The sequence below is a fragment of the Mesorhizobium sp. M0239 genome (assembly GCF_040321815.1).
Lineage (GTDB): Bacteria > Pseudomonadota > Alphaproteobacteria > Rhizobiales > Rhizobiaceae > Mesorhizobium.
The window spans coordinates 1-57671 of record NZ_JAMYSG010000028.1 but is presented as its reverse complement, the minus strand read 5'-3'; the positions used below and the strand labels follow the sequence as shown (position 1 = coordinate 57671).

Annotated in this window: 46 protein-coding genes, 1 tRNA gene and 1 pseudogene (1 of these 48 running past the window's edge); 29 read left to right on the top strand and 19 right to left on the bottom strand. The window is 63.6% G+C overall.

What is annotated here, in order from left to right; all coding sequences use genetic code 11:
- The 3 genes from NKI99_RS25830 to NKI99_RS25820 all read right to left on the bottom strand — a co-directional run.
- Positions 1-892 carry the 5' portion of a HAMP domain-containing sensor histidine kinase gene (locus tag NKI99_RS25830; RefSeq protein WP_352612551.1) on the bottom strand. The gene continues 482 nt to the left of window position 1, outside the view, so 892 of the gene's 1374 nt are visible here — the first part of the coding sequence; it begins with the start codon at positions 890-892; its stop codon lies off the left edge, out of view.
- A complete protein-coding gene (locus tag NKI99_RS25825) occupies positions 889-1566 on the bottom strand; it encodes a winged helix-turn-helix domain-containing protein (protein ID WP_352556153.1) in 678 nt (225 codons plus the stop codon). Before NKI99_RS25825 ends, NKI99_RS25830 begins: the two co-directional genes overlap by 4 nt.
- A 430-nt stretch (positions 1567-1996) precedes the next feature.
- On the bottom strand, positions 1997-2788 hold the full coding sequence (locus NKI99_RS25820; protein WP_352442367.1) for a COG4705 family protein: 792 nt from the start codon (positions 2786-2788) through the stop codon (positions 1997-1999).
- Positions 2789-2898: 110 nt separating this feature from the next.
- Between NKI99_RS25820 and NKI99_RS25815 the strand changes: the two genes are divergently transcribed.
- Positions 2899-3042 carry a hypothetical protein gene (locus tag NKI99_RS25815; protein WP_352442368.1) on the top strand — a complete coding sequence of 48 codons (144 nt, stop codon included), beginning with the start codon at positions 2899-2901 and terminating at the stop codon, positions 3040-3042.
- A 12-nt stretch (positions 3043-3054) separates the two neighbouring features.
- Here the strand turns inward: NKI99_RS25815 and NKI99_RS25810 are convergent, their stop codons facing one another.
- Complete coding sequence (locus NKI99_RS25810) at positions 3055-3540, bottom strand: hypothetical protein (protein ID WP_352442369.1); 486 nt, start codon at positions 3538-3540, stop codon at positions 3055-3057.
- Positions 3541-3761: 221 nt separating this feature from the next.
- On the opposite strand from NKI99_RS25810, the gene NKI99_RS25805 reads away from it, so the two are divergent.
- Together NKI99_RS25805 and NKI99_RS25800 are read left to right on the top strand one after the other, a co-directional pair.
- Positions 3762-4127, top strand: a complete 366-nt coding sequence (locus NKI99_RS25805; protein WP_352612550.1) for a RidA family protein — start codon at positions 3762-3764, stop codon at positions 4125-4127.
- 30 nt (positions 4128-4157) lie between these two features.
- Positions 4158-5390: an amidohydrolase/deacetylase family metallohydrolase gene (locus NKI99_RS25800; RefSeq protein ID WP_352442370.1), complete on the top strand. Its 1233-nt coding sequence runs from the start codon at positions 4158-4160 to the stop codon at positions 5388-5390.
- A 234-nt stretch (positions 5391-5624) separates the two neighbouring features.
- On the opposite strand, the gene NKI99_RS25795 is transcribed toward NKI99_RS25800, so the two are convergent.
- Complete coding sequence (locus tag NKI99_RS25795; RefSeq protein WP_352612548.1) at positions 5625-7439, bottom strand: NAD(P)-binding domain-containing protein; 1815 nt, start codon at positions 7437-7439, stop codon at positions 5625-5627.
- 116 nt (positions 7440-7555) lie between these two features.
- Positions 7556-8500, bottom strand: a complete 945-nt coding sequence (locus NKI99_RS25790; protein ID WP_128305959.1) for a MurR/RpiR family transcriptional regulator — start codon at positions 8498-8500, stop codon at positions 7556-7558.
- Between the two features lie 336 nt (positions 8501-8836).
- On the opposite strand from NKI99_RS25790, the gene NKI99_RS25785 reads away from it, so the two are divergent.
- The 5 genes from NKI99_RS25785 to NKI99_RS25765 all read left to right on the top strand — a co-directional run bounded on the left by NKI99_RS25785 (position 8837) and on the right by NKI99_RS25765 (position 14680).
- Positions 8837-9664, top strand: a complete 828-nt coding sequence (locus NKI99_RS25785; RefSeq protein ID WP_023813386.1) for an ABC transporter ATP-binding protein — start codon at positions 8837-8839, stop codon at positions 9662-9664.
- On the top strand, positions 9661-10521 hold the full coding sequence (locus NKI99_RS25780) for an ABC transporter permease (protein WP_128305960.1): 861 nt from the start codon (positions 9661-9663) through the stop codon (positions 10519-10521). The genes NKI99_RS25785 and NKI99_RS25780 overlap by 4 nt, the downstream gene beginning before the upstream one ends.
- A gap of 70 nt (positions 10522-10591) precedes the next feature.
- Entirely contained in the window at positions 10592-11755 is a 1164-nt protein-coding gene (locus tag NKI99_RS25775; RefSeq protein WP_128305961.1) for an ABC transporter substrate-binding protein, read from the top strand.
- A 75-nt stretch (positions 11756-11830) separates the two neighbouring features.
- Positions 11831-12922 carry a Gfo/Idh/MocA family protein gene (locus tag NKI99_RS25770; protein WP_128306114.1) on the top strand — a complete coding sequence of 364 codons (1092 nt, stop codon included), beginning with the start codon at positions 11831-11833 and terminating at the stop codon, positions 12920-12922.
- Between the two features lie 321 nt (positions 12923-13243).
- Positions 13244-14680, top strand: coding sequence for an amidase (locus NKI99_RS25765; protein WP_352612546.1), 1437 nt, complete (start codon positions 13244-13246; stop codon positions 14678-14680).
- A gap of 281 nt (positions 14681-14961) precedes the next feature.
- Here the strand turns inward: NKI99_RS25765 and NKI99_RS25760 are convergent, their stop codons facing one another.
- Both NKI99_RS25760 and NKI99_RS25755 read right to left on the bottom strand, forming a co-directional pair.
- Complete coding sequence (locus NKI99_RS25760) at positions 14962-16206, bottom strand: M24 family metallopeptidase (RefSeq protein ID WP_128304314.1); 1245 nt, start codon at positions 16204-16206, stop codon at positions 14962-14964.
- A gap of 67 nt (positions 16207-16273) precedes the next feature.
- Positions 16274-16840, bottom strand: coding sequence for an invasion associated locus B family protein (locus NKI99_RS25755; RefSeq protein WP_245273202.1), 567 nt, complete (start codon positions 16838-16840; stop codon positions 16274-16276).
- 257 nt (positions 16841-17097) lie between these two features.
- On the opposite strand from NKI99_RS25755, the gene NKI99_RS25750 reads away from it, so the two are divergent.
- The 6 genes from NKI99_RS25750 (at position 17098) to NKI99_RS25725 (ending at position 33119) form a co-directional block, all read left to right on the top strand.
- Positions 17098-29526 (top strand): inverse autotransporter beta domain-containing protein, encoded by a 12429-nt coding sequence (locus NKI99_RS25750; protein ID WP_352612544.1) that lies wholly within the window; start codon positions 17098-17100, stop codon positions 29524-29526.
- Between the two features lie 136 nt (positions 29527-29662).
- Positions 29663-30166: a phage tail protein gene (locus NKI99_RS25745; RefSeq protein WP_352556231.1), complete on the top strand. Its 504-nt coding sequence runs from the start codon at positions 29663-29665 to the stop codon at positions 30164-30166.
- A gap of 12 nt (positions 30167-30178) precedes the next feature.
- On the top strand, positions 30179-30682 hold the full coding sequence (locus tag NKI99_RS25740) for a phage tail protein (protein ID WP_502895896.1): 504 nt from the start codon (positions 30179-30181) through the stop codon (positions 30680-30682).
- Between the two features lie 11 nt (positions 30683-30693).
- Entirely contained in the window at positions 30694-31218 is a 525-nt protein-coding gene (locus NKI99_RS25735; protein ID WP_352556228.1) for a phage tail protein, read from the top strand.
- A gap of 29 nt (positions 31219-31247) precedes the next feature.
- On the top strand, positions 31248-32564 hold the full coding sequence (locus NKI99_RS25730) for a DUF8189 domain-containing protein (protein WP_352556226.1): 1317 nt from the start codon (positions 31248-31250) through the stop codon (positions 32562-32564).
- 18 nt (positions 32565-32582) lie between these two features.
- Positions 32583-33119, top strand: coding sequence for a GNAT family N-acetyltransferase (locus NKI99_RS25725; RefSeq protein WP_352556235.1), 537 nt, complete (start codon positions 32583-32585; stop codon positions 33117-33119).
- A gap of 320 nt (positions 33120-33439) precedes the next feature.
- On the opposite strand, the gene NKI99_RS25720 is transcribed toward NKI99_RS25725, so the two are convergent.
- Positions 33440-34015 (bottom strand): DUF6916 family protein, encoded by a 576-nt coding sequence (locus NKI99_RS25720; protein WP_352612541.1) that lies wholly within the window; start codon positions 34013-34015, stop codon positions 33440-33442.
- A gap of 57 nt (positions 34016-34072) precedes the next feature.
- Between NKI99_RS25720 and NKI99_RS25715 the strand changes: the two genes are divergently transcribed.
- Positions 34073-34849: a SapC family protein gene (locus tag NKI99_RS25715; RefSeq protein WP_352612539.1), complete on the top strand. Its 777-nt coding sequence runs from the start codon at positions 34073-34075 to the stop codon at positions 34847-34849.
- 11 nt (positions 34850-34860) lie between these two features.
- Here the strand turns inward: NKI99_RS25715 and NKI99_RS25710 are convergent, their stop codons facing one another.
- From NKI99_RS25710 to NKI99_RS25700, 3 genes are all read right to left on the bottom strand, one after another.
- Positions 34861-35280 carry a PIN-like domain-containing protein gene (locus tag NKI99_RS25710; RefSeq protein WP_127297740.1) on the bottom strand — a complete coding sequence of 140 codons (420 nt, stop codon included), beginning with the start codon at positions 35278-35280 and terminating at the stop codon, positions 34861-34863.
- Positions 35277-35969, bottom strand: a complete 693-nt coding sequence (locus NKI99_RS25705) for a hypothetical protein (protein WP_245490573.1) — start codon at positions 35967-35969, stop codon at positions 35277-35279. The genes NKI99_RS25710 and NKI99_RS25705 overlap by 4 nt, the downstream gene beginning before the upstream one ends.
- Before the next feature lie 208 nt (positions 35970-36177).
- Positions 36178-36252: transfer RNA gene (locus NKI99_RS25700), tRNA-Gly, on the bottom strand.
- Positions 36253-36497: 245 nt separating this feature from the next.
- Between NKI99_RS25700 and NKI99_RS25695 the strand changes: the two genes are divergently transcribed.
- The 4 genes from NKI99_RS25695 to NKI99_RS25680 all read left to right on the top strand — a co-directional run bounded on the left by NKI99_RS25695 (position 36498) and on the right by NKI99_RS25680 (position 39306).
- The gene (locus NKI99_RS25695; RefSeq protein WP_023810886.1) at positions 36498-36995 is read left to right on the top strand and encodes a prolyl-tRNA synthetase associated domain-containing protein; all 498 of its coding nucleotides are present in this window, start codon (positions 36498-36500) and stop codon (positions 36993-36995) included.
- An 84-nt stretch (positions 36996-37079) separates the two neighbouring features.
- Positions 37080-38081: a thioredoxin gene (gene trxA, locus NKI99_RS25690; RefSeq protein WP_352612537.1), complete on the top strand. Its 1002-nt coding sequence runs from the start codon at positions 37080-37082 to the stop codon at positions 38079-38081.
- Between the two features lie 103 nt (positions 38082-38184).
- Positions 38185-38856 carry an LON peptidase substrate-binding domain-containing protein gene (locus NKI99_RS25685; protein WP_023810888.1) on the top strand — a complete coding sequence of 224 codons (672 nt, stop codon included), beginning with the start codon at positions 38185-38187 and terminating at the stop codon, positions 38854-38856.
- 207 nt (positions 38857-39063) lie between these two features.
- Positions 39064-39306 carry a Trm112 family protein gene (locus tag NKI99_RS25680; RefSeq protein WP_127261272.1) on the top strand — a complete coding sequence of 81 codons (243 nt, stop codon included), beginning with the start codon at positions 39064-39066 and terminating at the stop codon, positions 39304-39306.
- Positions 39307-39531: 225 nt separating this feature from the next.
- Here the strand turns inward: NKI99_RS25680 and NKI99_RS25675 are convergent, their stop codons facing one another.
- From NKI99_RS25675 to NKI99_RS25665, 3 genes are read right to left on the bottom strand one after another with little or no spacing between them, the layout of a single operon-like run.
- Positions 39532-42882 carry an error-prone DNA polymerase gene (locus NKI99_RS25675; RefSeq protein ID WP_352612535.1) on the bottom strand — a complete coding sequence of 1117 codons (3351 nt, stop codon included), beginning with the start codon at positions 42880-42882 and terminating at the stop codon, positions 39532-39534.
- On the bottom strand, positions 42879-44354 hold the full coding sequence (locus tag NKI99_RS25670) for a DUF6504 family protein (protein ID WP_352612534.1): 1476 nt from the start codon (positions 44352-44354) through the stop codon (positions 42879-42881). Before NKI99_RS25670 ends, NKI99_RS25675 begins: the two co-directional genes overlap by 4 nt.
- Complete coding sequence (locus NKI99_RS25665; protein ID WP_352612533.1) at positions 44296-45333, bottom strand: ImuA family protein; 1038 nt, start codon at positions 45331-45333, stop codon at positions 44296-44298. Before NKI99_RS25665 ends, NKI99_RS25670 begins: the two co-directional genes overlap by 59 nt.
- A 183-nt stretch (positions 45334-45516) precedes the next feature.
- On the opposite strand from NKI99_RS25665, the gene NKI99_RS25660 reads away from it, so the two are divergent.
- Positions 45517-45939, top strand: coding sequence for a metallopeptidase family protein (locus tag NKI99_RS25660; protein WP_023763026.1), 423 nt, complete (start codon positions 45517-45519; stop codon positions 45937-45939).
- Between the two features lie 30 nt (positions 45940-45969).
- Here NKI99_RS25660 and NKI99_RS25655 read toward each other — a convergent pair whose 3' ends face one another.
- On the bottom strand, positions 45970-46656 hold the full coding sequence (locus tag NKI99_RS25655; protein ID WP_352612532.1) for a TetR/AcrR family transcriptional regulator: 687 nt from the start codon (positions 46654-46656) through the stop codon (positions 45970-45972).
- Between the two features lie 175 nt (positions 46657-46831).
- Here NKI99_RS25655 and NKI99_RS25650 point away from each other — a divergent pair, with 175 nt between their 5' ends.
- Positions 46832-47518: a hypothetical protein gene (locus NKI99_RS25650; RefSeq protein WP_352612530.1), complete on the top strand. Its 687-nt coding sequence runs from the start codon at positions 46832-46834 to the stop codon at positions 47516-47518.
- On the opposite strand, the gene NKI99_RS25645 is transcribed toward NKI99_RS25650, so the two are convergent.
- Complete coding sequence (locus NKI99_RS25645; protein ID WP_013528780.1) at positions 47505-47711, bottom strand: DUF1737 domain-containing protein; 207 nt, start codon at positions 47709-47711, stop codon at positions 47505-47507. The genes NKI99_RS25650 and NKI99_RS25645 overlap by 14 nt on opposite strands.
- Before the next feature lie 51 nt (positions 47712-47762).
- Positions 47763-48653 carry an HpcH/HpaI aldolase/citrate lyase family protein gene (locus tag NKI99_RS25640; RefSeq protein WP_352442389.1) on the bottom strand — a complete coding sequence of 297 codons (891 nt, stop codon included), beginning with the start codon at positions 48651-48653 and terminating at the stop codon, positions 47763-47765.
- Between the two features lie 422 nt (positions 48654-49075).
- Between NKI99_RS25640 and NKI99_RS25635 the strand changes: the two genes are divergently transcribed.
- The 4 genes from NKI99_RS25635 to NKI99_RS25620 are packed head-to-tail and all read left to right on the top strand — an operon-like array spanning position 49076 to position 54098.
- Complete coding sequence (locus NKI99_RS25635) at positions 49076-50614, top strand: DUF4153 domain-containing protein (RefSeq protein ID WP_352612528.1); 1539 nt, start codon at positions 49076-49078, stop codon at positions 50612-50614.
- A gap of 3 nt (positions 50615-50617) precedes the next feature.
- Positions 50618-51310, top strand: a complete 693-nt coding sequence (locus tag NKI99_RS25630; RefSeq protein WP_352612527.1) for a response regulator — start codon at positions 50618-50620, stop codon at positions 51308-51310.
- Entirely contained in the window at positions 51301-52902 is a 1602-nt protein-coding gene (locus NKI99_RS25625; RefSeq protein WP_352612525.1) for an ATP-binding protein, read from the top strand. Before NKI99_RS25630 ends, NKI99_RS25625 begins: the two co-directional genes overlap by 10 nt.
- A gap of 29 nt (positions 52903-52931) precedes the next feature.
- Positions 52932-54098: an NAD(P)/FAD-dependent oxidoreductase gene (locus NKI99_RS25620; RefSeq protein WP_352612523.1), complete on the top strand. Its 1167-nt coding sequence runs from the start codon at positions 52932-52934 to the stop codon at positions 54096-54098.
- Positions 54099-54321: 223 nt separating this feature from the next.
- On the opposite strand, the pseudogene NKI99_RS25615 reads toward NKI99_RS25620, so the two are convergent.
- Positions 54322-54748, bottom strand: a pseudogene (locus NKI99_RS25615) (GNAT family N-acetyltransferase).
- A 127-nt stretch (positions 54749-54875) separates the two neighbouring features.
- On the opposite strand from NKI99_RS25615, the gene leuD reads away from it, so the two are divergent.
- The 4 genes from leuD (at position 54876) to NKI99_RS25595 (ending at position 57552) form a co-directional block, all read left to right on the top strand.
- Positions 54876-55481: a 3-isopropylmalate dehydratase small subunit gene (gene leuD / locus NKI99_RS25610; protein ID WP_127329306.1), complete on the top strand. Its 606-nt coding sequence runs from the start codon at positions 54876-54878 to the stop codon at positions 55479-55481.
- 84 nt (positions 55482-55565) lie between these two features.
- Positions 55566-56495, top strand: a complete 930-nt coding sequence (locus NKI99_RS25605; RefSeq protein ID WP_352612521.1) for an Ivy family c-type lysozyme inhibitor — start codon at positions 55566-55568, stop codon at positions 56493-56495.
- 311 nt (positions 56496-56806) lie between these two features.
- Positions 56807-57190: a RidA family protein gene (locus NKI99_RS25600; protein ID WP_023810902.1), complete on the top strand. Its 384-nt coding sequence runs from the start codon at positions 56807-56809 to the stop codon at positions 57188-57190.
- Between the two features lie 11 nt (positions 57191-57201).
- Positions 57202-57552: a VOC family protein gene (locus NKI99_RS25595; protein ID WP_023810903.1), complete on the top strand. Its 351-nt coding sequence runs from the start codon at positions 57202-57204 to the stop codon at positions 57550-57552.
- Positions 57553-57671: the final 119 nt, after the last annotated feature.

The following is a 57671-nucleotide window of genomic DNA, read 5'->3' as shown; positions in this document are numbered from 1 at the left end:
CCTCGATCTGCGCGATACGCAGCAGCGCATCGAAGGTCTCGTTGATCTGCAGGCTCTCGGCATGCGCCTCGGCCAGTTCAGCCGCGATCTTCTGGCCCGACAGATTCTTTTCCGATGCGGTGTCGAGGATCATCTGCAACCGGTTGAGGGGCGTCTTCAGATCGTGGGCGATGTTGGCGCTGACCTGTTTCATGCCTTCGACCAGTGCCGACAGGCGATCGAGCGCGGCATTGACCTGGCTGGAGACGATGTCGATGTCGTCGCCCTTGCCGGTCAGCGGAATGCGGGTGTCCAGCCGTCCATGCGAGACATCCACCATGGTGGCGGCGATGCCGTCGAGACGGCGCTGGACTCGCGAAGCCAGCAGGGCGCCGCCGGCGACCGCCAGCCCGGTGATGATCAGGGTTCCCCAGCCAAAGCTCATCAGCACGATCCTCTCCAGCTCCTCCGTCTCGGAAAGGCTGAAGGCGACGGTCAAGGTGTTGCCGCCGACCGGGCCGGAATAGGCGCGGTACTCGGCGCCGGGCGGCACGCCGGGCATTTCGGTGTCGAACATCGAGAAGCCGTCGGGAAGCCCTGCCGCGGTGAAGTTGCCGGCCAGGCGATTGCCCGTCGCGTCGGTCAGCGAAAACAGCTGCTCCTTCTTGAGGCTGCGCAGGGAGTGGCTGCCGACGGTCTCAACCAGCTCCTTGAGATCGTTCTCGGCATAGGTCGCGGCGACGACCGCGTAGGTCTCCTTGATGGTGTCGTCGAGCCGCTCGGCAAGATCGGCGCTCATCATCTGGTAGACGATGGCGCCAGACAGGACGAAGGCCAGCACGAACAGGAAGGCGAAGGTCAGGGCCAGCCGGAACGGCGTGCTGCGCAGCAGGCGGGACCATGTTCCGGTCATGACGGCGCGTGCAGGCTGTAGCCGGTGTTGCGGACGGTGTGGATGAGCTGGGTTTCGAAGGGCTTGTCGACCTTGGCCCGCAGCCGGCTGATATGGGTCTCGACGACGCTGGTCCTGGGATCGAAATGAAAATCCCAGACGCGCTCCAGAAGCATGGTGCGGGTGATGACACGGCCTTCGCCGCGCATCAGCACTTCCAGCAGGCTGAATTCCCGCGGCTGCAGGTCGATCGGCTGGCGCTGCCTGGTGACCCGCCGCATGATCAAGTCCATTTCGAGGTCGGCGACCCGCAGGACGGTTTTCTGCTCCTGCGCCGCTGGCCGCCGGCCAAGCGCGTTGATGCGGGCGAGAAGTTCGGAAAAGGCGAAGGGCTTGACCAGATAGTCGTCGCCGCCGGCCTCGAGCCCCTCGACGCGGTCGTCAATGCCGCCGACCGAGGTGAGAAAGATCGCCGGCGTCCGTACGCCCGCGGCGCGCACCGCCTTGACCATCGACAGGCCGTCGAGACCGGGGATCATCCGATCGGCGATGATCACGTCGTAATTGCCCCGGGTCGCCGCGAACAGCGCGTCATGTCCGTTGCGCAGCAGGTCGCAGACATGGCCGGCTTCGGTCAGTCCCCTGACGATATAGTCGGCCGTCCTGTGGTCGTCCTCGACGAGAAGCAGTCGCATGAAAGGTCCGGTCCGTTGCCGAGATGGAGAGGCTATCACCGGCACGGGCTTGTTCCTAGGATGTCACGACGCGCAGGTATGGTGGCGCTTTCGTCATACATTCGCGATTGGCGGAAGCTTTCCTGGCTTCGTCCTTGGGATGCCGTGACATCTCCGAGCCGCGTAGCGATGCGGAACCCGACGCCCGCGGGACAGCACCCCCCTCTGCCCTTCCGGGCATCTCCCCCGCAAGGGGGGAGATCGGCAGCTTCGATCCCCCCACCCCTCTTGCAACTCTTGCAACATTCGAGGATTGGCGAAAGCGGAGGTACAGTCAATCTCCCCCCTTGCGGGGGAGATGGCCGGCAGGCCAGAGGGGGGTGTGAAGGATCGCTACTGAAGAAAACTTCCATTCTGCTCTGCACTTGGTCAGCGCACGCACACGCTGAGGTCAATCCGATTCCAGGAGGATCTCATCGGCCTCGTCGCCCTTCAGGGTCATGTGCAGGACGAGCGCAATGATACAGCCGAGGAAGAGCAGGCTGGTGAAGATGGTGCCGAGACCCAGGCCGCCATGCCTGGCCGACCGCGACAGCAGGTCGCCGAAGGAAGCGCCGAGCGGCCGCGTCAGGATATAGGCGAGCCAGAAGGCCAGGATGCCGTCGAGACTGAGCAGCCAGTAGGCGAGCGCTATCAGCGCGATGACGCCGCCGAACAGCAGCCCCGATGTGAGGTAGCCCATGTCGAAGCTTTCGGCGACGAGATCGCCAGCGGCGGTGCCGAGAGCGAAGGTCAAGAGGATCGCCAGCCAGTAGAAGATCTCGCGCCTGGTGGTGAAGAGGGTGTGGATCGACAGCGTCCTTTCGCTGGCGTACCAGACCGCGAACGTCGCGGCGAGCGCGACCGAGAAGGCAATGGTCGTCGTCTGCAGGCGCACGCCGAAATTGTCGACGAGGTTGTCCGTCACCAGCGTGCCGACGATGCTGATCAGCACCACCGCCAGCCAGTAGGCCCACGGCACATAGCGTTTCCGCGTAAACTGCAGGACAAGGGCCGTGGTCAGGATGCCGGTCATGATCAGCGAGGTGGCGGTCAGCCCAAGCCCGAGTGTGTCGGCAAGATAATCCGCCGCGGTCTCGCCCGTGGTGACCGCCATCAGCTTGACCAGCCAGAAGTCGAGGGTGACGTCGGGAACCCTGCTGTGGCTCGGTGCGGCGGGTTGTTGCCTGTTGGGCGCGAGCATGGCTGAAGTCCAGAGGTCGACGGTTGCGGCGGGGCGGTGGCGATCCACCCCGCGCATCGTAAGCAAACGAGTTCACACCGGCCTGTCCGGCGGCATACAAATTCGTAAGAATGGCGCGCAAAAGGCATTGGGAATGCCTGGCGGTGCGTTTGATGGAATGCGGCGCCTTGCATCCGCCATTGCTGCTCAACGGCGCGCTGATGGCGGGCGCGATGCCGGGCCGCACGTTCGGCCCGACCCACCCTGCGCTCTAGTGATCGGTGGTTCTAGCTGCCGAGCGGATGCGGCATGTAGCCGACGAAGCCGGCGATCTTCCAGCTGCCGCCGACCTTGCTGCAGAAATACAGCGTCTGCCATTTCAAGCGATCGACGCTGCCGTCCGCCTTGGCAACCGAGCCGTCGAATTTCTTGTGCAGCACGGCGCGGTCGCCGTCGACATCGATGTCGCGCATGTTGGTGACGCGAAACAGCGCCTCGCGCAGCGGCTCGGCGAATTTGGTCGCCGCCGTCTCCTTCGCCTGGCGCAGCCACTCGTCGCGATAGATCTCCAGTCGCGGAAACTGCAGCCGCCAGGCATCGGCATTGCTGAGGAAATGCGCATGCATGCCGAAGAAGCTCGAGGCGACGAAATCATCCTCGACCATGGCCCAGTCCTGGCCGATGAAAGCGTCGATGTCGCGCCGCACCAGCATTTCCCAGAGCGCGTGGCGATCGGTATCGCCTGATGGAAACGGGTTCTTGTCGTAAGTCATTGCTGGGTGTCTCCGCTCTGGCAAATGCGTCTGTGCGTTACGGCTCCCAAGTCGCCCGCCAGCGCGTACGATGCAAGCGCTCTTGTAATAAAGCAACGCGGATTTCGAAGAATGTTGCTTTCCAACAAGCCCCCTATGAGGATCGCCCCGATCGGCGTAAGTGTCGATCGAAGCGGGCGCTGCCATGGCACCCCGTCCTGTCATCAGAGGAGGCTTGTCCCTTGCCGAAACAGTGTTTTGGAACATCGCATGTGCCGTTGTCGCCAGCCGTGCGGGCCTGTGATCTCGTCTATGTCTCGGGGCAAGTGCCTGTCGGCAGCGATGGCATCGTGGTCAAGGGCGGCATAACGGAGCAGACCGAGCAGGTGCTCGCCAACATCAAGGCCGCGCTGGCGCTGGCCGGCTGCACCATGGACGATGTGGTGAAGACCACGGTCTGGCTGGAGGATGCGCGCGATTTCGGCGCCTTCAACGCGGTCTATGCCCGGCACTTCCCCAAAGACCCGCCGGCCCGCACCACGGTCGAATCGCGGCTGATGATCGACATCAAGATCGAGGTCGAGGCGGTCGCCTACCGGCCTCTCTGAGCAAAAAGCAACGAAGCGGAGGTTACCCCAATGCAATTCGACCTCCTGCTGAAGGGCGGACGGCTGATCGATCCGGCGTCCGGGATCGATGCGCCGCGCGATGTCGCCATCGCCAATGGCCGCGTTGCCGCTGTCGATGCCGATATCCCGGTGACCAGCGCCGCGCAGATCGTCGATGCCGGCGGCTGCATCGTCACGCCGGGCCTGGTCGACCTGCACAGCCACGTCTATTGGGGCGGCACGTCGCTCGGCGTCGATGCCGACCGGCTGGCCGCCAAGAGCGGCACCACCACCTTCATCGATGCGGGCAGTGCGGGAGCCGGCAATTTCCTCGGCTTCCGCCGCCATGTCATGGAGCGGTCGAAGGTCCGCATCCTGGCCTATGTCAACATTTCCTTTGCCGGCATTTTCGGCTTCTCGCAGACAGTGTCGGTCGGCGAGTGCAGCGACCTCAGGCTGTGCGAGCCGCGCGAGGTGGTCGCGGCGGTGCGTGAACACCGCGATGTCGTGGTCGGCGTAAAAGTCCGCTCCGGCAAGCATGCCGGCGGCACCAGCGGCATCGCCCCGGTGGATCTGGCGCTGGAGGCCGCCGACCAGGCTGGCCTGCCGCTGATGGCGCATATCGATGAGCCGCCGCCCGGCCGCTCGGAAGTGCTGCCGCGCCTGCGCAAGGGTGACATCCTCACCCACTGCTTCCGGCCGTTTCCCAATGCGCCGGTGTTCGCCTCCGGCGCGGTGCGGCCCGACATGCGGCTGGCGCGCGAGCGCGGCGTCATCTTCGACATCGGCCACGGCATGGGCTCGTTCGATTTCGCCGTCGCCCGCGCCATGCTTGAGGAAGGGCTGGCCCCGGACGTGATCTCGAGCGACGTGCATCTCTACTGCGTCGATGGGCCGGCCTTCGACATCCTGGTCTGCATGTCGAAGCTGCTGGCGCTCGGCATGCCGCTGGTCGAGGTCCTGCGCGCCGCCACGCAAGCGCCGGCGAGGGCGATCGCGCGGCCTGATCTCGGCACGCTGGCGGTGGGCACCGTCGGCGATGTCGCCGTGCTCCGGCAGCGCCCGGGCCGCTTCACCTTTGTCGATGCGGTCGGCGCGTCATTGGTCGCCGACCAGAGGCTGGTGTCGGAAGGCATCGTTATTGGCGGCACCTGGTGGCCGAACGAGGCGGCTGATCACAACGAGACCGAGCGTTTCGTGGCGCAGGCGTCACACACGCATGTCGAGGTGGCGGCGAGGCACTTTGGGCACCGGCATGAGTGAAAGTTCTGCGCGACTTCGTCATCCACAGGCGGAGCGGAAGCGAAGCGGACGCGCAGACCCGAGGATCCATGCCGTGACCATTGCCGAAGAATGCGACGGATCAGGATGGTTGTTCGATAGGCCCTTCATCGCCGTTGGTGCATTGAAAGCCGATTCTGGTCCGCTTTCGCGTGCACGAATGGCGCGGCATGGATCCTAGGGTCTGCGCCGCGTCGCTTCGCTCCTTGCTTCGCCCTAGGATGACGAATCCATAGGACGCTCGTTGCTTGAATTGCTAACCGCCCCAAAAACCGGCGTCTCAATGCCTTCCATCCGCGCCTTGATCTGCAGCGCCACATATTTCGAATAGAAGCGCGACAGCGCCAGATTGCCGCCGTGGAACCACAGCGCTTCCTGCGCGGTCGGCTTCCACATGTTGCGCAGCTCGCCCTGCCAAGGGCCGGGGTCGCCCTTGACGCCAGAGCCCAATCCCCAGCAGGGGCCGACCTTGTCGGCGACTTCACGTGAGACGATCGCCGCCACCGTCTCGTTCATCGACTGATAGCCTGTGCAGGCGATGATGGCGTCGGCGGCGAGTTCGCTGCCGTCCTCGAACAGGATGCCGCTCGGGGTCAGCGATTTGATGGCGACGCCGCTGCGGATGCCGATCTTGCCGTCGATGATCAGGTCGGAAGCGCCGACATCGATATAGTAGCCGGAGCCGGTGCGGTAGGCCTTCATCAGAAGGCCGGTCTCGTCGTCGCCGAAATCGAGGGCGAAGCCGGCGGCGCGCAGGCGGTCGTAGAACGCGGCATCGCGCGCCTGGATCACCTCGTAGAGCGCCCGCTGGCCCTTGGGCACCAGCGCGAACGGTGTCGAGGCTACGATCATGTCGGCTTTCTCGGTGGTGATGCCGCGCGCCAGTGCGTCTTCCGAGAAGATCTCGAAGCCGACTTCCATCAGCGTGCTCGATTTGACCACTGTGGTCGGCGAACGCTGGATCATGGTGACCTCGGCGCCGCTTTCCCAGAGGTCGACGCAGACATCGTGGCCGGAGCTTGCAGCGCCGATGACGGCGACGCGTCTGCCGCGGAATTTGTCGCCGCTGGCATACTGGCTGGAGTGCAGCAATTCGCCCTTGAACCGGTCGGCGCCCGGAAGATCGATCCGCCGTGGCGGGCCGTAGGCGCCGGTGGCGAAGACGATATGCTTCGGCTTCAGTGTGATCTGGCGGCCGACGCGGTCGACCACCACGGTCCAGACTTTTTCGGCCTCATCATAGGACGCGCTGAGGCATTTGGTGGCGACCCAGTAATTGAGCTCCATGACGCGCGTGTACATTTCCAGCCAGTCGCCCATCTTGTCCTTGGGCGTGAACACCGGCCAGTTTTCGGGGAAGGGGATATAGGGCAGATGGTCGTACCAGACCGGATCGTGCAGCACGAGCGTGCGGTAGCGGTTGCGCCAGGAATCGCCCGGCCGCGCATTTTTCTCGATGACGATGGTGGGCACGCCGAGCTGGCGCAGCCGCGCCCCCAGCATGATGCCGCCCTGGCCGCCGCCGATGACCAGGCAATAGGGCTGTTCATCAGTGCCGAGCTCGCGCGTCTCGCGCGCCCGCGCCTCCGACCAGGTCTCGCGCTGGGGATCGGCCTTGTGGCGCACGCCGAGTGGCCGGTCTGCGCCCTTGCGCTCCTCGAACCCTTTCAGGTCTGTCATTGCCGTGAACAGCGTGCGGCAGCGTCCGTCGCGAAGCCGCATGATGCCCTCTCCCCTGGCCACCACGGTTTCGAAGCTGAACCAGGCCTCGATGATGCCCTCGTCCGAGATCGCCTCGCCGGTAAGTTGCCACGCGCTCGGCTTGGCCGTCGCCAGCGTCGTCGCCAGCATGTCGGCGATCGCCGAGCGGCCTTCCATTGTGGTGATGTTCCAGGTGAAGGTCAGGAGATCGCGCCAGTAGCAGTCATCGACAAACAGGTTCGTCGCGGCCGCCGCGTCTCCCGCTTCGAGTACCTTGGCAAAGGACCCGAGCCATGCGGCTGCCTGTTTCGATGGGGCTATCTCGAGCATGTCTTTCCCTCTTCCTGCAACACGCCGCACACGGCGTAAAAATCTCAATTATCGAACGCGGCGCCGCCCCTCATCCGCCTGCCGGCACCTTCTCCCCGTGAACGGGGAGAAGGGAGCTAGTCTCCGAGCGGCTCCATCTCCTTGCCGGTGCGGTGGATCTGGGCGTTGTATTTGATGCGGCGCACCGTCTCGCGGGCCGAACCGTCGAGCTTGTAGGCCGAGGCCACCGCCAGAAGGTCGATCGCCGCCAGGAAGGCGAAGCGCGAGGCCGTCGGCTTCAGCGTGTCGGGGTATTCGGGCACCGCCACCGTCAGCCTGACGTCGCAGGCGCGGGCGAGTTCGGTGTCGGGCGCGGTCACGGCGATCGCGTTGGCGCGGTAATGCTTGGCGAGCTCGACGGCCTCGATCACCTCGCGGGTGCGTCCCGTCGCCGAAATGGCGATCACCAGATCGCCCGGCTTGAGCGTCGAGGCGGTCATGCGCATCAGATAGGGGTCGCACTGGGAGCTGACTGTGATGCCGTAGCGGAACAGCCGGTATTGGGTTTCCTGCGCCAGCGCCGAGGAGCTGCCGCCGAGGCCGAAGACCGTAACCTGGCGCGCCTTGGCGATCAGCTCGGCGGCTTTCTGCAGCTGCGCCGGGTCGAGCTGCCGCTCGGCCTCCTGCAGCGCCCGGCGCGCCTCGCCGAACACGGCGTTCCAGAACGGCATGCCATTGTCATTGCTGACGGAGGGCGACTTGGCCAGATAAAGCGCGCCGACGACGAGGCTCTGCGCCAGCTTCAGCTTGAAGTCACGCACACCCTCGCAGCCGATGGCGCGGCAGAACCGGGTCACCGTCGGTTCGCTGACCCCGGCGCGCTGGGCAAGGGCGGCGTTGGACGCGTCGACGGCATATTTGACGTCGTCGAGCACGACGTCGGCGACACGCCGTTCGGCAGGGCGCAATTCGCTGTAGGAATCCTTGACCAGCGAAATGATGTCGGGAATGCGCCGGACAGGATCGCGCCCCTCGGTATCGGGGTCTGGAACAGGCTCGTCCTGGCTGCCAGCTTCGGTCATGGGGTCCTGGTCTTTCCCTGGGTTGCGAGGCTGCCGTCTTAGCATGTTTGCACGCCTTGGCTCCACGTGCCCGACCGCATCGCAACCGCAGCGTGTCGTTGGGGAAAGCTCACCTTCCTCCTCTCCTCTCCAGTCCGTGTCGGTCCAGAAGTATGTAGGAAAGCAACATGCATTTCAAGGGCGTGAAAATACCATTAAAACAACCAGATAGGTATATCACCCGATTTTCGTGATACAGTTATCATCGCCGGTGCTTGACAGGAAAGTAGGATAGTTACAGACTGATTTTCGCAGGGATGAGTCAATGGATCATCGCGCAATCTTCCCGGGGGGCAGATGAACACGGGCGATGCAAAAAAGCCGAAACTTGGCGTGCAGGCAGCGACCAAGATCTATCACACGGCCTCCGGCGACCTGCTGGCGCTGGACCGTTGCAGCCTCGATGTCAGCGCCAATGAAATCGTCTCGATCGTCGGTCCTTCCGGTTGCGGCAAGACCACGCTCTTGTGGTCGATGTCGGGCCTGCACAGCCTGACCAGCGGCGAGATCCGGCTCGACGGCAAGGCCATCACCGGTCCGCATCCCGATATCGGCATCGTTTTCCAGGAAGCGAACCTTCTGCCGTGGCGCAATCTCGATGCCAACATCCGCTTTCCCTTCGAGATCAAGGGCGAGAAGCCGGACCGGGCGTGGATCGCGCATCTGCTCAACCGGGTCGGGCTCGACGGCTTCGGCGGCAAATTTCCGCGCGAGTTGTCGGGCGGCATGCAGCAGCGTGCGGCGATCGTGCGGGCGCTGGCGCTGAAGCCCTCGGTGCTTTTGATGGACGAGCCGTTCGGCGCGCTCGACAGCTTCACCCGCGAGGAGATGAACCGGCTGGTCGAGGAGATCTGGCTCGACACCAAGACAACCATCGTCTTCATCACCCACTCCATCGAGGAAGCGATCTTCCTCTCCGACCGCGTCGTGGTGCTGAGCGCCCGGCCGGGGCGCGTCGCCAAGGAATATCGCGTGCCGTTTCCCCGGCCACGCTCGCTGGAGATCATGGCGACGAAAGAGGTCTTCGACCTCACCAACCGTATCAAGATGGACATTGTCGGCGAACGCACGCGGCCAAAAGCGCCGGAGCGCCCGAGCGCCGAGATCGTGAGGATCAGGCCGTGAGCGGAGGCGACGCCATTCCGGAATTTTCGAAGTCCAAGTCGGGTGCCAAGTCGGGCGACGGCCAAGAGGTCAGCCTGACCAATCTGTCGGCCTTCGCCAGCGGCCCCGGCATCAAGTCGGGCAAGGAGGTGGCGGCCATTCTTGCCGTGGCGGTGATCATCATCGGCGGCATCGAACTGGCGCTGCGGCTGTTCCACGTGCCGCTTTACATCATGCCGCCGCCGAGCTCGATCGCCTATGCGCTGTTCGACGAGTTCCCGCTGATCGCGCCGCATCTCGGCTACACGCTGGTCGAGCTGGTGTCCGGCTTTGCGATCGGCGCCGTTATCGGCCTCGTTCTGGCCGCCGTCATCACCCAGTTTCCGTTCGCTGAAAAAATCGTCGCGCCCTACATCCTGCTGCTCGTCACCACGCCGATGCTGGCGCTGGTGCCGCTTTTGATCCTGCGCTTCGGTTTCGGCTACACGCCGCGCATCATCGCGGTGGCGCTGGCTGCCGGGCCGATGGTGATGATCAATGCGGCGACAGGCTTTCGCCGCGTCGACAGCGCCAAGATCGCGCTGGCGCGCTCCTACGGCGCCAGCACCTTGCAGATATTCTGGAAGATCCGCGCGCCGATGGCGCTGCCGATGATCCTGGTCGGGCTGATGATCGGCGCCATTTTCGGCCTGCTCACCGCGGTCGGCGCCGAGATGGTCGGCGGCGGCTTCGGCCTCGGCAACCGGCTGACCACCTATTCGTCGATGATCCAGATGCCGCAGTTCTTCGCCGTGGTGCTGATCCTGTCGACGCTCGGCATCCTGATCTACGTGCTGTTCTTCCTGATCGGCAAGAAATGGGCGAGCTGGGAGGCTTGAACACAGGGATAAGACGGCGCCCGGGAGGCGGGCGGCAAGAGACTGACATCAAACAAAAAAGGGGAATGCCATGACCAAAGAGAACTCGATCCACCCGGCGGGGATCAGCCGCCGCTACTTCCTGCAGGTGACCGGTGCCGGGCTGGTGACGGCCACGGCGCTCGGCGCCACGGGCCTGAAGGCGAGAGCCGAGCCTTACGGCAAATTCACCTGGATCTCGCCGCGCGGCACGCTCGAAGTGCTCGACGACTATCCCTACTGGGCGGCCAAGAAGGCCGGCTATTTCGATGGGCTGGACACCGATATGCAGCCGGGGCCGTCGGACGGCACCGCGACGGTGAAGTTCGTTGATGTCGGCCAGGCCGATATGGGCTTCCCGTCGCCCGGCGTGTTCTCCTTCGCCATCCAGAACGGCATGAAGCTGAAGTCGGTGTTCCACATGGGCGCCCGCGACACGTTCAGCATCGCCTTCCGCAAGGGCGAGGGGTCGAACGACCTGAAGAAGCTGGAAGGCAAGACCATCCTGCTCGGCTCCGCCGCATGGCAGTCGATCACCGACCCGCTGCTGGCCGCGCAAGGCGTCGACATCAAGAAGGTCAAGTATGTCGAGGCCGGCTGGCCGACATGGGGCACCGCCCTTGCCGGTGGCCAGGGCGACGCCGCTTTGGCATGGGAAGGGCTGCGTGCCGAATGGATCGCCAAGGGGCTCGACTTCGAATACTGGCTCGGCGTGCAGAATTCCAAGCTGCCGGCCAACACCTTCGTCGTGCGCGCCGCCGACCTCGAGGATGCCGACAAGAAGGCGTTGCTGGAAAAGTATCTGCGCGGCTGGGCGATGGGCCTCGAATTCGGCTACCAGAATCCCCGCGCGGCGGTCGAAGCGGTGTTCGAGCAGTTCCCGACGCTGGCCAAGAATCTCGGGCCCGAGCTCGGCACCACCTCGATCCTGCAGCAGATCAATGTCTTCCGTGGCGACATGGACAAGCGCGGCGGCTGGGGCTCGCACGACATGGCGAGCTGGCAGGGCTTTTTCGACGAGATCCACAAGATCGGCCAGATCACCGCCCCGGTGAAGGCCGAGGATGTCTGCACCAACGACCTGATCGGTCCGGCCAATGATTTCGACAAGGCCAAGGTCAAGGCCGATGCCGACGGCGCAAAACTGTCGGAAGGCTTCGCCGCGCTCGACGTCGAGAAGATCAAGGCGCATCTGTTCGATTCGGCGATCAAGTAGGATCGGCGACGACAAGACCGGGCGGCGACACGATTGCCGCCCGCAATCCATTGAATGAAAGCGTGGGAGGTAGCGGTGTCCGACAAGGTTAAAGTGCTGGTGGTGGGGCTCGGCAATATGGGTGCGTCGCATGCCAGCGCGTATCACCGGCTCGACGGTTTTCAGATCGTAGGCATCATGAGCCGCTCGATCAAGAGCAACACGAAGATATCAGGAGAATTAGCCGGCTACCCACTCTACGAGGATTTCGACCAGGCGCTGAAGGAGACCAGGCCGGACGCCGTCTCGATCAATAGCTGGCCGAACACCCATGCCGAATATGCGCTGAAGGCAATCGCCGCCAACTGCCATGTGTTCATGGAAAAGCCGCTCGCCACCAACAATGAGGATGCCGAGAAGGTTGTCGCGGCGGCGCGCGCCAAGAACCGCAAGCTGGTGCTCGGCTATATCTTGCGCGTCCACCCGTCATGGATCAAGTTCATCGAGGTCGGCAAGACGCTCGGCAAGCCGCTGGTGATGCGGCTCAACCTCAACCAGCAGAGCAGCGGCAGCGCCTGGCACTGGCACAAGAACCTGATCGATTCGCTGATCCCGATCGTCGATTGCGGCGTCCACTATGTCGACGTCATGTGCCAGCTGACCGGCGCCAAACCGGTGCGCGTGCATGGCATCGGCGCCAAGCTCTGGGCGGAGGCCGACAAGCAGAATTACGGCCATCTGCACGTCACCTTCGATGACGGTTCGGTCGGCTGGTACGAAGCCGGCTGGGGTCCGATGATGAGCGAGACGGCCTATTTCGTGAAGGACGTGGTCGGCCCCAAGGGCGCGGTGTCGATCGTCGCCGGACAGCAGGCGAGCAGCGCCGCCGACACCGCCGAGGTGTCGAACTCCGCCGACATCGACCGCCACACCAAGACCGACGCGCTGAAGATCCACTATGCCGCTGTCGATGGCGACAAGAATTTCTCCAAGCCCGACGAGATCGTCAGCATGGAGGACGAGCCCGGCCACCAGGAACTCTGCGACCGCGAGCAGGCCTTCTTCCTGCGCGCCATCCGCGAGGATCTCGACCTGACCGAGCAGATGGATGCAGCGGTCAACAGCCTGCGCATCGTGCTCGCCGCCGAACAGAGCATCGCGCTCGGGCGGACCATCGACCTGGCCTGACGCAATTCCCGTCTCCCCGTCCCCATTCGAGGCTGTCGCATATGGATTCTGGCGAAGAAGGACCCCCACCCTAACCCTCCCCACAAGGGGGAGGGAAGCTGCCGCGCTCTTCATCCTCGGTGTTAAACGCCTGTGATTTGCCGAGTTCAGCGCCTACAGAATCCCCCTCCACCTTGTGGGGAGGGGTTAGGGGTGGGGGTATTCGTAGGGCGAAAAGCTAGGTTTCTTGAGTGCCTTGGTCCCTCTCGACAGAGGGTGCCGGGAGGCGGCGCCAAACGTTGGCAAGATCAACGAACGACGTTGAAAAATTGGGAGAGAGACATGGTCACCGAAAGTCTGCTGAAAACCTATGCCGAGTCCGACGCGCTCGACCTGGCCGGACTGGTGCACAGCGGCCAGGTTTCACCGGCGGAACTGGTGGAGGCAGCGATCACGCTGGTCGAGCGGCTCAACCCGGCGCTCAACGCGGTCATCCATCGCCTCTACGACATGGCGCGCGCCCAGGCCGAAACGGTCGACACATCAACGCCCTTCGCCGGTGTGCCGTTCCTGCTCAAGGAGCTGGCCTCGTCCTGGACCGGGGCGCCGAACACCAATTCTTCTTTCTACCTCAGGGATGTCGTTGCCGATTTCGACACTGAAGTGGTGCGCCGCATGAAGGCGGCCGGGCTGGTGCTGGTCGGCAAATCGAACGCGCCGGAAAATGGCTGGTCGATCACCACCGAGCCGAAACTCTACGGTGTGACCAAGAACCCGTGGAAGGAAGGCATCACGCCCGGCGGCTCGAGCGGCGGCGCTGCCGCGGCCATCGCGTCGCGCATGGTGCCGATCGCCGAGGCCAGCGATGGCGCCGGCTCGATCCGCATCCCGGCCTCCTGCTGCGGCATTGTGGGCTTAAAACCGTCGCGCGGACGTGTCAGCCTCGCGCCGTTCGGCGACTATTGGTATGGCGGCGCCTATTTTCTCTGCTGCTCGCGCACCGTGCGCGACACCGCGGCCTATCTCGATGCGGTTGCCGGCGCGCTGCCCGGCGATCCCTACACGCCGCCGGTTCCAGATGGCAGCTGGCTCAGCCTCTCGGCACGGGCGCCGAAGAAGCTGCGCATCGGCTTTTCCGTCACGCCGCCCAACGGCACGGCGATCGATCCGGAGGTGAAGGCGGCGGTGCTGGCGACCGTGGCGGCACTCGAGCGCCTCGGCCACCATGTCGAGGAGCATGACATGCCGCTCGACGCCAATGCTGTGTGGAAGACCTACACCAACATGACCTGCGTGCAGACGGCGGCGACGTTCGACTACCTTGAGACGGTGGTGGGGCGGCCGGTAACGCCAGGCGATGTCGAGGCGGTGACTTGGGCAATCATCGAGCGCGGCCGCTCGACCAGCGGCATCAGGCACATCTCCGATGTCGAGCAACTCAGGCAGGTCGGCCGCGACATCGTCGGCGACCTCGGCGCCTACGATCTCTTCATCACCCCGACCCTGACGCAGCTGCCGCGCCCGCTCGGCTATTACGACATGTCGGAAACCGACATCGACCGCTACAACGCCAAATGGGCGGACTCGGTGTTTGCCTTCCCCTTCAACATCTCCGGCCAGCCGGCGATCTCGCTGCCGCTCGGCTGGTCGAAAGGCGGCGTGCCGATCGGCGTGCAGCTCGTCGGCCGCTACGGCGACGAGGCAACGGTGCTGGCCGCGTCGGCGCAGTTGGAGCAGGAGATGCCGTGGAAGGGGCGGCGGCCGCCGGTGAGTGGGTAGGTGCTGGGCACCGCGTGCGGCTTCGAGATTGGCCAAATCCGCCCATCGCTTCGTCATCCACGGGCGGAGCAAGGAGCGCAGCGACGCAACGCAGACCCGAGGATCCATGCCGCGACTTCAAAGCGTCGCTACGATGAAGAGTTCTGCTCCGCTGCATTCCTCGGCCAAGGTCACGGCATGGATCCTCGGGTCTCCGCGACGGAGCTTCGCTCCTGCTCCGCCCGTGGATGACGAAGGTGGGGAGGCTTCGGCCAATCTCCAGCGTGCAGACTCAAAGCCGGCTATCCAATCCTCTCCAACCGTCTCGGCAGACGATTCATGGCAACAGGCCCGTCCGGTGTGATCAGGAACTGGTCCTCGAGATTGAAGCTGGCGAGGCGGTCTATGTAGAGCGGGATTTCGAAGGCCAGCACCATGCCGGCTTCGATCACGACATCGCTGTCGGCCGCAATGAACGGCCATTGCTCTGAGAAGACGGACTGGCCGACGCCATGGCCGAAATGGCCGCGGCGGTAGGTACGCAGCCCTTGCCGCGCCAGGCTGTCGGTGGCGACGCGATGCACTTGGGCGAGCGTGGTTCCCGGAACAAGGGATGCCAGCCCGTCGTCAAAGGTCCGCTCGGCGATCGCGTGCAGTTCGGCCTGCTCGGCGGATGGCGGCCCGAAGGTGAAGTTGCGCGACATGTCGGAGGCGTAGCCGCCGACCGTGCAGACCATGTCGCACTTCAGCGGATCGCCCGGCATGGCTTTCGCATCGGTGCTTTTGAGCCGGGCGCCGAGCGTCACATATTCGGCTGTGGCGACCGGATGGGACAGGCCGGCCGCGGCCGTGGCGACGCCTTGCCGATAGAGGGCAATGAGATCGGCCTGACGCATGCCGGCCATGGCATCGACCTGCAGCCGCTCCAGCCCGGCCTCCGACAGGATGATGCCTTGCTGCAGCAGATCGATCTCGCGCGGCGACTTGACGGCCCGCAGCCTGTCCAGCACGGTCGAGCCGTCGACCATCGTGCAGCCCGGCAGCAGCGCCTGCATGGCGGAGAAATCAGCGGCGGGAACAAAATCGAGATCGACGCCGATCGTTGCGCGCTCGAGCCCGAAGCCGGTCAGGATCTGCTTCAGCTCATGGACGGAATTGGCCAACTCGAATGTAGCGGGCCGGGTAATGGCAGGCGTCCAGCCGGACGAGCCAAAGCCGGCCACTATGCGCCGCGCCAGCCCTTGCGCTGGCCTCGAGGCGTCAAACGTGGCGAATTCGATCCAGATCGGGTGGCTGCGGATGACGGCGTCGGGCAGAGCCAGTTGCAACTGTCCCGCATTGAAATCCGCCACCACCACGCCGATCGGCAGGCCTTGGCGGGCCGGGATGACGACGAAGCCGGCGCCGGCGCGCCGGAACAGTCCCGCCGGGCCGATCGAGGCGCCGGTCGCATAGTGGAAGGCCTCGGGTGCGCACAGCACCAGCGCCGCGATGCCCGCGCGCTTCATCAGTTGCGCCGCGCGCCTGCGATCGACAAAGCCTGTCATGATTTCCCCACTGTTCGAAGCGGCAACGAAGCACTCCGCGCATCGACAATCAAGCCGCTGACAGCAGCTACTTGATCGATTCCAGCTTGGCGACGGCGGCCGTGAAGCCAGCCAGCGACACCGGGATGGTGACCGGCTTGCGGGTGACCGATTCCATGCCGATGTTCAGATTGGTGCCGGACTTCATTGCCTTGATGAGATCCGCCGACAGCGGCGTGGCGGCATAAGCGCCGTTCTGGTCGCTGGTCTGGATGGCAATCGTCGTCTTCTGGCCCTGGTCGATCTGGAAGGAGGCGCCGGACGGCAGGAACAGGCCGTGTGGCAGGGCAAGCAGCATGGCGAGGCTGCCATTGCCGTTGTCGCGGCGCACGGTCACGGTCAGCACGCGCTGCCCGGTCTTGGCCTCGGTCAGGTTCTGCGAAACCTGGCACTGAAGCTCGCTGGTCGCCGAACCGCTGGAGCAGTTCACTGCCCATGGATTGGCATCGGCCGGTTTTGCATTGCTTTCAGCCGGCTTTGGCTGGGCCGGCTTGGCATCTTCGGCAAGGGCTGGGCCGGCGGCCAGACCAAGCCACAGGGCGGTCAGCCCCGCGGCCACGCCAAGTAAATTAGACTTCGCTAAAGTAGCTGTCATGTTATTTTGCCGGACGTCTTGCATGTTTCCTCACCGCGCCCGGTATTCTCCCGAGCACGGCTTGATACAACACCCGCGACTGTTTCGAAAGCTCGACCGGAGGCAAGAAAGCCGGCGAAATTACTGTGACCTTTCGGATACAGCGAACAATTTTACAGGGAGCTTTCAGAAATCGGAGCGCCCGAGACTCGCTATACAATAGAATTCGATTAAGGATTTACACGGGGCGCGTGTAGTCCCCGAAGGACTCGCCAGGGATGGGAACTACCGAGACTTCTCGGCAAGTTGGTGAGATAGCGGCGCGTGGGGAGGATTTCCACGCTCGCGCCGGCTATCGCCGTTCGCGAATCGCCAGGCATCTCTGGAAGACGACGGCGCTGACGACGCTGGCGCTCGGCCTTTCCGGTCTGGCGGCCCATGCCGATCCGAACGGCCTGTGGCAGCCGCAGATCCGCGCTATCATCGGCGCCGACAACAATGGCGGCAACGCCGCGCTCGAAGGTTTCATCCCGCTCAAGCAGACGGCCGAATCCGTGCTGTTCCTGGATGTCCGGGCCAAGCACGATTTCAAGGATGGTTTCGGCCAGGATGTCGGCCTCGGCATTCGCCGCATCGTCAACCCGGACCTGATGATCGGCGGCTACGCCTACCTCAACATCGAGAACTACAACTCCACCCAGTTCACCGCCGCCACGCTGGGCGCCGAGGCGATCACGCCTCATTTCGATGCGCATGTGAACGTCTATCTGCCGATCAAGGGCGATTCAACGGATCACTCGGCCAGCTCGACCCTGTCGATGGTCAGCAACCAGCTGATCGAGCAGATCTCGGTCATCGACCACCGCGACTACGCGGCGTGGGGCATCGAGGGCGAGATCGGTGCGCAGGTGCCGGTCGCCCTGCCCGACAAGCATTCGCTGCGGCTCGACATCGGCGGCTATCATTTCGAGGATCCGCATGGCGACGACGGCAGCGTCACCGGCGCCAAGGCCGGGTTCGAGTATACGATCGGCGATGTCTTCGGCAGCAACACGGAACTGGTCTTCGCCGGCGAGGTCCGCAACGACAATCGCGACGACACCCAGTTCGCCGGCAGTGTGCGGCTGAACATCCCGTTCAATCCTGGCAGCGGCTCGGACAATGCAGACGGGACCGATAGCGGGGCGGAGCCGGTCTATCCGGTCAGCGAAGGCCTTCGCAAGCGCGTCAACGAACGGGTGCGTGGCGACATCGGCGTCCGCGTCCAGTCGCAGACGCTGACCGGCGGCACGACCACGCGCATCGCCATCAACGCCGCCACCAGTGCCGCCTTCGGCAAGTTCTATTTCGCCGACGGCGGCCTCGCCGGCGCCGGCACGCTGGCCGACCCGACGACGCTGGACGACGCCGTGACCAAGTCGGGTGCGAACGGCTTTGTCGTCGCGCTTGGCGGCAACGGCAATCTGACGACCGGCGGCGTGACGCTCGCCAATGGCCAGACCGTCATCGGCGGCGGCGAAAGCGTCACCGCCAGGCTGTTCGGTGGCGGCACCAGCACCTTCAACCTGGGCGGCAGCGACGGCACGATCCAGGGCACCAACGTCGTCAACCCCGTCATCACGCTGGGCAACGGCAACACGCTCAACGGCATCACCATCACGGGCGGCGCCAACGGCATTTTGGGCAACAACATCACTGGCGCGACGCTGACCAATGTGACGGTCACCGGTGCGGGCGGCAACGGCGCCGACTTCACGGGCAGCTCGACCGGCATCACCGGCTCCAACTTCACCGCCACCGGCAACGGCCTCGACGGTCTGCACATCGACGGCGACGGCACCTACAATTTCACCGGCACGACGCTGCTGCAGGGCAATCTCGACAACGGTCTCGATATCACCGGCAAGGGCACCTACACCTTCGCCACCGTCAATGCGCAGGACAATACCGACCGCGGCATCACCGTGCAGGGCACCTCGACCGGCGGGACGTTCACCACCACCGGCGGCACAATATCGGGCAATGGCGGCACCGCCGTCTTCATCGATCCGATCACCGCTCATGTGGTGCTGGACTCGATCAGCCAGAGCGGCGGCACGTCGGGTGTCGTGCTCGAGAATGTCGCGGGCAGCTTCACGGTCAACGGTGCGACGACGATCTCCAACACGACCGGACCAGCGATCGCCATTTCGGATTCGCCGGCGACGATCCGCTTCGGCGACATCAGCATCACCAACCCCGGCGCCGACGGCATCTCGTTTGCCGGCGTCAATGCGGCGGTGGTCGCCGGCAACATCGTCATCTCCGGACTGGGTGTCGGCACCGGCCTCGACTTCTCCGGATCCAGGACCAATTTCACCGCGCAGTCGCTCAACATCACCGGCACCGGTGCTGCCGGCTCGATCGGCATCGACCTGACCTCACCGAGTGTTGGCGGGGCGGTCATCACCATCACCGTTGGCGGCGTCATCACCAATGTCGATACCGGCGTGCGGCTGGGCATAGCCGGCACGCCGGGGGCCACGGCCAACGCCGAATTTACCTTCGGCGGCGATTCCAGCTCCATCTCCGGCATCACCGCCTCGCTCGATGCGCGCGGGCTCAATGAGGGCAGCGGCCACTACGCCTTCGGCACGACACAGTTTACCGGCCTGCAACTTTACGATCTGCGCAACTATATCTTCGTCGCGGCCGGGGCTTCGGGCGGCGGCACGTCGATCACCGACCTCGCCTCGATCGATTATGCCGACAGCATTACCGCCAGCGACGCCATCATTGTGCTGGTCAACCGCGGGACAATCGACGACGCCACCGGCTTCTCGCTGAGCGACGGACAGGAACTGGCCTCGTTCGGCAACGGCCGCGAGTTCTCGCTCGGCGGGGTGCCGTTGAATGTCACCGGCACCAACGTCCATCATGACGAATCCATCTCGGATTCCGCGGGCGCGGCAACGCTGACCAGTTCCGGCGGCGGCGATGTCGTGACGCTGGGCAACGGCAACACGTTGCTCGATTTCAATATTTCCGGTGGCGCCGCCGCCGGCATACACGGCCTGGGCATCAATGGCCTGACCGTCCAAGGCGTGACGGTCAGCAATGTCGCTACCGGCCTCTTCCTCGATGGAGTGACCGGTACGGTCTCGGTCGACGACCTGACCGTCCAGACCGCATCTCAAACCGGCATCGCGCTTGTTGGTTCGAGCGCGACCGTCAATTTCACCGGCAACACCAAGATCACCAACGCCACCAGTGCCGCGCTGTCCACCAACAATTTCGACGGCATCGCCACCTTCGACGATCTCGACATCACCGGCGGCGGCGTAGGCATAGGCATCGTCGGCGGTTCCAGCGGAACCTTGACCTTCGGGGTCGGGAGTTCCATCGCCAACACGAGCAGCAACGCCTTCTCCATCAGCAACTCGACGCCCAACGTCACCTACAACGGCACCATCAACCAGACCGCTGCTACCAGCGCGGTGACGATCTCTGGCATGAGCGGCGGCAGCGCCACGTTCGGCGGAGCGATCACCGCCAGCACCGCCACCGCCTTCGCGATCAACCTGAGTGGCAACACCGGCGGCACAATCAAATTCACCGGCGGGCTGGATCTGACCACGACGATCGGCACCGGCTTCAGCGCCACCGGGGGCGGCACGATCACAGTCGCGGCCGCAGGCACGGAGCAGATCACCACCGGCACCGGCCACGCGATCTATCTCGACGGCGTCACCATCGGCACCGGCGGCATGGCGTTCGACAGCATCACGACAGGCGTCGTGGCAGCCACAGCGCTCAATTTCAATGCCGTCTCGGGCGGCCAGTTCCTGGGTGGCAATGTCACTATCGGCGGCACCGGTGCCGGCATCAACGGCGTTGCAATCAACGATTCGTCATCGACCTTCACCATCACCAATTTGGTGACGACCAATGTCGCGGGCACCGATGTCAGCCTGACCAACAACACGGGCTCGATCACGATCCTCGGTGGCACCATCACCAATTCGGGCGTTGGCGACGGTGTCGTCGTTTCCGGTGGCAGCGCGACAATCGGTGTAGCGGCCAACATCTCCAGCTCGGCAACCGTGCCAGGCACGGCGGTCAAGGTCGACGGCACCACCGGCGGCTCGGTGACCTTCAGCGGCAGCATCACCTCGACCGGCACCGGCAATCTTTTCGCGATCGGCTCGTCGCTGCCCCCGGTCGGCGGCGCGATCAGCTTCATCGGCTCGACGCTGTCTGCGACGGGCGGCGGTGGTGCCGTCGTCACCGGCCTTGCCGGCACCGCGACGCTGAACGTCACAGCTCCGCTGTCGATCACCGGCGCGACGGCCACCGGCCTGGCCGTCGCCAATGTCGCCAGCACCGCATCGGCGACCTTCGGGGCGGTGACCGTGTCGGGCGCCACGGGCAATGGCATCGACATCACCAACAATGCCGGCGCAGTTACCTTCGGCACTACCAGCGTGACGATGGGTTCGACCGTCGGTCCAGCCGGCATCAACTTCGCCCTGACCAATGCCGATGTCACATTTGGAACAACCAATGTGACGATGGGCTCCGGTGCCAACCAGACCGGCATCGACTTCAGCGGTTCGTCAACGATAGCCGATTTCGGCGTGACGACGATCACCGGCACCGACGACCTGACCTCGCGCGGCATCGACCTGTCGTCGACCATCGGCAACAAGACCATCACCTTCCTGCAGGGCTCCAGCATCTCGAAGGTCGGCGTCGGCGTCGAACTGTCGTCCGGCGGCACAACGGCGACGTCGGCCAACGCCAATTTCACCTTTGGCGACGGCAATGCGGGCGACGGGCTGGAATCCTTCATCAGCGCGGCCAGTGGCGGCTACACGGTCAACACGATCGGGCTCGATCCGACGCTCGGCAATTATGATTTCGACGATGTCGCCTTCACCGGCAGCGCCAATCTGGCCAGCGCGGTCGGCGGGGTCGTCATGATTTCCCAGGACGGTGGTGTGATCGCTGCCGGCACCAACGGGCTCAGCGCCGCGGTGACCACGGTCACGGCCGCCCAGGCCGATGCCATGACCGGCACACTGACCTTCGCCTTTGTCGGCACGGTCGATCTGAGCGCCACGCCGTTCACGCTCGATTCGGGCCAGTCGATCGCCGGCTTCGGCAACGGCAGTTCGATCATCACCTCCGGCACCATCCAGCCAATCAATGTCCAGGGCAATCTCGGCGCCACCGGCGGCAACGTCACCGGCAATGAGGGCGTGGTCAAGAGCACGGGCGGCGATACCTTGCAGCTGCTCGGCAGCAACCAGGTGCGCGACACCGCGTTCGACTTCAGCGGCGGCAGCGGTTCGGTCTTCCTTGTCGACCAAGGTACGATCGTCGACAATGCCGGCGGCATCTTCATCGAAGGCGTCACGATCACCAACGTCGCCGCGGGCCAGACCGCGTTCAAGGTCGTCGGCCTCGACAGCAATTTGTCGATCACAGACAACAACATCAACGTTGCCGGCACGCTGCTCGACGTCGATGGCGGCGCCGGCAACATCACGGTCACGCGCGGCACCTTGCCCAACAGCGGATCGGCTGGCACGCTGACCGGCGGCGGCATCTCGATCGCCAACCGCAGCGGCGGCACGGTCGATTTCACCGACAAGGTGACGGTCAACGGCAATGGCGTCTCGCTGACAGGCAATGCCGGCTCCACGATCACCTTCGCCGATGTCGACATCACCACGAACGACGTGACAGCGTTCAGCGCCACCGGCGGCGGCACGGTCAATGTCGTGACCGGCACGATCAACGCCACCAACGCGCAGGCGGCGGCGCTCGACGGCATCACGGCCGGTATCAACTTCGCCTCGACAAGTGCCACATTCGCTTCCGGCAGCGGCGTCGACCTGCAGAACCTCAGCGGCACGGCAAGCTTCGGCACCGGTACGCTGACCAACACCGGTTCGGGCACGTCGTTCAATGTCGGCTCGGGGACCGCAGCCAGCGGCGGCAACGCGACGATTTCCTATGGCGGCACGATCGCCAGCAACGGCACGGGCGCCGCGGTGTCGATCCAGAGCATGACCGGCGGCTCGGTGACGCTGTCGGGCAATCTCACCGATACCAATGCGGCGGCCGGCGGCAACATCGTCGTTGCCGGCAACGACGCGGCCGCGATCACCTTCTCGGGCACCAGCAAGGTGATCAGCTCGGGCGCGACGGACGGCGTGAGCTTGGGCATCATTGGCAATTACGCTTCAGCCGTCCCGGCACTCAATACCAACAGCACGATCGACTTCACCAATGGTGGCCTTGCTATAACGACAATGACCGGGGCGGGCTTCGTCGCAATTGGCGATTTAGGCCCGGCTGGCGCAACCTCCACCATCATTACCGTCACCGGCGCCGGCAACGAGATCAATGCCGGCAGCGACGGACTTGTGGTGTATGGTGCCAATGTCGGCAGCGCCGGCATTACCTTCGACAGCATCTCGGCGGACTCCACGATCCCTGCTCTTCCCGGCGACCCCGGCGGTGCCGGCGTGACGCTGTTGGGCGCCAATCTCGTCGGGGATGTCAACATCGGCGGCCTGAGGGATACTGGATACACCGGCGCCTGGCTGTACGCCCTGAGTGGCACCGGGGAGGTCAACTTCACCGGCACGATCGATCTCGACGTCCAATATGCCGGGTTCGATATCGGCGGTCCCGAGGTTGGCACCGTCAACATCGCCAATGTCGCCGGATCCACCCTGACCATCGATGGCGGCCAGTTCGGCATCATACAGAGCTCGCAGGGCGGGACCGTCAACGTCGGCGTCAACGGCAGCGCCAGCATCACGAACACCACCGTCTCGGCTATCAGCCTCGGCGGCGGCAATGACCTGGCCTTCACCACGCTGACCTACAAAGGTTCGATCACGGTAGGTGCGGGATCGGTGATAAGCGCCAGCGGCGATGCGACCCGTCTGAACATGAGCGGTTCCGTCGTTTCCACCACGTCATCGACGGCCTTCGACTTCTTTGGCCATGCCGAAGGCATATACGATATTTCGAGCACCATCGATCACAGCGGTGGCGAGGGTGTCGCCATCGGCGGCTCGGCCAACGGCACGGTCACCTTCTCTGGTACGTCGAAGATATTCAACACCGGCGCCAACGATGCCATCGTCAAGGCACCGTCGTACGTGATGGACCCGCAGACCAAGGGCACGCTCAACTTCACCAATGGCGGCCTCGTCATCACCACCAGCAGCGGCGCCGGCTTCACCGCCAGCACCTTTGGCCCCGGCACGATCAGCGTCACCGGCGACGGCAACACCATCACCACCGGCACGGGCACGGCGCTGAAGCTTGGCGACGCGACGGCGGTCGTCGCCGGGGCGAAAGGCGCGACGGTCGGCGTCGGTGGTATCAAGTTCGATACGATTTCGGTCAATGGCGCGGCGACCGGCATATCGCTCAACAATGTCAGCGGCGGCACCCTCAATCTCGGCGCGGTCGACCTGCAGGGCGTCACCACGACCGGCGTCCAGGTCTCTGGCACGCTCGGCTCGACGCTGAATTTCGCCAGCCTGACCATCGGGCTCAATGCCGCCAATGCGGTCGGCCTCGACCTCAACGGCGCGGCGCTCGGCGCGAGCAACATCACCGCGGACGATTTTGATGTAGACGGCGGCGGCTTCGCCGGCACGATCGGAATCGACATGGCCGGCACCACCGGCACGGGCACCATCCAGCTCGGCGACACCGTCAACAACAATCCGGCCGGCCAGAAATCGACTATCGCCAATGTCGGCTATGGCGTGCAGTTCTCCAGCGCCACCAACGCCAGGCTGGTGTTCGGCGACGGCGCCGGCCCGGCCGAGTCGTCGATCGCAACCACCGGCGGCCACGTCATCCACACCACCGATAGTTTGCCGACCAATGGCGACTACAATTTCAACGACGTGAATTTCACCGGCGACGTTTCCAACCTGTCATCGATCAGCGTCTACTACGTCACCGAAGGCGGCACCGGCGACGGCAGCCTCGCCAATCCGGGCAGTTACGCGGGCGCACAGGCTTCCACGGCCAACGTCGTGGTGCTGATCGACAAGAACGTCAACGGCGCCCAGGAAACCATCGACCTGAGTGGCACCACGTTCAACCTCGATGACGGGCAGGTGCTGCTCGCCTTCAAGAGCGGCGACGCGGCGGTCGATGTTTCGCAGCTCGGTGTCGACACCAGCAGCGGCGCCTCCGCCGCGTTCCACTTCACCACGGTGCAGAACTCGCCGATCATTTCGGCGCCGGGGGGCATCGACACGCTGCGGCCGGTCCTGCAGAGCAACAACGCCACGCAGGTCATCAACCTGGCGACATCAGGCAGCGGCATCTTCACGGGCGGCATCCAGAACCTGATCGTCAGCAATCTCGGTTTCGGTGCGGGCGTTGCCGCCAACGCCACCGGCGCCTCCAGTTTCTTCGTCAGGAACAACACCATCGCCGCCGGCGGCAACGCGCTCGATTTCTCCACCACGGGAGCTCCGGCCAATACGCTTCTGCTGTCGATTGACGGCAACACGCTGCAATCGACCGGCTCCGGCCTCGCAGCGTCCTTCGCCGGTCAGAACATCAATGCAACCGACAACTCAATTGCGATCAGGTCGTTTGCCGGCAACAAGGTGACCGGCGGCGCCGGCAGCGGCGGCATCGCCTTCAACAATGTCCGCTTCGATTCCGACGGCGCCGGCGGCACGGTCAGTGCCGGCACGCTCGGCATCGGTAACCCAGGCGCTCGCGTGCAGGGCAATGGCCTCAGTTTCACCAACACCAGCGGTACCCTTGATCTGGGCACGCTCAGCCTTGCCAACAATGGCGGCACCGGTGTCATCGCCAACACCAAAACCACCAATTTCACGCTGAACAACAGCGGTGGCGTGGTCACCACCAACAACGGCGCGGCATTCGATCTCGATCCGCTGACCGTCAACATGACGTTTGCCACCGTCAGCGCCCTAGGCGGCGCCAGCGGCATCATCTTCGACGGCGTCGCCGGGACCTTCACCGTCACCGGCGGGACAAGCATCACCAACACGACGGGCTTCGGCATCGATGCCATCAACACCAACACTGGCACCTTCAACTTCAACACGGTGACGGTGAACAATGTCACCGTCCCCAACACAGGCGGCGGCATCCGAGTCCAGACCGGCACGCTCAACGTCACCGGTCTCGCCAACATCGACACGACCAGCGGCGTTGGTCTCTCGCAGGCCGGCGGCACAACCAGCTTCACCAATGGCGTCACCATCGACACCACCGCCGGCACCGGCATTCTCGCCACCGGCGGCACGATGGGCATCACCGCTACGGCTGCCGCCCAGACGGTGAACGCAACCGGCGGCACAGCGATCAATCTCTCCGGTGTCGCCGCCACCATCGCGCTCGATTCGACCTCGTCGGCCGGCGGCGTCAACAATGTCAGCCTGACCAATGTCAGCGGAGCGCTCAATCTCGGCACCGGCGCGCTCAGCGGGGCGACGGGCGCGTCCTTCAATGTCGTCGGCGGCACGGCTGCCGTGAGCTATTCGGGCACGGTCAACAATTCGGGCGCATTCAGTCCGGCGCTGAATGTCCAGAGCCGGCTTGCCGGCGCCGGCCTCGTCGCCCTGAGCGGCAATCTGACGGCCAGCGGGCTGGGCGTATCGCTGAACAACAATGCAGGCGGCACGGTGACGGTGTCCGGCGCCTCGAACAGCTTTACCGGTGGGGGCACCGGCATATCGATCACCGCCAACACCGGCGGCACCTACAACATCAGCGGCGCCAGCTACGCCATCGGCATGAGCGGCGGCGGGCTTGGCGTCGATATTGCCGGCAACAGCGCCCCGGTGACGGTCAATTTCAACGGCGGCGGGCTGGCGATCGTGACCTCGGCAGGCGCCGGCTTCAATGCCACGGGCACCGGCACGGTCAGCGTCACCGGCGTGGGCAACTCCATCGCCACGGGCACCGGTGTGGCGATGAACCTGAGCGGCGTCACCGTCGCGGCCACCGGCATGAATTTTTCCTCGACCAGCAACGGCGCCGGCGGCAACAGCGCCGTCGTCCTCACCAACGTCATCGGGTCGGGGACGATCAATCTCGGCGCCGGCTCGCTGGTCGGCGGCAGCGCGGCAACCATCGCCGTCAGCGGCGGCACCGCCAACCTCAACTATACCGGCAATGTCAGTCAGTCGAACAATGCCACCCTGGTCAGCGTCGCGGGCGGCCACAGCGGCACGCTCAACTTCGCCACCGGCGCGCTCTCGGCGACGAACGGCACCGGCCTGCAGTTCGACAATGCGGACGGCATCTACAGTTTCGTCGGCACGACGACGCTGAATGGCGGCAATGCCAGCGTCGACATCCTCAACGGCTCGGGCGGCACGTTCAATTTCGGCACCGGCACCTCGATCATCAGCCCAAGCGGCACCGCGTTCAATGTCAATGGCGGCACCGCCACCGTCACCTATGCCGGCACGATCACGCAAGCCACCACCGGCCAGCGCATGATCGTCGTCGCCGACACCGCCGGCGGTTCGGTGAATTTCACCACTGCCGTGGCGAACGGGCTCAACGACACCGGCGGCACCGGCATTGTGATCGACGGGGCGGCGGGCAGCGTCACCGTCAACAATGCCAGCCTGACGGGCACGGCCGGCATCACCATTCTCGGCGATTCGCTGAACAACGCGACCGGCACCTACACCTTCAACAATGTCGCCATCCAGACCGACGCGGGGGCTGCGAACCATGCCTTTGTCGTCGACGGCGATCAGGGCACGCCAGGCAATGACGACGTCAGCGCGGTCGTCAACCTGAACAATGTCGACATCACCAACCCCGGCGGCAATGTCGCAAATATCCGCGGCATGGCCGGCGGTTTAATCAATTTCGACAGCGCCAGCACGATCACTCGCAGCGATGGCGGGCTGGGCATTGCCGTGCTCAGCAACGCCGGCGGCACGATCAACTTCGGCGGCGCGGTCAAGACGCTCTCGACCGGTGTTAATGCCGCCGTCATCCTGACCAGCAACCCCGGCGCGACCATCAACTTCACCAATGGCGGGCTGATTATCAACACAACGAGCGGCGGCGGCTTCAGCGCCACGGGCGGCGGCACGGTGACGGTGCAGGGCACCGGCAACACGATCGCGTCCGGCACAGGCACGGCGCTCAACGTCGTCAACACGACGATCGGCGGTTCCGGCGTGACGTTCCAGAGCATTTCGGCCAACGGTGGCACCAACGGTATCGTCCTCAACAATACGGGCAGTGGCGGCCTGACGGTGACCGGCATTGGCACGACGGCGGGTTCCGGCGGCACCATCACGGGCACAGTGCAAGGCGCGGTGTTCACGTCGACGAGCAATCTCTCGCTCTCGAACATGAACTTCACCAATGCCAACAGCGGCAACGGCACGTTGAACAATGTCGACGGCCCGACATTCAACAGCGCGGCTCAGGCCGCCATCAACATGAGCAGCGTTTCGACGGTCAGTTTCACCAATCTGAATTTAAATGGCGGCGTCCAGGTCGGCATCAATGGCCAGAACGTCTCGAACCTGACGATTGCCAACACCACGGTGACCGGCTTCGGCGACGCGGTCTTTGAAGGCGACATGCGGTTCTACAACCTTACCGGCACCGCATCGATCACCAATTCCACATTTAGCTTCGCGGCCGGCGATCTCTCCGCCGGCGACAATCTGGTCGACATCCGCAACGGCACGGGCACCAGTCTGACGCTGAACATCAGCGGCAGCACGTTCAGCAACACCAAGGACTCCTCATTCGGCGCGCAAGGTCTCAACTTCGAAGCCTTCGGCACCGCCAACGCGACGCTCAACATCCTGAACAGCAGCTTCCTGAGCTTGAAGACGTCCGGCGTCGAAGCCTTTGCGCGCGACACCTCGACGCTGAATGTCAACATCGGCGACGGCACGGTCGCCAATGGCAATACGTTCGACCCGCAAGCCGCCCTCAGCGGAGCCGGCCGCGCCATCGGCCTCAACGCCGAGGACACCGCGCACCTGAACTTTAAGATCCTCAACAACAAGAAGATCTATGGCAAAGGCGGCCCGGTCATCAACGTCTTCGGCATCAACAATGCCGTCATCATGGGCCGCATCAACAGCAATGCCGACATCCAGGGCGGCGGCGTCGGCTCGGCGGGCTCGGCGATCTTCATCCATCCGGAAGATGCCTCGACCGGCATCATCGAGATCATCGGCAACACGATCACCAAGTCCGGCAACGATCCGGCTATCTTCGCGACGCCGCACGGCGACGGCGCCGGTCCGAGCACGGACAATGGTTCGCTGGATTTGACGATCATGAACAACAACATCACGCTTTCGGGCACCGGTGTGGCGGGCAGTGGCGCGGTCGGCATCGATGTGCGCGCGGGTTCCAATGCCGGCGACCTTACAAACACCTATCTGAACATCAGCAGCAACACAGTGACTCTGGCTCAGCCAGCCGACGACATCGCCTTCCTGGCACGCATAGGCAGCACTACGTCGCACCTGTATTTCCAGAACTTTGTAGGCGGCGCGAACAACCAGGCGATCGCCACCGCCATCTGGAATGCCGGCGGCAACACGCCGGCCGGTTCGGTGTTTTCCTTCGACGCCGGCGGTGCGCCGGCTTATGCCGCGATACCTGGCGGGCACAATGGCGGGCTGGTCCTCGTGCCAACTAACTGATTCCGACTGGAAATACTTATGAAGAATTAGGTATGTCCATTGGCAATAAAGCGATCTAAATTTTCTTGGCGATTTCTGTCGACTTGCTAATGCAGTCGCCGTAAGGTCAGTACAAGCAGTTTGGGGGAGAGGACTTATGTCTGAGCCGTTCTTGTCGGAAATCAGAATCATGTCGTTCGTGTTCGCGCCAAAAGGCTGGGCACTCTGTAACGGGCAGCTCCTGCCCATCAACCAGAACCAGGCACTTTTTTCGCTGCTCGGCACCACCTTTGGCGGCGATGGTCGGGTGAATTTCGCACTTCCCGATTATCGTGGACGCATGCCAATTCATGTCGGCGGCGGCCATACGTTGGGCGAGCGCGGCGGCGAGCAGGCCCACACGCTGTCGATCGCGGAAATGCCCACGCATGTCCACGCCGCCAACGCATCGTCTGTCACGGGCGCGACCAATCTTCCGGCCAACAACCTGCTTGGCAACAGTGCGCCAAACACCCTCTATGGTCCGGTGCAGAACCTCGGCGCCATGGTTGCCGGCACTGTCACCGATATCGGCGGCAGTCAGGCGCATCTCAATATGCAGCCTTTCCTGGCATTGACTTTCTGCATTGCCCTGCAGGGCATTTTCCCATCGCCGAATTGAGGAAACGCGACCATGGCACAACCCTATGTTGGCGAGATTCGCATGTTCGCCGGCAATTTTGCGCCGGCCGGCTGGATGTTCTGCGAGGGACAGTTGCTGCCGATCTCCGAGAACGAGACACTTTTCCAACTGATAGGCACAACCTATGGCGGCGATGGCGAGAGCACCTTCGCGCTGCCCGACTTGCGTGGCCGCCTTCCCATCCATCAGGGCAACGGGTTCATCCTGGCCGAGACGGGGGGCGCGGAGGAAATCACGCTGACAATCCAGCAGATTCCGGCGCATACCCACGCCCTGATGGCCTCGAACGACGTCGCCAATCAGCCCAACCCCAGCCAAAGTGTCATTGGTAGGTCAGGGCAGGTCAATGCGTTCATCAACGGCGGCCCATCGGTGGCAATGAGCACCCAGTTTCTCGGTAGCCGCGGCGGCAGCCAGCCACACAGCAATTTCCAGCCCTATCTGTGCGTCGACTTCATCATCTCGCTGTTCGGCATATTTCCTTCGCCGACTTAAAGAGGACCGTCATGGCCGATCCGTTCGTCGCCGAAATCCGTATCTTTCCGTTCAATTTCGCGCCCACGGGCTGGGCTTGGTGTGACGGTCAATTGCTGCCGCTGTCACAGAACACCGCGCTGTTCTCGTTACTCGGCACCACCTATGGCGGCAACGGCAAGTCCAACTTCGCCTTGCCGGATTTGCAAGGCCGTGCGCCGATGCACCCGGGGCAGGGGCCGGGCCTGTCGCTGCATGATCTCGGCGAAACCGGCGGTTCTGAAACGGTGTCTCTGCTGGAGTCCGAGATGCCGATGCATGCGCATTTCGTCCAGGCCGCTCCTTCGATCGTCAGCGGGGACAGCAACATCGCTCCCGGTAATGCGTTCGCCAAGTCGAGCCAGGGAAATGTATATGTCGCGCCAGGCAGCATAGTGTCGCTGTCGGACCAGACAATAGCGCCCGCCGGCGGCGACCAGCCGCACAACAATTTGCAGCCCTACCTCACCTGTTATTTCTGCATCGCGCTGCAAGGCGTCTTCCCACCAAGAACCTGAATTCCGAGCCAACAGGCAGGATCGATATCATGGCCAAGAAAGCAGAACCAAAGTCGAAAGCCCCTGCAGCCAAGACGCCGGCGCCGAAAGCGGCTGCCAGGGCCAGCGCCCGCCCGGCGCCGTCCAGCCCTCCACCCATTTACCAGCACAAGCCGGCCGGCGCGTCGTTTTTCGAACTTTCGCGGCTGATGGTGGTGGGGATCGATTCTGCGAAGGGGCAGTTGATCCAGAAGGCGCAGCTTTCGCCGAACGGGCCATGGCCCTCGGCCTGGTCGTTCATCGCGCCCGGCGCCTGGATGATCATGACGGCGGGCCTCACCAAGGACGGCCGTGTCGCCGTGGTCGCGCAGCCATCGGGAACCACCAATCTGTCCTTCATCACCGAAGACGCCAACCAGATCGGCCCGGTCGAGAAATGGACCGCGCCGATGAGCATCGGCACGCCGCCCGGCGCCACCTCCTATCAGAAGCTTTCGATGGCGCGCGATGCCGACGGCCGCATCGAGGTCTTCGTCACCGACAATCAGGGCCGCATCTGGTGGATCTACCAGAATCCGGACCAGATCGTGCAGGTGCAGAAAACCATCACGCCGCCGGGCACGACGACACCGATCGTCGTCACCGTCGACGTGCTGACGCCGCCGGCCAAACCGTGGAGCGACTGGATCCAGATCCCCGGCGGGCTGGTGACGGTTTCGGCGATACGCCAAGGCGACGGCCGCATCGCCCTGTTCGGCATCAATTCGAACCTGCATCTCTATCGCTGCCAGCAGGCGAAGGCGCAGGCCCTGAAGGCCGCCGACTGGACGGGTTGGGTGCAGATCGACACGACCCAGACAGGTGGCTTCATCGAGATGGCGCCGGTCGTCGGCCCGCTGGGCGCCACCAATTTGTTCGCCCTGACCCAGAACGGCCAGGTGCTGCACACGCGCCAGATGCCCGCCGGATCGGATACGTGGACGCAGTGGGCGACACCCGGCTACTCCAGGGCGCCCAACCAGGCGCTTGCCGCCGGCATCCAGGGCGACGGCGATATCGTGCTGGTCGCCGCCGACCAGCAGCACTTCCTCCAATTCAACGCGCAATGGGATGCCTACACCCAAAACTGGTCGGGATGGCGCGATTTCGGCGCATCCCTTCGCTCGACGCGCCTGACGCTCAACTACAATGCCGATGGCCGGCTCGCTTTGTTCAGCCTGGCGCTCATGCCGGACGGCACCAACGGGCTGTGGACGATCAACCAGATGGGCATCGACAGTTCCGAGTGGGAGTATAGCTGGACGTCGCTGACCGACAACAATCTCAAGCAGATCGTCGTCGTGCGCGACCTGACGCCGCCGGTCTGACGGTTGATTTACGCCAGCGTGGCGCAAGCGAAGCAGGCCCGTCCGGTCTGGTCCCGGTCTGACACGGCCGGGCTCCGCTTTCGTGCGGCAGTGGACGCGGACATGCCGTTCCTGTCGCGGCTCTATGCCTCGACCCGCTTCGAAGAACTCGCGGTGACGTCGTGGAGCGAGGCGCAGAAGACCGAATTCCTCGGCATGCAGTTCCAGGCCCAGCACGCGCATTACCGAAAACACTATCCCGAGGCCGACTGGCTGGTGGTGGAACGCGATAGCGAAGACATCGGCCGCCTCTATGTCGAGCGCTGGCCAAGCCAGCACCGCATCATCGACATTGCCTTCCTGCCGCATCATCGCCGCAAGGGCTACGGCACCGCACTGCTCTGTGACCTCATCGACGAGGCATGGTTAGCCGGCAAATCAGCATCGATCCATGTCGAGAAGCACAATCCGGCGAGACGGCTTTATGTCGCGCTGGGCTTCGCGGTCGTCGAGGACAAGGGCGTCTACGACCTGATGGCCTGTGCGCCGCCGGGGAGCGGGGCGGCTGGTTTGTGACGGCGAGCATCGCAAGCGGCGGCTCTCACCAGCTTCGTCATCCTAGGGCGGAGCAAGGAGCGGAGCGACGCGGCGCAGACCCTAGGATCCATGCCGCGACCTTTGTCCAAGATTGCTGCGCTTCAAGAAGGGCCTCGGACAGCCTGGGTGCACGAGCCGGCAGTAAAACAGCATTGCACCGTTGTCGCGCTCGAAAGTCGCGGCATGGATCCTAGGGTCTCCGCGACGTCGCTTCGCGACTGCTTCGCCCTAGGATGACGAACGAAGAGGAGAGGCTTCAGCTAATTTCGAAGCGATCAGACCCTCCCTGCGTCAAGCCTCTAATTGAACACCGCTTCGTAAAGCCGCCCGGTCGCATCGGCGGCGACCGGCACGATGAAGATCTCGTGGCTGCCGCTTTCCCCCGTGAAAAGATAGGTCGCCTGCGGCAATGCGATTTCGCGCGGGCCTTTGAACAGCAGCGAGAAACCGCCACCCGGGCGCGGGCTGGCGGCGATGGGCTTGACCGCGCTCAGTTCGAGCGGGATCTGCCGGCCCCCGGCTTCGACGGTGAAGGTTTGTCCCTGCTCGAAATCCGACACCGACGCCATTCCGTTTCCCTCAATCTGTCCGCTGGAGCGGTTCAGCGTTCGGATCGCTGATCCGGCTTTTGTTTCTTCGCAATTGCCAGGGAAAACCGCTCCACACTTTTCCTGGAATTGCTCCAGCGGAGGCACTGTCGCCGCTTCGCCGCAAGCTGTCCAGAGGCGGGCAGGCCGGCGGTCGCGCTCCCCAAGACAATCGGCCGCCGCAAAACCCCAAAATACAGCACCGCCTGTCCTTTTATGCGCGCAAGAGACGCTGTAGTACTTTGTTCCTGCGCGGGATTCCTTTCGACCCAAGATCAGCGCAAACAAGCATAGATCCCGGCTTCGGGACCATTGGCAGCCTGATGGGCGTGCGGGAGACGGATCATGGCGGATGCAAAGACGAACGGGACGGGCGATGCGTTGCCGCTGTTCTATTCGAGGCCCGAGGCGCTCAATCCGGCGCGGCACGGCTCGCTTGGCCTGACCGCGCGCAGCGACTTCGGCTTCGCCCGCTCCGCGCACGCCATTCCGGTGGTCGCGTCGGAAATGCCGGCGGCGATGCGCTCCTACCCGATCGTCTTTATCGGCCCGGCCAAGTCGCCAGTGATCATCACCGGCGTGCGCCAGAACGAGAACCTGTTCGTCGATGCCGACGGCAAATGGACCGGGCCGCACTACATCCCCGCCTATGTCCGGCGCTATCCCTTCATCCTGGCCGAAGACCCGACATCGGCCGGCCGGCTGACGCTGTGCGTCGAACGGGCCAGCGACCGGGTCGTCGACCAGTTGCTGGCGCCGTCCCGCGATGACAAGATCCTGCCGTTCTTCACCGGCAACGAGCCGACCGAAGCGACCAAACAGGAGCTCGCCTTCTGCAACCAGTTCCAGATCGACTTCAGAGCCACCCGCGAGATGGTCGAAAAGATCGATGCACACAGCCTGTTTTCACCGCGCCAGAGCAAGGTGACGCTGGAAGGCGGCGAGGTGCTCAACCTCACCGATTTCCAGGTGATCGACGAGCCGGCCTTCAACAGATTGAGCGACGAGGCGTTCCTCGACCTGCGCAAATCCGGCGCGCTCGGCCTGCTCTATTGCCACCTCGCCTCGACCAACAGCTGGACCTCGCTGGTGCATCAGGCGTCGTTGCGGAAGGCGGAGTAAGGCTCTCGAGTCTAAAGAGGCAGAGCGCGCAACTTGCTGATCCGCTGAATCGGTATCTCGTGCATAGAAGGCGCGGCGACCAATTTAGTGACCCCTTCGATCTCGGGCCACTTCCAGACGATGGTTGCCGCCACCTGGTTCATTGGCGTTTTCTGGTAAGCGGGCGCCAGAATAAATCCGTGAAGGCCGGCTGATCGCAAAGCCGCTCTCTCGGCTGGGTTTCTCAGAACGCGGCCATCCCCCGAGATGAAGATCCATGTCTCTGGTGCGCTTTGAAGATGTTTGATCCAGTCAATGTCGGCCGAGTGCCGACCGCCAGGAAGGCCTGGCACGTCCTTGATGTGAAAAGCACGATGCCCGTAATGGCTTATGAAACCGTCCAGAGTCGTAGCAAATAGCGGTGCGGTGCAGTTGTCAAACAGCACGTTCACGCCGCAATTCCATGCCCCATGGATGTCTCAAACTCAATAGATCGGCGGACGGACGCTTCCGGCACCAGATAGGCACGGGCGGCGCCAATAATCCCTTCCTGACGCGCAGCTGCTGCAAGGATCGCCGTCGGCACGCTTGAAGCGGCATCAATTGGCTGACCGAAAGACCGCGATGGGTCTACAACGACATTGAGCCGGCGACCGCCGGGCCACCACAAAAGCGGGTTGCCATCGTCGCCAAAATCGACAGTTTTTAAGATCGGCTCGATGATCCCTTTGAACTCATACTGGCGACGAAATAGGTTCAGGAGCCGTTCTCGCTCTTCGCCATCTTCGCCGGTTTCTATGACGGTTACAAAAATTTCCCGGCCGTCCGTTCGAAAGCGGTTGGTTGAAAGCGGACGGTCTTGACCAATGATATCTCGGGCAAGATGTATGGCCGCGCGAACACGCATCGCCGAAACTCCGGCGCGAATGAAGGCATCCGCGACCCGAACTTCCATAAGGTCTCGAAAGCCAAGAAAAACCCGCTCATCCCCCAAATCAACTTCAGGCGACCAAAGTGACGCGTACTTCTGGTCCTTAATGTTGTGGCCTCGGAGCCACCTAGCAATCTTGGCAGGACGGATATGCAAAAGCCGACCCGCTTCCGCAGGCGTGTAGACACCGACTCCGATCAGACTGTCCAATTCGATGCTCCCTTGCCTTATAGATTCAGCGTCTTGGGCGGCTGTCAATATGCGCGCTCAATAGTGACTGATCTGGCAAGCACAATCTACGATTTGCATGATTTTCGCTTTCCGCATGCGGGTAGCTATGCGGTAGCTTGCAACTGTAGACAAAGAAGAAGCCGCACTAGACGGCCTTCTTATCTGCTTGATTCCCTCTAGAGGAAACTGGAGCGGGTGAAGCGATTCGAACGCTCGACCCCAACCTTGGCAAGGTTGTGCTCTACCCCTGAGCTACACCCGCTCGCACGGCGTCTTGGCCGCAAGCCGGGCCTATATGGCTGAAGAGCGCGGCGATTGCAACAGGGAAATCACAGGCTTTTTGTGACACGCCGCGCGGGGCCGGCAAGCCGCCGGCGGGCGCGTGAGTGGCGGGCGGCGGGGCGCCAGCGCGAAGGGCGGTGCCGCTCACCATGATGTCGCATGACGGTCTTGTGTCGGCTGCCCCATTGGCCGTAAACGGCTGGCTTGAGAAACGGAACGAAACCGATGCCGAAGACCGAAGCCGATTTGATGGCCTTTCTCGCTGAACTCGGGATTGCCGCCTCGACGAAGCGCCATCCGCCGCTCTACACGGTCGCGGATTCGCAGGCGTTGCGCGGCGAAATCGCCGGCGGGCACACGAAGAACCTGTTCCTGAAGGACAAGAAGGATAATTTCTTCCTGGTCACCGTCGGCGAGGACGCGGTCGTCGACCTGAAGCAGATCCACCAGGTGATCGGCGCCGCCAGCCGGGTCTCCTTCGGCAAGCCGGAGATGCTGATGGAGCTGCTCGGCGTCACACCGGGCGCCGTGACGGTCTTTGGCGTCATCAACGACACGGCAAACAGGGTCAAGCTCGTGCTCGACAAGGATTTGATGGAGCATGCGGTGATCAATGGGCATCCGCTGACCAATGAGGCGACGACATCGATCGCGGCGCGGGACCTGATCAGATTCGTCGAGGCAACCGGGCACGATGCTGCTATCTTGAAAGTCTCCGTGTGATCGCCACATGGATGGCTTGAGTCAGATGGTCTGAAGCATAGGGCGCCTGGCCGCCGGCCGGCGGCGCCACGGAAGGGTAAAGAGATGAGCGACAACAATCCGTTCGGCGGCTCCTTTGGCGGTAATGGCGGCCAGTACACCACCTCGGTGCAGTATGGTGGAGCGGCGCCGGCGCCGGCGAAAGTCGCGCTTGGCGATGCGCCCGCCGCTCCCGCCGATGTGATCAAGGACACGACGACGGCTGCCTTTGCCGCCGATGTCATCCAGGAATCGCGCCGCCAGCCGGTGCTGGTCGATTTCTGGGCGCCCTGGTGCGGGCCTTGCAAGCAGCTGACGCCGCAGTTGGAGAAGGCGGTCAAGGCCGCCGGCGGCAGGGTCAAGCTGGTCAAGATGAACATCGACGACCATCCCTCGATCGCCGGCCAGCTCGGCATCCAGTCTATCCCGGCGGTCATCGCCTTCAAGGACGGCCAGCCGGTCGATGGCTTCATGGGCGCCATCCCGGAGAGCCAGATCAACGAATTCATCACCAAGGTCGGCGGCAAGGGCAATGGCGCGCCGCCGGTGGCGGAAGCCCTGGCCGCGGCGACCGAAGCGCGCGAGGCCGGCGACATGCAGACCGCGGCCGACATTTATGACGCCATCCTGGCGCAGGCGCCGGAGACGATCGAGGCGATCGCCGGACTGGGCGAACTGTTGTTCGACACCGGCGACACGGAAGGCGCCGAGGCGCTTTTGGCAACAGCCCCGGAGGCCAAGAAGGATGCGCCGCCGCTGGCAGCCCTGCGCGCCAGGATGGCGGTTGCGGCGCAAGCGGCGGCTCTCGGCAATCCAGCCGAGTTCGAGCGCCGGCTGGCGGAAAATCCTGGGGATCACCAGGCGCGCTTCGATCTGGCCATGATCCAGAACGCCAACGGCGACCGCACTGCGGCCGCAGACAATCTGCTGGCCATCATCAAGGCCGACCGAAGCTGGAACGAGGATGGCGCCAGGACGCAATTGCTGCAGCTGTTCGAGGCATGGGGCATGACCGACGAGGCAACGCTTGCCGCGCGCCGCAAATTGTCGGCATTGCTGTTTTCCTGAGCCGTTTGCCGGTTGTTTTGCCGCACGGGCTTGGCGTCGGCCATGACTGCGCCAGATTAGAACTGCCATGACGCGCTTCTGGTGAAGCGATCGGAGGAATATGGTGCAAGCGGGAAACGCGCATTACCGGCTCGCCAAGGATTTGCCGTCGACGATCCCGATCTTTCCGCTCGAGGGTGCGCTTTTGCTGCCGGGAGGGCGCATGCCGCTCAACATCTTCGAGCCGCGCTATCTGCAGATGGTGGACGAGGCGATTGCCGGCTCGCGGCTCATCGGCGTCATCCAGCCCAGTCTCGACGGCGCCTTGCGCGGCGATGGCGAGCCGGAACTCTGCAATGTCGGTTGCGCCGGGCGCATCATCGCCTTTTCCGAGAGTGGCGACGGCCGCTACCTGATTTCGCTGCAGGGCGTGTGCCGGTTCCGCATCGCCCACGAATTGACCGTCAAGACGCCGTTTCGCCAGTGCAAGCCCGCGCCTTTCCTTGCCGATCTCGACGAGGATCAGGCGGACAACGAGATCGACCGGCCATCGCTGCTCAAGGCGTTTCGCGCCTATCTGCAGGCCAACGATTTGGAGGCCGACTGGGAAAGCGTCAGCCGCGCCGAAAATGCCATGCTGGTCAATGCGCTGTCGATGATGGCGCCCTACGGGCCGGCCGAGAAACAGGCGCTGCTCGAAGCAGCCGACCTGAAGACCCGGGCGGAGACGCTGATCGCCATCACCGAAATGGCGCTGGCGCGCGAGAATGAGGACTTTGGCTCGAGTTTGCAGTAATTTGCAGTAAGATGTGTCGATATTCAGGTGAGACCGGCCTGCAAGTGGCGGCTTCCTGCGCTTCCCCGTTCTACCGCGTTGCGGTAGAACTGAGCTCACGTACGAAAAGTACGCTCCGCTCCGGTTCTCAGTATCAGCCATTTTCGACTCGGCCTGACCTGAATCTCGGCACATCTTAGGCCCGCAACTGGCTGGGAAGAGAATCTTATGGCGGCGGACGGACGTGACGAGAGGAAGGTCGACCCCAAGCTGCTGGAGCTGCTGGCCTGCCCGCTGACCAAGGGGCCGCTGGCCTGGGATCCAGAGCGCGGCGAACTGATTTCCAGGGTCGCCAAGATTGCCTATCCGGTGCGTGACGGCATCCCGATCATGCTGCCCTCCGAGGCGCGGACGCTTTCGGTGGAGGACGTGCTCGCCCCGCCGCCGCCACGCTTGGGTGGGCCGGGCTGAGTTCTTGCACCACAGGCTGGCGAGGTGGGCGGGACAGCACCCCCCTCTGGCCTACCGGCCATCTCCCCCGCAAGGGGGGAGATTGGATGTAGTCTCGGCTTTCGCTAATCTCCACGGTTGCTGGAATGTGCGAAAGCGCCAAAGCTGCCAATCTCCCTCCTTGCGGGGGAGATGTCCGGCAGGACAGAGGGGGGTGCTGTCCCGCTGCCATCGAAGTTTTTGACACTACTGAAAATTCCGCCCCTTGGGCATGACCCTTTCCGCTTCTTCCGACAGCGTTGCGAGATCCTGCCGGATCGGTGCGCTTTGTTCGGCGGGGCTGGAGTGATCCGAACGCTCCTTGGCGAGGTCTCCCGGAGGAGCCGCTGGTGCGGCTTCGCTGACCTTCTCCAGAAGCACGGTCAGCCAGGGCGTCAGATCCTCGATCCTCTCGGCGACGATGTGGACCACGCCCGATTCCGACTGCAATTTTCCGGTGACCTTGACGAAACGGGCACCCATGACGATGGGTCGGTAACGGTCGAAGGTTCTTTGCCAGAAGATGACGTTGGCCACCGCCTTGTCGTCTTCCAGCGTCAGGAAGATCGCGTTGCCCTTGCCGGGACGCTGCCGCACCAGCACGAGGCCGGCGACGGAGACGCGCCTGCCATCGCGCACGGAAGGCAGGTTCGCATTGGGGATGACGCCGGCGCGGTCGAGCCGCTCGCGCAGGAAGGCGACCGGATGCGCCTTCAGCGACAGGCCGAGCGCGCGGTAATCATGGATGACATGCTCGCCGAGCGGCATTTTCGGCAGCTTCGTCTCGGGCTCCAGCTCGCGCAGGCGAAGCGCCGGCTGGTCGAACAGCGGCAGCCTTTCGGCGGCGCTCTTGCCGTCGAGCGCGCGTACCGCCCACAACGCTTCGCGACGATCAAGGCCGAGCGAGCGGAAGGCATCGGCCTGCGCCAGTTTTTCGATCTCGCCGACATCAAGGCCGGAGCGCAGCCAGACATCCCGGACGGATCCGTAGCCTGAGCCGCGCCGTTCGACGAAGGCCGCCATGCGCTCCTTCGACAGGCCCTTGATCTGGCGGAAGCCGAGCCGGACGGCATGCTTCGTCTCGATGACGCCGCGCATTTCGGCATGGCGCGGGAGGATACGGGCCGGATCGAACGGCGCCTTTTCCAGCGTACAATCCCACACCGAAAAATTGACGTCGACGTCGCGAATGTCGACGCCATGGTCGCTTGCGTCGCGCACCAACTGGGCCGGCTGGTAAAACCCCATCGGCTGTGAATTCAGGATCGCGGCGCAGAACACGTCGGGATAGAAGGTCTTGAACCAGCAGGAGGCATAGACGAGCAGGGCGAAGGAAGCGGCATGGCTTTCGGGAAAGCCATATTCGCCAAAGCCCTCGATCTGCTTGAAGCAGCGCTCGGCGAAGTCTCGTTGATAGCCTTTCTTGACCATCCCTTCGACCATCAGCGTTTCATAGTTTTTGATCATGCCACTGCGCTTAAAGGTGGCCATAGCGCGTCTTAGCTTATCCGCCTCACCAGGCGAGAAGCCCCCGGCATCGATCGCGATCTTCATTGCCTGCTCTTGAAACAACGGCACACCGAGAGTTCGCTCCAGAATGGCTTGAAGTTCCTTGCTCGGATACTCGACCTTCTCCTTTCCCTGCCGTCGACGAAGGTAGGGGTGCACCATATCGCCCTGGATAGGACCGGGTCGCACGATCGCCACTTCGATGACCAGATCATAGAATGTGCGGGGCCTGAGACGCGGCAGCATCGACATCTGGGCACGCGATTCAATCTGAAAGACGCCCAATGTGTCGGCACGGCAGATCATGTCGTAAACGCGGCTATCCTTTTGCGGAATTGTCGCAAGGGTCAGCCGCCGGTCATACTTGTCCCTTACTCCGTAGTGGGTTTCCAGCAGATCGAAAGCACGCCTCAGGCAAGACAGCATGCCAAGCGCCAGCACATCGACTTTGAGGATGCCGACATTATCCAGGTCATCCTTATCCCATTCGACCATCTTGCGTTCGTCCATCGCCGTCTTGACGATGGGCACGATCTCATCGAGCCGGTCTTTGGTGATGACGAAGCCGCCGACATGTTGCGACAGATGACGGGGAAAGCCCATGATATCGTTGGAGCGTTCGATCACCAGTTTTGCCAGCGGGTCGGTGCGGTTGATGCCGCCAGCGTGAGCCTCCTTCTCGCCAAGTTCGGAGGTCGACCAACCCCAGATCGTGCTCGCCAAAGCGCTTCTGACATCTTCCGACAGGCCCATTGCCTTAGCCACTTCGCGTAGCGCCGAACGGCCGCGATAGCTGATGACGGCTGCGGCCAAGGCTGTGCGTTTGGCGCTGTATTTATTGTAGATATAGGCGATGACCTCATCACGCCTCTCATGTTCGAAGTCGACATCGATGTCTGGAGGTTCGTCGCGCTCCGTCGAAACAAAGCGCTCGAAAAGAACGTCCAGAAGGCCAGGATCTACCTCCGTAATCTCCAGACAATAGCAGATGACGGAGTTTGCGGCGGAGCCGCGACCCTGACACAGAATGCCGACCTCTTCCGAACGCGCGAACCGAACGATGTCGCGAACGGTGAGAAAATAACGGGCGTATTTCTTCTGACCGACAATTTCGAGTTCGTGCCGGATGAGTCCTTCCACTTTGTCAGGGATGCCCTCGGGGTAACGTTTCCTGGCGCCCTCCCAAGTCAATCTCTCCAGTTCCGTCTGAGGGTCGACGCCTGCCTCAGTCGTCTCCTCTGGATAGTTGTGCTTCAGCTCCTCAAGGGAAAAACCCAGGCTTTCCGCAAACCGCAAGGTCTCGGCCAATGCTTGCGGATGCCTGCGGAACAGGCGCGCCATCTCCATCGGTGGCTTCAGATGGCGCTCAGCATTGGCGGTGAGTTGCAGCCCGACCTCGGCGACGGGGGTGTTGAGGCGGATCGCGGTCAGCACGTCCTGCAGCGGGCGCCGTTCGGCGGTGTGATAGAGAACGTCGTTGGTCGCCATCAGCGGAATACCGACGCTCTCGGCAAGAGCCGCGGCCTGCTCGATGCGGAAACGGTCATTGCCGGCGTAGTCGGGCGAAACGGCCAGACGGAGATTTCTGCCGAAACGATCCTTGAGCAGCCGAAGCAAGGCGAGACCGTCCTGCGCCCCCGCCGACAGATCGGGCAGGACTGCCAGCGACATCAGATCCCCCCATTCGAGCAGGTCGCTGCGCTGGAGAAGGGTGGCGCCCTTTTCGTTCTCGTCGCGCAGATTGGCCTGGGTGAGCATGCGGCACAGATGCCCCCAGCCCTTGCGGTCCTGGGGATAGGCGAGGATGTCCGGCGTGCCGTCGCCAAAAACCAGCCGGCAGCCGGGATGATAGGAGAGTTTTTCGACCTTGGCCTGCTGCCAGGCGCGCACCACGCCGGCCACCGTGTTGCGGTCGGCAAGTCCGATCGCCGAGAAGCCCAGGAGCTTGGCCGCGACCACCAGCTCCTCCGGCTTGGAGGCGCCGCGCAGGAAGGAGAAATTCGACTGGATGCCGAACTCGGCAAAGGGAATGACGGTCAGCGCGTTCATGCGAAGACACCATGCATGAACCAGCGCGGCGGGACCTGCGTGTTGCCGTAAAGACCTTGCCGGTAAAGCCAATAGCGGCGACCATCGGCGTCCTCGATACGGAAATAGTCGCGGGTTGACGTGATCGGATCGCTCGCTGCCTCGCGCCACCATTCGGCGGCGATGCGTTCTGGCCCTTCGGCGCGCGTGACCCGGTAGAGCGCGCGCCGCCAGCGGAAGTGCAGCGGTGGTCCTTCCGGCATTTCAGTGGCCGGCACATCGATGGGTTCGGGCGAGCGGAACAGCCGGATTGGCCGTTCCGGCGGAAAAATGGTTTGTGGCGCCTGCAGCCTGCCGGGCTTTTTCGGCGGCGTGGTCCGGCGCGGCGCTTCGGTGAAGGGGATCGTGGCGACGGCGCGCTCCGGCAGATGGCTTTCGACCGCGACCGGCCGGAGAACCGCGCCCTCGCCGAGCCGGGCGCGGATGCGGTCGGCGAACAGCGCGATATCGGCACCGTCGTCGGTCGTTTCGCCAGTCAGATCGGCCTGCTGCATGTCGAAGGTGGCTGCCGCCAACACCGAGAGCCGCACCAGATCGAAACCATAGCCGGCATCGATATCCTGTTCGAGCGCGGCCAGCCTTTCATGGAACAGTTTCTGGATCAGCATGGGTTCGCGCATCGGCCGCGAGGTGCCGATGGCGATGCGGCTGACGGCGCCGTCGACGCGAAAGAGCAGCAGCGCCAGTGTCCTGGCACCCTCGCCGCAGCGTTCGAGATCGGTTTTCAAGGTCGCCGCCAGCATGCCCACCAGCCGTTCGATGTCCTCGGTCAGGGTGACGGGTTCGGCGAGGTGGCGTTCGACCGAAAGCGGCGCAACGGGAAGGCGCGGCGAGACGGCCTCGTCGAGGCGGCCAAGCGCCTGATCGAGGCGCAGGAGCAGCAAGGCGCCAAAGCGGCGGGCGAGCGGCGCGCGCGGTGCCGCCATGACGGCACCCGCCGTGCGCAGGCCGACGCTTTCCAGGCTGGTGCGGGTCGAGGGTTCTATGCGCAATGCGGCCAGCGGCAGGGGCGCCAGCAGCGCTTCCTCCTCGCCTGGCACAACGATGCGGTCGCCGCAAAAGCGTGCCGCCGCCCAGGCCGCACCCGGCGTCGCGGCAAGTCCGGCGCGGACATCGAAACCCTGGTGGAAGAAACGCGACAGGATGTCGTCCAGCATGGCACGTTCGCCGCCGAACAGATGGGTGCAGCCGGTGACGTCGAGAAACAGGCCGTCCGCGCCATCCAGCGCCACCAGCGGGGTGTAGCGGTCGCACCAGTCGGCAAGGCCTTCGAGCAGGCGGCGGTCGGCTTCCGGATCGGCCTCGACGATGTCGATCGACGGATGCATGGCGCGCGCATCGGCGATGCCCATGTCGCGCTTCAGGTGCAGGGCCTCAGCCCGCTCGTCGAGGGCCGAGATGCGCTGTGCGTTGCGGTCGCGATGGCTGATCACGAGCGGCGGGTGAGATGGGTGATCCGACGGCCGGGAACGCCAGGACCGCCCCAGACGCTGGCGCAGGACCCTTTCCGCCGCCAGATAGGGAAACCACAGGGACAGGATTCTTTGGCCGGTTTCTTTCCCCACCTGCTCCTTCGTGGCCCGCTCTTTCGTCGAATGCGCATTCATCGGGATTCCACTCCAGTGTGAATTGTCCAGGCAGGGCCGTGCGGCTCTTGCCGATGGTGAGGGTGAAGGCCGGGCGGCCGATCGAGCCGGCCAGCGGCCCGGCGATGGTGTCGCGCGGCACCGCCGGTGCCGACGTGACGATGAGGCGGACGGGTGCCGCCGTCGGTTCGGGCTCGGCCGCCTGCCGCAGCAGGAACACCGGGCGGCCGGCCGCTTGCGCCCTTGCATGCAGCCGGCGTGTCGCGGTCAGGTCAAGCCGCTGCGGATTGCCGCGAATTTCGAGGATGACAGCGGCGAGCGCCGTCATCCGGGCCGCCTCCTCCGCGACCCACAGCGCATCGACAAGTCTCGGTGCCTCGGAAAACAGCAATTGCTCCGGCTCAATGCCGAACGAGGCGTGAAGCCCCCTGGCATAGGGAAAGCCGGCCTCGCGAAAGATCTCCGATGTGCCGATCCACAGCACCGGCAGCCCCGGCGTTTGCTTGAGGATCAGGCTTGTGAGCGACAAAGCGAAGCCGGCGACGGCCCCGGCATCGCGGGTTTGCGTGCCATGGATTTCGCTCAGGGCGGCCTTCGGCAGGCCGCCGCTCAGGGCGGCGTCGAGGCGCTCGACGCCAATAGGCAGGAACGCGTCCGGCAACGCCTCGGCAATGCCACGCCGGACGATTGTGAGATCGGTGTTGACGTCGGCATCAAAGGGCGCGGCGGCCGGCGCAGCCAAGCGCTCGGGCAGCGTTCCCTCGATTTTCGCGATCTGGCGGCGCAGGGCAAAAACAGTCTCCCGCGCCACGGCGGTCATCGCCATGACGGTCAGCTTCCACTCACATTGTTCCTGTTATGTTCCCTATAGATTCCAGAGCGCATCCCAAGAGTCAAGCAGACACATGGGGAATTTATTCCTCTCCGCGCGGATGACGCAGGCGCATCGGCCCGTGTCATTTGCCGATTACGGTGCGAAAGCCTATATGCCGGGATCAAAGGACAAAGCATGGCACGCATCTACAAGACCCGCACCTGGCACGACGAACTCTCGCCCTCGATGGACGAAATGGAGTTCCTGGCGCTGGAGGCGTACGCCCATCTGCCGGAGGATTTTCGCAAGCTGACCGGCGAGATCGTCATCCAGATCGCCGAATTCCCGACCGACGAGATCATGGACGATCTGTCGCTAGAAACGCCGTTCGACCTGCTCGGCCTGTTTGAGGGACGCGGCATCGCCGAGCGCTGGAATCCGCAGACCGGCGAAGGCCCGAACCGGATCACGCTCTACCGCCGCGCCATCCTCGACTACTGGTCCGAGAACGAAGAGACGCTGGGCGACATCGTCACCCACGTGCTGATCCACGAGATCGGCCACCATTTCGGCCTGTCGGACGATGATATGGAGAAGATCGAAGAGGCGGCGGAATAGCTGGTTCTGCGTCGCGTGAAATGTCCATTCCTATCCAGTCGGTCCAGAACCCAGCGGCGGCAAGGGTTTCTGGGATCTCGCTTCAGATAGGTTGGTCATTCGGCTGATGAAAAGATGCAGCGCCTTGCGCACGGCGAGCGATGGCGGCTCGGACGGATGCCACTCCGGAAAATGACCATCAACCACCATTCGTGCCAACCCATAGACAAAGGCACGAGCGGCAAGAACCAGATGATCGAAATCCGCGTTCGCAGCCAGTTGACCCTGGTGTTGCGCTTGGGTCAGCAGGTCGATCATCTTCCGGCGAATGGCCTCATTCTGACCGCGAAGACTGTCCGACGCGTCGAAATCAATCAGGGTTCGGGAACTGATGATCTGGAAATGCGTGGGATTGGCGATCGCCCATTCCAGATAGCCTTGTCCGATTGCTTCGAAGGCCACGATGGGATCCGCGCTGTCGACTGCTGAAAGTGCATTGGCAACGGCCTCTGTCAGCCGGTTCATGGCCTGTTCGGCGACCGCGGTCAGCAGCGCTGTTTTCGACTGAAAATGCCGGAAGGGGGCGCCGGGGGAAACGCCGGCCCGCTTTGCGGCTTCGCGCACGCTTACATTGTCGGGGCCGCCTTCCTCGACAAGTTGAATTGCAGCATCGATCAACGTGTCCCGCAAATGGCCATGGTGGTAGCCGGTGCGGTGAGGCGTCTTGGCGTTTGCCATCTCTTCTCCTTCGTTTTCGTTCCGGAGGCCTGCTTCACGCATCTGTAGCACGATCCGCGATTTATGTAATCACTGTTTACAATGCAGGCAAGAGCATGTAAGCAGTGATTACAGATGGGATCGGAACAGGCCTGCGGTCTTCGCGGCTCCCGTTTTCCCGGATGAGGAAACGAAGATGCTTGCCAGAACCGCCGAACCCCGCCGTCCGCAATCGCTCATTTCGCTGAGGAGTTCAGCCGAAGAACCTCAGCGCAAAGAGAATTCCACGACCATCCAGTCGAGCGCGGCTGTGCCCAGCGCTACGCTTTATCGGCTTGCCTCCGCGGCCGGCGTCGGAAGCGCGCTTATTCTCCTGGTCAACGCGGCCAAACGCAGCTCGCTCATCGCGACCACCGATCTGACGCAACTTCTCGCACCGGTCGCCGAGATATTGGCGCTTGGTCTTGTCGTCGGCCTGTTTCTTGCGTTTGGCCGGCGCGCGGGCCTGTTCGGCACCATCGCGTTTGTCATCAACTTCGTTGCACTGGCAAGTTTGGTCGGTGTGGAAGTGGTGATCAATCTGGTATTTTCGAAACTTCCGCTGACAACCATCATCGAGCTGCGCGCCGGCCCTCTCGGACTGGCTTTGGTCGTCAGTTCGTTCCTTTTTCTGCTTGGGACACTTGCGTTTGTAATCTCTCTTGTCGTTGCAAGAGGCGTTCCGCGCATTCCACTCGCCCTCTATTTCATTGGCGCGGTGCCTATCGCGCTCCGTGCGTTCGTGCCGGAGTGGGCTCTTGACCTGGGCCTGGTGACGCTTGCGGCAGCCATCGCCTGGCTGGCCGGCTGGCTGTGGATGCGAGCGGAGCCTACCAGTCGCTGAGCTTCGTATCGGGTCCGTATTCCTGGCCGTCTATATCCTTGACCACGGCCTGGCCGCAACGCATCGCTTTGGCCTTCTTGTCGTAGGCATAGGTCGGCGAGCCGAACAGGTGCCAGCCCTTGTTCAGCGCCGCCGTCACCTTGTGGCAGAAGCTGGCATCGTCCGGAGCGGACAGAAAGCGGTAGAGTTTCATTGTTCAATTCCTGTCGTGAGTAGCTATAGCTCGCCCGCATCCATCGAGCATTTATGACCCGATGGCGGCTGCCTTCGCCAGCAGTTTTTCGGCCTGCGCCAAGTGCAGCCGCTCGACCATCCTGCCGTTCAGCGCGATCACGCCCTTGCCGGCATTTTCCGGCAGCGCGAAGGCTTCCTTCACCGAGCGCGCCTCGGCCACCGCTTCCATGGACGGCGCAAAGGCTCGGTTCGCGGCTTCGATCTGGGCCGGGTGGATAAGGCTCTTGCCGTCGAACCCCATGGCTGCGGCTTCCGCGCATTCATGTGTGAAAGCGTCGAGGTCACGAAAATCGTTGGAGACGCCGTCGAGCATGTCGATGCCGCCGGCGCGCGCGGCCAGCACCATCTGCATCAGCCATGGCACGAGGTAGCGTCGATCAGGCGTTGCCAGAATGCCGGTCTCCTTGACCAGATCATTCGTTCCGGCAACGAAACAATTTAGCCGCGAGGCCGGATCACGGCCAAGCTCGGCGATGGCGCCGATGTTGAGCAGCGCCTTGGGCGTCTCGATCATCGCCCATAGTTTCACGCTATCGGGGACAAAATTGTCGTCAAGCACATCGCCGGCCTCGAGCAGGTCGCGCGGCGTGTCGACCTTGGGCAGAAGGATGCCGTCGGGCTCACAGCTTGCGGCAGCCAGCAGGTCGTCGGCGCCCCATTCGCTTGATATCGCATTGATGCGCACGATCATCTCGCAGCGTCTGCCAATATGGCTGGCAACGGGATGGCCGGCGAAAATGCTGGCCAGTTTTTCGCGGGCAGTGATCTTGTCGGCCGGAGCGACGGCGTCTTCCAGGTCGATGATGATTGCGTCGCAGGCAAGCTGCGCGATCTTGGCCAAGGCCTTGTCATTGGAGGCCGGGATGTAGAGCACGGAGCGGCGCGGGCGATAGGTTTCCATGGGTGATCTATGCCGCCTGCGGTTGTTGGAGGCAAGCGCGCAGGGCTGTGCGCCCACCCTCCCCCTTGTGGGGAGGGTCGCTGCGAAGCAGCGGGGTGGGGGTGCGGCGCCGGACCCCCACCCGGACCTGCGGTCCGACCTCCCACAAGGGGGAGGTAGACGCTCGGCGTCCCGACCCTGCACGAAAACTGCACATGCCTGCGGAAAACCTCCTCGCATCCGCCCCACCCTTTCCCCGTCGGCCTGACAAACAGGCGGCATGCAAAAGCGAGCAAAACCCTATTGGTTCCTGCCTCACCGGCTGCGCAGCGAAGGCTGGTGGCTGGCCGATCGCCGCGCGCGAACGCCACGGCGATCCTCATTCCCTTTGTCCGCAGAACCCCGCCGGCAATCCGGCCGGACGCCATCAGGAAGGCCAGGTCATGATATCCTTCTTCACCGCCGCGCCGAGCTATTGCAGCCGCTTCGGTGTCGCCATCCTGCTGGCAGCACTTGCGGATTCTCTCTTTTATGGCCAACCCGCCGGCATCACGGTTTTCCTGTTTGCCACCCTGATTGCCGCCGCGGTGGTCGCCGTGCATCCCGCGGCCTTCAGCGACGGCAGGGTCTGGCTCAAGCCCGCCGCCTTGCTTGTCGCGCTGCTGCCGCTGGCTGAAAACGTCAGCACCCTGTCAGTTTCGATCGCGCTGGCGGCGCTGACCGTCTTTGCGCTTTCGCTGAGCGGGCGGCTGCGGCACAGCATCGCCCGCATTGCCGGCCAGATCGCGCTGTTCGGGCTGGCGGCGCCGTTCCGCTTCGCCAATGATTTCATCCGCTGGCGCAAGACGGCGCGCCGGTTCGGCCGACGGCGCATCCGGCTGGCGGCGATCGCTGTCTGGGTGATGCCGCTGACGCTGGGCGCCGTCTTCCTGGCGCTGTTCGGCGCCGCCAACCCGGTCATCGACTACTGGCTGTCGCTGATCGATCTTCTGAAGCTGCTCGATCTTATCCAGCTGGCGCGGATTGCCTTCTGGCTGTTCGTGCTCGCCGGCGTCTGGGCATTTCTGCGGCCGCGCCTGCCGCGCCTGGTTCGTCGCATCCCGCACGCGGCGCCGGCCGTCAGCGCTCAAGCCGACAAAACCGTCACCACCATCGAAGACATCCTGTTCGGCAAGGCCGCCATCCTGCGCGCCCTGATCGTCTTCAACGTCCTGTTTGCGCTGCAGACGGCGCTCGACGCCACCTATCTGTGGGGCGGGGCGGCCCTTCCCGACGGGCTGAGCTACGCGGCCTACGCGCATCGTGGCGCCTATCCCTTGATGGTCACTGCGCTGCTTGCCGCCGGCTTCGTGCTGGCAGCGCTGCGGCCAGGCAGCGAGACATCGGCCGATCCGCTCATCCGCCGGCTGGTCTATGCCTGGGTGGCGCAGAACATCATGCTGGTCATTTCGTCGATCCTGCGGCTCGACCTCTATGTCGGCATCTATGCATTGACCTACTGGCGCGTCGCCGCCTTCGTCTGGATGGGGCTGGTCGCATCGGGGCTTGCCCTGATCATCGCCCGCATCGCACTGGGAAAATCCAACGAATGGCTGCTGTCCGCCAATCTTCTGACGTTATCTCTGGCGCTTTATGCCGGCTGTTTCATCAATTTTGCAGCGACGATCGCCAACTACAATGTCGACCATTCCCTCGAAATGACCGGCCAGGGCATTCCCCTAGACGCCTGGTATCTTCACTCGCTCGGTCCGGGCGCGTTTCCCGCACTCGATCGGTTCCTCGAGCAGCAGGGCAAGACGGCGGCCGCCGGCACTGTCCGCGAACTGGCTGGCGTGCGCGGCAGCGATGAAATCTGGTATCGAACTATCCAGCAGAACTGGCGGGCCTGGAGCTTTCGCGACTGGCGGCTGCTTCGATATCTCGACACCAAGGGGCCGTTCGTGATTCCCTCCGCAATCGAACTTTCCATGCCGGGCCGCTGATCCATGCCGCATCACATCCTCGTCGCCGACGATGACCCGCACATCCGCGAGGTGATCTGCTTTGCGCTGGAAAAGGCCGGCATGAAAACGACAGGGGTGGCCGACGGTGCCGCCGCCCTGCAAGCGATCGGCCGCCGGGCGCCGGATCTTGTCGTGCTCGACATCGGCATGCCGGAGATGGACGGGCTGGAGGTCTGCCGGCGACTGCGGCACACATCCGATGTGCCGGTGCTGTTCCTGTCCGCGCGCGACGAGGAGATCGACCGCATCCTCGGGCTCGAAATGGGCGGCGACGACTATGTGACGAAACCATTCAGCCCGCGCGAACTGGTCGCCCGCGTCAACGTCATCCTGCGGCGCGCCCGCCCGGCGGCGCCCGAACCGACCGACGACAGGCAATTTTCGCATGGCAAACTGGCTCTGGCGCCGGCCAGTCACGCCGCCAGCTTCGACGGCAAGGCGCTTGCCCTGACGGGGATCGAATTCTCGATTTTGAAAGGGTTTCTGACGCGGCCCGCGCATGTGCTCGACCGCGACGCGGTGATGGCCAGCGCCTATGCCGCAAACATCCATGTCGCCGGCCGAACCGTCGACAGCCATATCCGCAACATCCGCGCCAAGCTGGCAGCAGTGGGTTGCCTGGATGTTATCGAGACGGTGCATGGCGTCGGCTTCCGGCTCGGCCGATGCGGCTGACGACTTCCGGCAAATGGGTCGGCCGCAAATGGCGGCCACGGCTTGCCACGGTCGTCGTCGCCATCCTGATCATGGTGATGGCCCTGCCATTGGTCGGCTTGTTCTTCTTCCGCCTCTACGAGAACCAGCTGATCCGTCAGACCGAAGCGGAGCTGATCGCGCAAGGGGCGGCCATCGCCGCTATCTATGCGCAGGATGTGCGCGATGCCGGCATCCCGCCGGAAAAACTCGGCGCGCCGATGCCGGGGCCAAGCGGGGATTCAAGCCGAAGCGTCAATCCTGACCCGCTGTACAGGCCGATCGAGCCGCAGCTCGATCTTGCCTCGGATTATGTGCTGCCGACCCGGCCGGCGGCGATGCCTGCGATCGTCGATCCCACCTTTGCCGCGATCGGTACCCGTCTGTCCGGTATTCTCGACGCCACGCAGAAAACCACGCTGGCCGGCTTCCGGCTGCTCGATCCCCGGGGCGTCGTCATCGCCGGTCGTGGCGAGGTCGGCCAGTCGCTCGGTGCGGCCGAGGAGGTGCGCACAGCGCTTGCCGGTCACTATGCCAGCGCGCTCAGGCTGCGCATTCCCGACCAGCCGACGCCACCGCTCTATTCGGTCAGCCGCGGCACCAAGGTGCGTGTCTTCGTCGCCCTGCCGGTCGCCGTCGATGGCAAGGTCGCCGGCGTCGTCTATGTGTCGCGGACGCCCAACAACATCATCAAGCATCTCTATGGCGAACGCGGCAAGGTGACGTTGGCGGCGATTGCTATAATCGGCGGCACGCTGCTCATCGGCATGGTTTTCCTGCGTACCGTCAGCCGGCCGATCTATGCGCTGATCGACCGAACCGAGCGCATAGCCGCCGGCGACCGCGCGGCGATCCGGCCGCTCGACCATCACGGCACGCGAGAGATGGCGGAGCTGTCCGCAGCCTTCCTCGACATGGCCGAGAAGCTTCAGGCGCGGTCGGACAGCATCCAGACTTTCGCCACCCATGTCTCGCACGAGCTCAAATCGCCGCTGACAGCGATCCAGGGCGCGGCCGAACTGCTGCGCGATTCCGGTGGCGCTATGGACGATACGGAGCGGCGGCGCTTTTCCGACAATATCGTCACCGACGCCGGGCGGCTCAATCTGCTGGTTCGCCGTCTGCTCGACCTAGCGCGTGCCGAAAACCTGGCGCCGAGCGGCGAAAGCACATCGATCGGTGCGGCGCTGGCGCTGCTGCCCGTCGACAACAGGCTGGCGGTTTGCGTCGGAGCCGGCGGCGACATCAGATTGCGCATATCGGCCGAGAACGCGGCTATCGTGCTGGCCAATCTCATCGACAATTCGGCCAGGCACGGCGCGACGGCGGTTTCTGTCTCCGCTACGAGCGCCGACGGCAAGGCGAGCATCCTGGTCAGCGACGACGGCGCCGGCATTTCGCCGAGCAATCGGGCGCGCATTTTCGAGCCGTTCTTCACCACGCGGCGCGAACAGGGCGGCACCGGCATGGGGCTCGGCATCGTGCTGGCCCTCCTGAAAGCGCATGATGGTATGATCGCGCTGGTTGACAGCGAACGCGGCACGCGCTTCGAGATCATTGTGCCGGTGGCGTGACGGACACCATCGGCCGGATCGGAGAAAAAATGCGCTACGACATCGTCATCATCGGTGGAGCCATCGTCGGCTCCTCGGTCGCCTATTACCTGCGTGAGCAAGGGTTTTCCGGCACGATCGCGCTGGTCGAGCGTGATCCGCAATTCGCGCATGCGGCAACGACGCTGTCCATGGCTTCGATCCGCCAGCAATTCTCGATCCCGGAAAACATCCGCCTGTCGCAGTTCACGCTAAAACTGTTCCGGCGGCTGAAGGAAGAGTTCGGGGATGATGCCGATATCGGCTTTCGCGAGGGCGGCTACCTCATCCTTGCCGGCGAGGACGGCTTGCCGATCCTCAAGAGCAATCACGAGGCGCAGATCGCGGAGGGCGCCGACATCGTGCTCGAGGATGCCGACCAGCTTACGCGCCGGTTCCCGTGGCTGTCGACCGAGGGCATTTCAGCCGGCGCCTATGGCCGCACCGGCGAAGGCTGGTTCGACGCGCATGCGATGCTGACGCTGTTCCGAAAGGCGCTGCGGCAGAAGAAAGTCGATTTCATCGCCGCCGATGTCACCAGCATCGCGCGCGATGGCAACCGCGTCACGGGAGTGAGCCTCGGCAATGGCGAGACGCTGAAGGCCGGCATCGTCGTCAACGCCGCCGGCCCGAACGCCGGCAAGGTGGCTGCCATGGCCGGGCTTGAACTCCCGGTCGAGCCGCGCAAGCGCAATGTCTTCGTCTTCGAGGCGCGCGAGAAATATGCCGACATGCCGCTGCTGGTCGATCCCTCCGGCATCTATGTTCGTCCGGAAGGCTCGGTCTACCTCACCGGCGGCGCCGAACCGGAGGAAGGCGACCGCGCACCCGATCCCGGTGACTTCGAGGTAAGCTGGCCGCTGTTCGAAGAGGTAATCTGGCCGGTGCTGGCGACCCGCATTCCCGCCTTCGAGGCAATCAAGCCGACCCGCGCCTGGGCCGGCCACTACGACTACAACACGCTCGACCAGAACGCGGTGATCGGTCCGCATCCCGAAGTCGGCAATTTCATCTTCGCCAACGGATTCTCCGGCCACGGCCTGCAGCAGGCGCCGGCGGTCGGCAAGGCGCTGGCCGAACTGATCGTGCATGGTGGCTACCGCACGGTGGACTGCTCGGCGTTTGGGTATGAGCGGGTGGCGGAGGGAAGGGCGTTCCGGGAATTGAATGTGATTTGAGCGATCAGCGCAGACCGCCGTTCTATCGAGTTCCCCCCTCTGGCCTGCCGGCCATCTCCCCCGCAAGAAGGGAGATCGGCAGCTTCAGCGCCTTGCTCTTTCCTGCGACGCAGGAATTGGCGAAAGCGGTTGAGCGCTCAATCTCCCCCCTTGCGGGGGAGATGTCCGGCAGGACAGAGGGGGGTGCTGTCCCGCTAGCCGTTGCAAGTCAGGTGACCGCACGTCAGCCCTTGCGGTCGAACCAGAAGGCGTCGGCCATGCGCTTCATGCCGATACGTTCGTAGAAGCCGACGGCGTCGGGCATGGAGATCAGGCTGATGGCGACCGATGGTCCAAGCTGCCGCCGCGCCTCGTCCATCAGGCCCTTGCCTATGCCGAGCCCCTGCGCCGATCGGGAAACGGCGAGTTCGGAGATGTAGCAGACCCCAGGAGAAGTCGGTGATCGCCCTGATAACGCCGATCAGCGGCTTGCCCTCGACGTCGAGGCGCGCGGTCAGTACCAGGTTGGCGCCCGACAGCATCGCCCGCAGCCGTGCTTCATCATCGACCGGCCGTGTCTCGCCGAGGCCGGATTCGACCAGCACGCGACGGAATTCGGCGATGTCGAGCGCGGCTTCGCTGTTATAGAGGACGTGTGCGTTTTCTGCCATGTCCGCCAGACTGCACCATCGGGCTGGCTTGTGCCACCGTGCACGAACAGTTGCCTTTTATTTGCCGCCGGCTTTGTGTAAACCGTGCCTCAGCAATCCCCCCGCAACGAAAACACGGGCAAAAGCCATGGAAAAGTTCACCAAGCTCACCGGCGTCGCCGCTCCGATGCCGATCGTCAATGTCGACACCGACATGATCATCCCGAAGGATTACCTCAAGACGATCAAGCGCACCGGGCTCGGCACCGGCCTGTTCGCCGAAATGCGCTACAAGGATGACGGCTCGGAAAACCCGGATTTCGTGCTCAACAAGCCGGCCTACCGCAAGGCGCAGATCCTGGTTGCCGGCGACAATTTCGGCTGCGGTTCCAGCCGCGAGCACGCACCGTGGGCGCTGCTCGACTTCGGCATTCGCTGCGTCATCTCGACCTCGTTCGCCGACATTTTCTACAACAACTGCTTCAAGAATGGCATCCTGCCGATCACCGTCAGCCCCGAGGATCTCGAGAAGCTGATGGACGACGCCTCGCGCGGCTCCAATGCCACCGTGTCGGTCGACCTCGAATCCAAGGAAATCCGTGGTCCCGACGGCGGTGTCGTCACCTTCGACCTTGACGATTTCAAGCGGCACTGCCTGCTCAACGGGCTCGACGACATCGGCCTGACCATGGAGAAGGCCGGCGCCATCGCCTCGTTCGAGAAGCGCAACGCCGAACAGCGCCCCTGGGCCTGAGCGGTACACACTCCAGGCGGAGGCCCGGCCGCTTTTCAGGCCTTCGTTGCGCCGGGTTCGTTGCGACTGAGTGGAGGGACAGTCATGACACGTTTGCTTCTTGCCGGCGTTTGCGGGCTGGCCTTGTTGCTGGGGCAAACCGTGAGCGCGTTTGCGCAGACACAGGCACCCGCCAACCAGCCGGCCCCGGCGACGGACCAGCCGTCCGCCGATCAGGGGACGAACGCCGCCGACGCTGCCGATGACGACAAGCAGGCGCCCGTCCCTTTCGAAGGCGGCACGCTGACCATCACCCAGAAGGAACAGTATGGCGAGAAGGTGCTTGCCTATGACGGCCAGCAGCTGGCCACCAACTATGACGTCTTCTTTGACAGGATCGTGGAAGTCGGCGGCGTCAAGGTGGCGCTGTTCGATGTCGGCGACGGCGGCAACCAATGCGGGCCGGCGACGGTGATCGTCTGGAAACCGGAAGGTGGCACGATCCAGAGCACAATGGTCGAGCAGGACCAGTGCGGCGCCCCGCCCTCGGCGGTGTCCGACAATGCCATCTATTTCGTGCCGTATCTGTTGCCGGGGGATGAGAAACCGGCTTTGCAATGGTCGCCGACCGATGGGCTGACGATTTCGGGCAATCTGACCTACATGCCGGAACCCGGCACGGACTGGAAAGACATCGATCCGGAAAAGTACCAGAACATCATCGACGCTTTCCACAATGAGGCTGTCTACAAGGAAGCCGAAAAGCTGCTGGGCAAGGACATGCCCGATATGGCGACCAGCCTGCTGGTCGGCGGCGGCACGGAAAAGACCGCTTCGGGCGCCTTCTACGCCAGCGGCTGCGTGCCGCATGATTGCGGCGGCAATGACGGCTTCATGGCGGTCGACCCGGCCAAGCAAAGGCTCTATTTTGCGCGCCGCGGCGACAATGGCAAGCCGCAGGCGTGGCCTGATGTGGCGACATGGCCGGCCGATGTGAAGGCGGCGTTGGACAAGGCGCTGGGGTCTGCGAACTAGGCATTTCGGCGGTGAACCAAAAGCTGTTTCGCCGCGATCCTTCACACCCCCCTCTGCCCTGCCGGGCATCTCCCCCGCAAGGGGGAGATCGGCAGCTTGGCCGCTCTGCCTATCTCTGCACCGTTTGTAACTGGCGAAAGCATTCGAGACATCCGATCTCCCTCCTTGCGGGGGAGATGGCCGGCAGGCCAGAGGGGGGTGCTGTCCCGCCGACATAAAAATGCCTTTGCAGCGCCAGTCGCTCTGCGTTGACCCATGGTCAGATCTGCCCTTTCCCTGCAAAATGGCCCACCACAACTCACGAGAACCCCATGCGACAACTGATCTCCACCGGTTCGCCCTTCGAAAAGACCGCCGGCTATTCGCGCGCGGTGGTGCAGGGCGATTGGTGTTTCGTGTCGGGAACGACCGGCTACGATTATGCGACGATGACGATGCCCGATACGGTCGAGGCACAGACGCGCAATTGCCTGGCGACGATCGGCAAGGCGCTTCGTGACGGCGGCTTCGAGATGACCGATGTGGTGCGGGCGCATTACTACATCACCGACCAGGCCTTCGTGGACATCGTCTTCCCGATCCTCGGCGAGACGTTCGGCGACATCAGGCCGGCGGCGACGATGATCGTCTGCCAGCTCAACAGACCGGAAATGAAGATCGAGATCGAAGTGACGGCGCTGCGGCGCACGGCATGAAAGGCAGGCCGATGAAAGTCCGGCGTATCGTTGCCAACATCGAGACATCTAATATCGCGGCGGCGAAGCGCTTCTATCAGGACGTGCTCGGCCTCGACGTGCTGATGGACCTTGGCTGGATCGCGACCTACGGTTCCGATCAAGAGATGCAGGTGCAGGTCAGCTTCATGGCGCAAGGCGGCTCCGGTACGCCGGTGCCGGATCTGTCGATCGAGGTCGACGATGTCGATGCGGCGCTCGACGCCATGAAGGCCGCCGGCTTCGCCATCGAATACGGACCGGCCGACGAGCCCTGGAGCGTGCGGCGCTTCTATGTGCGCGATCCGTTCGGCCGGCTGGTCAACATTCTCTCGCACAGGTGATGGTTTAGCTCGGGTTCCTCGCCCCCACGTGAGTGGGGGAGAGCGACTATCTGGGGTGTCAAGTTGCAATTACGAACTCGTTGCGCGCATCGCGTGCTTTTGCATTGAGGATGACCAGG

What these genes read in the sequence shown, in the direction of transcription:
- NKI99_RS25825 (WP_352556153.1), bottom strand. Translation starts at nt 1,566, where the DNA reads ATGCGACTGCTTCTCGTCGAGGACGACCACAGGACGGCCGACTATATC.
- NKI99_RS25660 (WP_023763026.1), top strand. Translation starts at nt 45,517, where the DNA reads ATGGCACGCATCTACAAGACCCGCACCTGGCACGACGAACTCTCGCCC.
- NKI99_RS25675 (WP_352612535.1), bottom strand. Translation starts at nt 42,882, where the DNA reads ATGAACGCGCTGACCGTCATTCCCTTTGCCGAGTTCGGCATCCAGTCG.
- NKI99_RS25640 (WP_352442389.1), bottom strand. Translation starts at nt 48,653, where the DNA reads ATGGAAACCTATCGCCCGCGCCGCTCCGTGCTCTACATCCCGGCCTCC.
- NKI99_RS25735 (WP_352556228.1), top strand. Translation starts at nt 30,694, where the DNA reads ATGGCCGATCCGTTCGTCGCCGAAATCCGTATCTTTCCGTTCAATTTC.
- NKI99_RS25625 (WP_352612525.1), top strand. Translation starts at nt 51,301, where the DNA reads ATGCGGCTGACGACTTCCGGCAAATGGGTCGGCCGCAAATGGCGGCCA.
- NKI99_RS25630 (WP_352612527.1), top strand. Translation starts at nt 50,618, where the DNA reads ATGCCGCATCACATCCTCGTCGCCGACGATGACCCGCACATCCGCGAG.
- NKI99_RS25760 (WP_128304314.1), bottom strand. Translation starts at nt 16,206, where the DNA reads ATGACAGGCTTTGTCGATCGCAGGCGCGCGGCGCAACTGATGAAGCGC.
- NKI99_RS25740 (WP_502895896.1), top strand. Translation starts at nt 30,179, where the DNA reads ATGGCACAACCCTATGTTGGCGAGATTCGCATGTTCGCCGGCAATTTT.
- NKI99_RS25595 (WP_023810903.1), top strand. Translation starts at nt 57,202, where the DNA reads ATGAAAGTCCGGCGTATCGTTGCCAACATCGAGACATCTAATATCGCG.
- NKI99_RS25695 (WP_023810886.1), top strand. Translation starts at nt 36,498, where the DNA reads ATGCCGAAGACCGAAGCCGATTTGATGGCCTTTCTCGCTGAACTCGGG.
- NKI99_RS25650 (WP_352612530.1), top strand. Translation starts at nt 46,832, where the DNA reads ATGCTTGCCAGAACCGCCGAACCCCGCCGTCCGCAATCGCTCATTTCG.
- NKI99_RS25680 (WP_127261272.1), top strand. Translation starts at nt 39,064, where the DNA reads ATGGCGGCGGACGGACGTGACGAGAGGAAGGTCGACCCCAAGCTGCTG.
- NKI99_RS25755 (WP_245273202.1), bottom strand. Translation starts at nt 16,840, where the DNA reads ATGACAGCTACTTTAGCGAAGTCTAATTTACTTGGCGTGGCCGCGGGG.
- NKI99_RS25815 (WP_352442368.1), top strand. Translation starts at nt 2,899, where the DNA reads ATGGCGCGCAAAAGGCATTGGGAATGCCTGGCGGTGCGTTTGATGGAA.
- NKI99_RS25745 (WP_352556231.1), top strand. Translation starts at nt 29,663, where the DNA reads ATGTCTGAGCCGTTCTTGTCGGAAATCAGAATCATGTCGTTCGTGTTC.
- NKI99_RS25795 (WP_352612548.1), bottom strand. Translation starts at nt 7,439, where the DNA reads ATGCTCGAGATAGCCCCATCGAAACAGGCAGCCGCATGGCTCGGGTCC.
- trxA (WP_352612537.1), top strand. Translation starts at nt 37,080, where the DNA reads ATGAGCGACAACAATCCGTTCGGCGGCTCCTTTGGCGGTAATGGCGGC.
- NKI99_RS25620 (WP_352612523.1), top strand. Translation starts at nt 52,932, where the DNA reads ATGCGCTACGACATCGTCATCATCGGTGGAGCCATCGTCGGCTCCTCG.
- NKI99_RS25715 (WP_352612539.1), top strand. Translation starts at nt 34,073, where the DNA reads ATGGCGGATGCAAAGACGAACGGGACGGGCGATGCGTTGCCGCTGTTC.
- NKI99_RS25750 (WP_352612544.1), top strand. Translation starts at nt 17,098, where the DNA reads ATGGGAACTACCGAGACTTCTCGGCAAGTTGGTGAGATAGCGGCGCGT.
- NKI99_RS25785 (WP_023813386.1), top strand. Translation starts at nt 8,837, where the DNA reads ATGAACACGGGCGATGCAAAAAAGCCGAAACTTGGCGTGCAGGCAGCG.
- NKI99_RS25800 (WP_352442370.1), top strand. Translation starts at nt 4,158, where the DNA reads ATGCAATTCGACCTCCTGCTGAAGGGCGGACGGCTGATCGATCCGGCG.
- NKI99_RS25600 (WP_023810902.1), top strand. Translation starts at nt 56,807, where the DNA reads ATGCGACAACTGATCTCCACCGGTTCGCCCTTCGAAAAGACCGCCGGC.
- NKI99_RS25775 (WP_128305961.1), top strand. Translation starts at nt 10,592, where the DNA reads ATGACCAAAGAGAACTCGATCCACCCGGCGGGGATCAGCCGCCGCTAC.
- NKI99_RS25655 (WP_352612532.1), bottom strand. Translation starts at nt 46,656, where the DNA reads ATGGCAAACGCCAAGACGCCTCACCGCACCGGCTACCACCATGGCCAT.
- leuD (WP_127329306.1), top strand. Translation starts at nt 54,876, where the DNA reads ATGGAAAAGTTCACCAAGCTCACCGGCGTCGCCGCTCCGATGCCGATC.
- NKI99_RS25635 (WP_352612528.1), top strand. Translation starts at nt 49,076, where the DNA reads ATGATATCCTTCTTCACCGCCGCGCCGAGCTATTGCAGCCGCTTCGGT.
- NKI99_RS25820 (WP_352442367.1), bottom strand. Translation starts at nt 2,788, where the DNA reads ATGCTCGCGCCCAACAGGCAACAACCCGCCGCACCGAGCCACAGCAGG.
- NKI99_RS25665 (WP_352612533.1), bottom strand. Translation starts at nt 45,333, where the DNA reads ATGGCGATGACCGCCGTGGCGCGGGAGACTGTTTTTGCCCTGCGCCGC.
- NKI99_RS25765 (WP_352612546.1), top strand. Translation starts at nt 13,244, where the DNA reads ATGGTCACCGAAAGTCTGCTGAAAACCTATGCCGAGTCCGACGCGCTC.
- NKI99_RS25810 (WP_352442369.1), bottom strand. Translation starts at nt 3,540, where the DNA reads ATGACTTACGACAAGAACCCGTTTCCATCAGGCGATACCGATCGCCAC.
- NKI99_RS25730 (WP_352556226.1), top strand. Translation starts at nt 31,248, where the DNA reads ATGGCCAAGAAAGCAGAACCAAAGTCGAAAGCCCCTGCAGCCAAGACG.
- NKI99_RS25605 (WP_352612521.1), top strand. Translation starts at nt 55,566, where the DNA reads ATGACACGTTTGCTTCTTGCCGGCGTTTGCGGGCTGGCCTTGTTGCTG.
- NKI99_RS25790 (WP_128305959.1), bottom strand. Translation starts at nt 8,500, where the DNA reads ATGACCGAAGCTGGCAGCCAGGACGAGCCTGTTCCAGACCCCGATACC.
- NKI99_RS25645 (WP_013528780.1), bottom strand. Translation starts at nt 47,711, where the DNA reads ATGAAACTCTACCGCTTTCTGTCCGCTCCGGACGATGCCAGCTTCTGC.